The organism is Acinetobacter sp. YH12049 (assembly GCF_013419875.1).
Taxonomy (GTDB): domain Bacteria; phylum Pseudomonadota; class Gammaproteobacteria; order Pseudomonadales; family Moraxellaceae; genus Acinetobacter; species Acinetobacter amyesii.
The window spans coordinates 1-57,480 of sequence record NZ_VOZH01000017.1 but is presented as its reverse complement, the minus strand read 5'-3'; the positions used below and the strand labels follow the sequence as shown (position 1 = coordinate 57,480).

Genomic DNA, 57,480 nt, shown 5'->3' with positions numbered 1-57,480 from the left:
ACGCTGTTGTTGCGAACACTGTTGCAGCAAAAGACGCGACTGTAGCAAAAACTGTAGCAACTAAAGATGCTGTCGTTGCAAAAACTGTTGAAGCAAAAGATGCAGCTGTAGAAAAAGCAACTGATGCAAAAGAAGCTGTTGAAACTAAAACTGAAGAAGTAAAAGCTGAAGCGAAAAAAGACTGCGCTAAAAAATGTGCAGAGAAAAAAGCTGAAGCAGCTAAAGCTGAGAAAAAAGGTTTCTTTTCTTGGTTCAAAAAAGCAGCTTAATCGTTGATTAAATGCAAAAAAAAGATGCCTTCACGGCATCTTTTTTTTGCCCATTTAGACTGCAATACTGCTTTCTGCCAACGGAATAATCTTTTGATAAACAAACTGATTTTTCCCTTGTGATTTCGCCTGATATAGGCAGGCATCGACATGTTGTAAAGTCGTGGAGTAATTAGACAAACTCAACTGTTGAAACTCGGCCAAGCCCATACTAAAGCTGACATCTAGCCTTAATTGATCTTTTCGAAACGGTACATGTTCGCAGCGTTCCAAAATTGTTTCACACAACATTTTACCCTGCTCCAAATCGGCACCTTCGAGCAAAATTAAAAATTCTTCACCGCCCCAGCGACTGATAAAACTCGCGCGTGGACTACAATTTTTTAAGATTTTTGCCAAATGCACCAAAACACTGTCCCCTATTTGGTGCCCATATTGATCATTAATTTTTTTAAAATTATCGACATCGAGCAAAATGACACAGCCTTTATCAACCGAGCCTTCTATAAATATTTGTTCTTTAAAGGCATGGCGATTTTTCAGCCCCGTCAACTCATCGCAAAAACTTACACGTTGCAAAGCCAAATATAGGCGTTTATTTCGTGCATACAGCTCACAAATAAACAGAAAAATGATCAGATAAATACCCAATGCCAAACGATAAGAACTGATCCGCGAGAGCATATGTACCTGTGCATCTGACCAATATTCCCCAGCCAATGGCATGGCACCATACCAGCCACAGATCAGCGTCATTATACCAATCAGCCAGCAAAAAGTTTTGAGGTCGTATTTGATCGCGTAATAACACATCAATAAAGGCAAGACCATGCAGGCATAGAAGATCTGATCATTTGAGATCACATATTGCACGGCCAATGCCACGATCAGATAGCCATAATCTATCCACGGTACATTCATCCAGCGCTGAACACCAAATAATAAACACACCACAGCCAAACTTGTTGCAAATTGCTCTAGAAAATAATCAACAAAGGCAAAGTATTGGTTGTCCATCTGAAAGCACGCCACAAACAAGAGACTGCCTGCAAAAGCACTCACGATACTCGGAACAGTTAGCATCAAGGTTCGTTTAAAGCGGCGCTTTTTTAAATGGCTCAGTGCCAAATAGGCTTTAATAAATACCCAAATTTGAAATGCCGAAATCGCACACAGGAGAAATTTATCTTCTAAAGTTTTGGCGGGATCGACCATCAGCGAGGCCACAAAGATCGCACTAAAAGCATAGAGCACGATCAGTAAGTCGTGGCTTAAATGCTTCCGCATTAAAATCATGCCATAGGCCGCGAATGCATTTACCACCCAAACAGGGCTAATAAATAATTCATAGGTATAGCCTATCGACACCAATGAAACCGCACATATGGCAAGCCATAGCAGTATTAATTTTTTCATACGCTAAAAAAATCGTCTCTAAAAATGGCGATAAACCTTTCATTCAAAGCCAATCGGTCTAAGGTTAGAATGCTTGCAAGTTCAATACAGCTCAGCTTCTTATGCGATATGGGCTGCTGGCTAAAAATTTATGTTTAAATTTTCGGCGTATTTTAAGTGATTTAAGTCACACTATTGATTAATAGTTGTATTAAATTTGCAATTTAAACAATCGAAGACTGTTTTAAAGCCAATGTTTTTTGCGTTATTCATGCTAGTTCGGAACTCAGTTCCCAAAATGATGCTCGATAGCAACAAAAAAAGCCATCCGCTAAAGGATGGCTTTGAATTGCATAACATGTCTCGAAGCTGTGCTGAATAATTTGAATGAAAAGGACTTATTTTAATATTTGTAATTGTTCCATCAACCAAGCCATGTATTTATCTTGATCCATAAAGTCAGGCGCCGTCCCTGTATCCAAACTATAAAATTGTTGATTAAATTCAATCACAATCTGTTCAGTCAGATGCCAATCTTCAATCATGCGAAAATACTGACTGAAGAAAAACCGGTTCTTGCCCCAATTGTTTAGACTTTCCAAACGTGGATATTGGCGGTTTGCGATAAAGTCGATATAGACCTGCTGAATATCATCAAAAATCTGAATAGCTCGCATGAGCATGGACCTCTATATGATGTAAAACCCTGCTAAAAGCCACTTTATCGCGCAAATTTGAAAGAGTGATGACAGTCAGTTAAAGCTTTTGTTTCAACTCTGAACGGTTCTTTTGGCGAATCTCATCCATTTGCGCATTGAGCTCTAACATCTCTGTATAAAGCTGATTAAACTGCTTTAAAGGCGCATCTTCATAGAACATAAATAATTTATTTTTCTTTTCCCATTTATTGGCTTTCAGCACAGCAAAGAGCTCATCAGCCTTCGCCAAGCTTTGCTTTTCTAACTCAAATAAAGCATGCGACTCATCACTATCACGACTGTCTCTTAAACTCTGGGCAATTTGCTGACGAAACACCTGTTTGACCGCCAACTGTTTGGCCTGAGCTAAACCATTTTCCTCTTGCTGTGTGGTTTTTTGCTCATAAGCATCGACTACTGCATGCACCTGTTGCAGCATTTGCTCAGTCTCTTGATATTGGTTTTTTTTATCTTGCAACAAGCGATCGATGTCGAGAAATTTATCCCAATTCAGTGCTTTAAGATCACGAATATATTGATTTCGCGCTTCTGCACGCTGCAGCATTTGGCTCAAAATAAAATCCGACATGATTTTATAATCACCCGTTAGCCGTGCATCTGTCACATTAAGTTGTATCGGTTCTTCCCAGTGCTGAGCTTGCTGAAAAATTTGCTCGGTTTTTTCGCGCAAAACCGTTTCATAGGTCGAGAGTTGCACAGCTTCTTTTTGCTGTACTGAATATTGATAAAACATCCATCCAAAGACCAATACCGTAGCACTGGCCAAGACAACAAAGATACGCGGCATAATGAGCTCCGAATGCCCTTTTATTCAGTTTAACCAAAAGTTTGAAGATTGACGATAAAATAGCCATGCTTTTTAAGGAGGCTATTTGAAATCATCAATATAGAAAGTCTTAAATTGCGCATGTCATCAAAACGAAAATTCATGGATAAAACATGAATTTTCGCCTTCAATTTGCTGTAGAGATGTATTCGATTATGGGGTCTTGATCGGATTGGTATTTAACTGACGGTCGATGTTTCCGAGATTGATTTGCTCACGACTGATTTGCACATTGGTCGCATTACGGTCGATCCCAAAGGGTTGCAACATAATATATAAACCATTGCGTGGGTCAGAAGACTGCAAACCTGCGGCAATATTTAAAACATGCTGTTGCATCAAAGGCGATAAATTCGACATATCTGGCACTGCTGTGGCAGGTAAGATATCAATATTTGACACGATTGTTGCATCGACACCTTTGTTTTGAGTATCGCGCTCAAGTTGCATCACCCGTTGCTGTAAGGCTTTACGGCGATCCACCTGCTCTTGGTACTCAACAATGCCCGTCTCTGCACGCATTTCACGCTCTGCCATAATGGTTAAAGCAGGCATCTGAATGGCTTGTTGTTCGGTGTCCGCAGCTTTTGTTGTGGCTTTTTCCGCAGCCAAAGTATTCATAGCCGTCATTGCTGTACTAACAAAAACCAAAACGGAGACAGATTTAGGGAGATTCATCATGTTTATTCCGAGAGATTTAAAAATAGAAGATTGAAAAAATTTACACTGCTATTATTGTACAGCAATTAATCAACTCACTAGATTTAACCCCGACAAACGGCAGGATAGCACAGCTAGTTTAAACCTCACGTTGCTCATTCTGGACTTGAGATATCATCCTTTACCTATCTGCATTACCACTGCTTTTTCTTTTTTATACTGTTCCAATTCTTAACAGCACAGGAAATGACAAAGCAAACTCTTGCTGCGGATGACGGCTAAAGAAGTCGTGCAAAGCTGCACATGGTTGAAGTGTCGGATGTTGCTGTTGATAATGTTTTAACCCAGACCATGTTTGCAAATAGTCCAAAATTTGCTGTGAACTCCACCTGTAATTTAAAAACAGCTGAGGTGTCGCTAACTCCTGAAATGGAAACGGAATACTGCGATATTCTTCGTCGATGTAACAACGTTCAGCATCCCAATAGCCTTTTAATGTGACAAAATACAGATCCTGTAAAAGCTGGTTCAATTCCGCGTGTTCAAATTGAATCAGACCATAACCCACAATGGCGATATGACCTTGGGGTTTCAATACGCGTCGTACTTCTGCATAAAATGCAGCAAAATCGAACCAATGAATCGCTTGCGCGACTGTGATTAAATCCACTGAATGGTCTGCAAGCGGACAATGTTCGGCGCTAGCTTGCTCATAACGCACATTGTCTAAATTGGGTGCTTGTGCCAATTGTTCAGCACTCAGATCTGTCGCTAAAACCTGTTGAAAATAGGGTGCCAAACCTTTGGTAAATTGACCTGAACCTGCACCACAGTCCCATGCCAGTTCACGCACGGCAACATGCTGCAAGATGCTATCGACGACTTCAGCAGAATAACTTGGACGTGATTGTTGATACAGCGCACTCCCTGTAGAGAAAAGGTCTTTCATTGTAGAAATTCATTGGTTATTTTTTTATCAGTTTAATCGAATTTTTAGGGGCAGGAACTAGCATTTAAGTCACAACTTCAGCGATAAAATGTGAGCTTCTATCATTTACTCAATCACGTGCTGTATATAAAAACTGGCCTGCGCAATCGGGCTTAATTGATCATTCATTTGATAATATTTCACATCATAATGACCAGTTTTCCATCCAGTCATGGGATAGAAACTCACCCAGTTTTGTTGCTGTTGCTCACTAACTTTGCGTGGCGTAAAGAGCAGCACTTCACCGCTATCATGATGCGTCCAACGCACCATGACTTGCATATTGTTTGGAACTTTACCCATGGTATCAAAATGTGCATACAACGGCTGTGTGACATAGATTTCACGAGGCAAGACACTATCTACATCTAACTGTGATTGATCTGTCACATACGCTTGCCCTGCCAATCGCTGATGCGGATCATTTTTGGCTTGTAGAAATTCGTCTAACATCTGCTGCGCAAATTGTTGCTTATTTTGAATCCCTGCAAAACTGTAATTGGGAAATGCCTGCTGTAAATATTGCCCCAATTGTTGATCTGAAGTCTGCTGAATAATGCTCTTTAGCTGACGATGTTGGCTTTTGAGTTGTTGCTGTATATCTTTAGAATGAGGTTGATCCGAGGCATCTTGATCTAAAGCCAAGAGTGCCACAGGATTACTCGTCGCCAAAGTTACAAGCGAGTGCTCAGGTGGCGGCGACGTCAAGCTTGGTTGGTCATTCCACGATGCCGCAATATAGCCCAGTGCAAAACAGAGCAGTCCAATCGCCGCATATTGAAGTCGCTTCAACTGTCACTCCACGAATCTATGTTCATTTGATTAAAGCCTACAGCGGAGCACTTCTGTGCCGACAATATATTCACCAGAGCTCATCGTCGTACCCGTGTTAATCACCTGATTTAAGCTAAAGTTAGATCCAACTTTTAATTTAAGCAGACCATTATCACATGCTGCAGTTATTCTGCTGCCCGATTTCATATTGGATACACAGCCCGTTTTGGTCACGGCAAAAATTGTTTGCCCTGCGGAAATACTGGTGCTGCATGATGCTGTGATTATTTTATCGAGCGATGATTCACAAGAAGAACAATTGCCATTATCACAAAGCGCTGCTGCATTTTCACTTTTACATTCATAGGTCACACCATTTTGAATAATGGTTTTAGAATAGGAAGAATCGACATTACTGCCGCCCCCGCCACCACATGCGCTCAGCAAGACACTCATACCGATCAAAACAGGAAATAATATTTTCTTCACAACCTTAACCCTTATTTTTTAATAATTTTCTTATAGCCATTGGGCTCATCATCTGGCATGGATTGTAGCAGTTAAACTGTGCGAAATATCAACACCTGAAAAACAGCAGACGAAAAAAAACCTCAAACAATGGTTTGAGGTTTTTTCGAATATGGTGGCGAGACCCAGGATCGAACTGGGGACACACGGATTTTCAATCCGTTGCTCTACCTACTGAGCTATCACGCCGATGCGGTGTATTAAGCCGCATCTCAGTTAATTAGTCAATCATATTTATAAAAATATTTTTCGTATGCATATTTTTTAGGCAAAAAAAATCCCTGATGGGATCAGGGATTGATAAACTGAAAAATCAGTTTTGAATATGGTGGCGAGACCCAGGATCGAACTGGGGACACACGGATTTTCAATCCGTTGCTCTACCTACTGAGCTATCACGCCGATGGGGCGTATTAAACAATTTCAGTCTCATGGCGTCAAGCATCCGTTGCGCTTTTTTGTGCAAATGTTTATTTTTAAATCAATATTTCACACTATTTGCTTATTTTTTGAGTGATTTCAAATTTCCACAGCTGAAATTACAGTGACGAAACTGTATTTATCCAACAAAAAAGCAGCTCAATGGCTGCTTTATTATTGGAGGGCAGGTTATTCAGCCGCAGTAATTTTTCCAATGTGTGCCAAACAGCGGTGGATCGCGCCACAACCTGGTTCAAAAGTTTTCACCCCTTTTTCTTCTTCCATACGGGTGGCCTCACTGACCAAGCGCTCTGCAACACCACGCCCACGATTTGCAGGGTGTACCACAATATATTCAAGGGTTTTGCTTTCACCTTGGCCTGTACACCAAATCGCACCAATCAATTTTGTATTAAATTCTGCAGTATAAACTAAGGTATACTGAGCTAAGTTCTGCTCAAGTTGTTCAATCGCATCGGAACCGTCGCTAAACTCAGGGCTGGTGTCATACAGTCGCTCAAGCTGGCTGCGCACTTCATCATTTTCCAAAGAAGTATAGGCATGTACGGTAATAGGCATTGATAAACCCTCCTGAGCAATCTAATATGCGGTGACTTTTCGTCACAGCGAAAATATTTTTTACATCAATCATTTTGACGTATTTGAGGAACGTGTCTATGACAGATCGTATCAGTGAAGTGGTAAGAAACACCAACGAAACCAAAATTCGAGTTCGTGTGAATCTTGATGGTACTGGTCAAGGCACTTTAAACACTGGTGTTCCATTTTTAGATCATATGATTGATCAAATCAAGCGACATGGTCTGTTTGATATTGATATTCATTGTGATGGCGATCTTGAAATTGACGATCATCATACCGTAGAAGACTGTGGGATTACACTTGGCCAAGCCTTTGCTCAAGCACTGGGCAATAAAAAAGGCTTACGTCGCTACGGTCACTTCTATGCGCCGCTCGATGAATCACTGAGTCGTGTTGTGGTGGATTTATCTGGCCGTCCGGGTCTTTGGATGGATATTCCATTCACTCGCGCGCGCATCGGGACTTTTGATGTGGATCTTTTCTCTGAATTTTTCCAAGGTTTTGTGAACCATGCGTTAATGACGCTGCACATCGACAACCTAAAAGGTAAAAACAGCCACCACCAAATTGAAAGCGTATTTAAAGCCTTTGCCCGTGCATTACGTATGGCGTGTGAAGTTGACCCGCGTGCCGAAAATACTGTTGCGTCTACCAAAGGAACATTGTAATGACCCGTATTGCCCTTCTTGACTATGGCATGGGAAATCTTCACTCAGCAGCAAAAGCCCTCGAACACGTGGGCGCAACTGTTGATGTCACCAATGATCCTAAGCTGATTGCACAAGCAGATAAAATTGTGTTCCCCGGTGTGGGAGCAATGCGTGACTGTATGCAAGGCATGCATGATGCAGGCATTGATGAAGTGGTCCGTAAAGCGGCATTTAATAAACCTGTGCTTGCGATCTGTGTCGGTATGCAAGCCCTAATGCAGCATTCCGAAGAAAATGGCGGTGCAGATGCATTGGGTATTTTTGAAGGTTCGGTTAAACGCTTTCCTGACGTAGAGGGATTAAAAGTGCCGCACATGGGCTGGAACCAAGTGCATCAGGCAGACCCTAGCCACCCGATGTGGAAAAACATTGAGCAAGATGCACGTTTCTATTTCGTACATAGCTTCTATGTAGAGCCGCAAGATTCAAGCATTGTCGCTGCTACCTGTGACTATGGTTTGGAATTTTGTACCGCAATTCACAAGGAAAACTTGTTTGCGACACAATTTCACCCAGAAAAAAGTCATACAGCCGGTCTGCAATTGCTGAAAAACTTTGTGGAATGGGATATTTAAAATTCCTTCACCGCAAAAAAGCCCGCTCCTTGTGGGCTTTTTTGTACAGTTTATTTTTCATCCTTTTATTTTCTACATATTCATTTTAGAATTTGCCTACTTATAAAAATACCAACGCCTAGGAATAATAATGAATACCTTCACATCTGACTCACCGACCCAAGCCAGTGGTCGCTTTAGCCGTCGCGCATATCTTGCATGGAATCTACTTCTCGGCATTATTTTTACGCTAATTGCTGTTGTGGTCGGCCTGCTCATACCCGGTGCGCAAAATGCGCTGACTGAGGGTGCTATGTCAACGCCACTCATGATTATTTTCTTTATCATGTATGCCATCGTCATTTATTACAGCGTCATTTTCTTAATCCGTCGTTTACATGACCGAGACCATTCAGGATGGCTTGCACTGCTGATCTTAGTTCCTGTAGTGAATATATTGTTTGCGCTCTATGTGTTATTTGCACCGGGTAATAGCGGTAGTAATAGCTTTGGACAACCACGCCCGACCAAAGGCTGGGAAACAGTGCTGGCTGTTTTGTATATCATGGTGTTTATAGTCGGGATACTTGCTGCGATCATGATTCCGTCTTACCAAAACTATGTGATCCGCTCTCAACAAACCACGATTCAACAACAATAATGATAAATCATTAGATGCCGCCTAGATCGCTCTAAACAGCAATACATCTACTCAAACAAGCTCACACAAGTGGGCTTTTTTTGTACTTTACCTTTATAATCAACGCGCTTTTTTGGTACAGGATCAAATCCTGTACTTTTTCACATTTTTATGTCGTTTTTAGCTCAATTTTTTGCGGCTAAAAATGAATGATAACAATACTTTTTACGATAATTTAAGATCATTTAATATGAATAATTCACCCAATATAAACTCTGGCTGGAACCGTGACGGTCGCTTTAATCGCATGTCATTTATCGGTTGGAATGTCTTCTATGGCCTCATGCTAAGCATACTGATGCTGCTGATTGTCAGCATGATGCCCAATACTCTCAATGCCCTAATAGCTCACGCTGAAAATCCAATGACGCAAGTGATTGGATTTATCCTAAATGTTTTAATGCTGATCCCTTTGATGATTTTTTCAGTGCGTCGTTTGCATGACTTTAATCTCTCAGGCTGGTTTGCACTCTTAGAGCTGATTCCGTTGCTCAATATCGTCATGTGCATTGCGCTGATGCTCATCCCGGGGTCTGCAAATGCCAATCAATATGGTGAGCCACGTGAATCCAAAACATGGGAGGTGGTTCTCGCCTTTCTCTTTATCGGTTTATTCTTACTGATCTTGGTAAATGTATTATTTACTGCGCGTTTTCTGTTTTAAGTTACTGTCTTTAAACCTCTTGGTCCACTGTGTTTAAGTGCCCTCGTCACTGTCATAGCAACGCGCTATGACAGGCAAGTGAGTCAATGGCTCATGCTCAACGCCACATCTCGGTATTTGCATTTCCCTACTAAACGCTCTAGGCTGCAACAACAAGCCTTTGAATTAAATCACAATGACTGATGCTCTACTGACACCTATTTTACCAACAAAAGAACAGATTAAAAATTTTCCATTGTTCCAAAATTTAGTGCCAGAGCAGATCCATGTCATTCACAATGCAGAACAATGCCAACACTGGGCCGATGAATTGCAGACGACTGCCTTATTCGGTTTCGACTCTGAATCTAAGCCGACTTTTCGTAAAGGTGAGGTCTCTACCGGTCCACATTTAATCCAACTTGCGACGGCGCAACAGGCGTGGTTGTTTCAAATGAACGAATGCACTTGGGATTTTTTAAGACCAATCTTGAGTAATCGTGATCAAATTAAAGTGGGATTTGGCTTAAAAAATGATGCGCATTTATTTCGTAAAAATGGCATCGAACTGAATAGTGTGTTGGAACTCTCCAAGTGCTTTGCTTCTTTTGGCTTAAGCCAACCCGTCGGTTTAAAAAATGCCATGGCACTGCTTTTTCGTGTGAATTTTCCAAAATCTAAATCGGTCAGTACCTCGAATTGGGCCAAAAAGCGCTTAAATCCGGAACAAATTCGTTATGCCGCTGCCGATGCCTATGCCCCTGTTTTGGTCTTTGAAGAATTATTACAACGCGGCTTATTACCTAAAACCATTCCCAATACCTCCCTCAAACTAAGAATTCGTCCGCACATGAAATTATAAACCCTTAATTATTTTAATGATTTAAATTATATTCAGCGATGTAACCGCTCTGTAACTGGATATTGCCCCAATCTATGGCAAGACCAAGTGCAAAGATCGGCTGAAGAGTGCCAATGAATTTGCAGTTTATTTGCGCTAAAGATTTGAACAGTACCTTATTGCCTTAAAAATAGTCACAGCACAGTCTAAAAAAAATAAAATCGCACCTTTTAAGTACATTTATATCTTTGATTTAACTCATTTTAATTACATTAATACACATTTATATTTTTATTCGACTAAGATTTTGATCTCTCTAGATTTTCTAGCAGAATTACATGATTTATCTCATTCATTCTATACTTTCATAATTTGTTTTCATCAGTCCCCTTTTGCTAAAACAAATCTGCCAAATACATAACACATCATAATTTAAAAACTTGGAGAATCTGACATGTTGAACTTATTTACAGGAAAAATCAGCGGTGTACTCAGCCTGACTTTACAAGGGATCAGTAAAGCAGTTGGACTGGTTTTAAATACTGTTTTGGATACAGTAGACAGCGTATTAGAGACCGTAAGTAGCTTAACAGCGCCCTTAACGGATGCACTGACTGAGCTTCCGCTCATTGGTGGGACCATCGAAAAAGTACTCGCAGTTGAAAATCAGTTAGTCGGCACCTTAGGTGATGGCTTACATGCGGTAGCCGATCAACTAGCGACAGGTGATCTTCTCGGCGGTGTACAGACCGCTCTCAATGGCGTAACTGGGGTGGTCGGTCAAACTGTGACTGAAGTTGCAAGTTTGGTTGATCATCTCAGTGGTGTGGCTGCACCAATCACAGATGTACTTTCTGACCTGCCATTGTTGGGCGGTCTATTGGATGCAGTAGGCGAAACTACGGGTAATTTAACTGGCTTGTTGGCTGAAACGGGCGACTATGTAGCCAGTATTGATCCTACCGAATTATTAACATCCGTCCTGAACGATCCTTTAGCAAGTGTGGGTAGTGTCGTGCAAGATGTTTCAGGCACTTTAGATGCCTTACTGGATGACATTGCACCGATTACATCGATTGCCACTGAACTTCCTGTAGTCGGTGATCTCGTTCAAGTGGTCGGTGAAAGTACCACAGCCCTCAATCAAGGCTTATACGATGTCGGTAGCTTACTTCAATCCGTAAACAGCGATTTATTACAAACAACCGCTTATGTTTAATGACTAAAAACACTAATACACAGCGCATTTTTATAGACCAAGAATAAAATCCAATCCTCTATTTGCACTGGCCTGACACATGTCAGGCTTTTTTAATTCATCAATTCTGATATTACCATTTAGTGAATAGCCGTTTATTTGATAAGATTAGGCACAAATTTATTCTTAATTTGATTGAGCAAGGAGCGAAAGCATGCTGATCATCCCTGCAATTGACCTGAAAGATGGCAAATGTGTCCGTTTAAAACAAGGTCGTATGGAAGACGATACCGTATTTTCTGACGATCCAGTGGCAACTGCACAGCATTGGGTAAATGAAGGCGCGCGTCGCTTACATTTGGTAGATTTAAACGGTGCTTTCGCTGGTACACCGATTCATAAGCCTGTGGTTGAAGCGATTGCTAAAGCACAGCCTGAATTGCCAATTCAAATTGGTGGTGGTATCCGCTCTCTTGAAACCATTGAACACTACCTTGATGCAGGCGTCTCGTTTGTCATCATTGGTACCAAAGCGGTAAAAGAACCTGAATTTGTTGAAGAAGCGTGTAAAAAATTTGCAGGCCATATCATTGTCGGTATCGATGCCATGAATGGCATGGTGGCAACAGATGGTTGGGCAAATGTCACTGACGTGAAAGCCACTGATTTGGCAAAACGCTTTGCAGATGCTGGCGTATCAAGTATTGTCTACACCGACATCGCACGTGATGGCATGATGCAAGGTGTGAACGTTGAACAAACCGTTAACCTTGCAACGTATTCAGGCTTACCTGTTATTGCATCGGGTGGCGTGACCAACCTTGACGACGTGCGTAACTTAAAAGGCCAACCGGGTATTTTAGGTGCGATTACCGGTCGTGCAATTTATGAAGGCACATTGAACCTTCGTGAAGCTCAATTACTGCTTGATCAACAAAGCTTGTAATTTTCCCGAGCAGAAAAGAGGTCTTCGGGCCTCTTTTTTTATTTCTCCTCTTCGAACAATCAAATACACATGCCAACCGTCCAATCTGCTTGGAAAGCCAAGTTTCCGCAGCTCACACTCATCCTGATTACCATGATTTGGGGCGCCAGTTTTATCACCGTGCAATACGGTTTAAATTTTAGCAGTCCAGTGCTGTTTGTCGGTCTACGTTTTGCCGCAGCGACTCTGGCTGTGAGTCTGTTATCGCTCAAATATCTTAGACATTTTTCTCAATACGATGTCATTGCGGGCGCAAGTATTGGCGTGGTAATTGCGATCGGCTATGCGACGCAAACAGTCGGCTTGCAAAGTATCAGCAGCAGCGAATCGGCTTTTTTAACTGCGCTGTATGTACCGCTGGTTCCGATTTTTATGTGGCTGTGTTTTCGGCATAAACCACATCTGATGACATGGCTAGGTGTAAGTTTGGCTTTTGTCGGTTTGGTCTTTTTAACTGGTAATGGTTTTGGCGCCATTCAGCTCAATTTCGGACAAATCATTACGCTGCTCGGGTCGATTGCCATTGCCTTTGAAATTATCTTGATCAGTTATTTTGCACCCCGTGTCAATCTGCGCAGAGTGACGGTTCTACAGTTGGCATTTGCCTCTCTGTTCTGTTTTTGCTTTGCGCCACTGGTGGGTGAAACCACTTTGCCAAAATTTGAATGGCCATTAATCGCTGTACTCTGCGGATTGGGGCTAGCCAGCGCCGTGATTCAACTGGTCATGAACTGGGCGCAGCGCATGGTTGACCCTGCACAGGCAGCAATCATCTATGCAGGTGAACCGGTTTGGGCCGCGATCATTGGGCGACTTGCCGGTGAACGCTTAACACCGCTCGCCTTTATTGGCGGGCTTTGCGTGGTTCTCGGTGTGATTGTGAGTGAATGGCGGCCGAAATGGTTAAAGAAAAATATAGATAAAACTACAGAAGAAATATCTTAACCCTCAAAACAGCCCTCAACGACGAGGGCTGTTTTGCATGATACCCTTCATAAATAAAGGAGGCTTAAATTTAGAAGGACACCATCTTGCCCGGATTGACCATAGCCCCCAGCCCATAAGCGGTTTTCGCCATTGGAATCACCATCGGTGCAAGTGCGCGACCAAACAAAATGTCCTGATGCTGAATACTGGTGAGCATTTTAAAATCATCGGCATTGCCACAAAAATCATCGGCAATGGCTTTGCCTATACGCACGGTTTGCGCCACACCATGACCACTCCAGCCTTGCACGGCATAAATCGGATATTTCCCATCGGACTTACGGCTATCGGCTGCGCCATTCATGGTTAAATCTGTGGTGCCACTCCAAACAAAATCCAGCTCAACCTGTTTCAATTGCGGGAACACATGCTTGATTCGGCTCAGTAAATAATCATGGGTTTTTTCAGGCGTCCAGCAAGAACCCGTCCCTTCACCGCCAAACAGCAAACGGTTTTTAGATACCCCGCGATAATAATCAATTTGGAACTGTGTATCGTACACAGGTGCATCGCTCGGCAGAATTTCAGCAAGATCGAGCTCTAAGGGCGCTGTGGTACACACATAAGTATAAAATGGAATGGTGGTTTGATTATGGCTTTGCAGCAGTTTAAATGAGGCATGATGTACCCCAATCACGGCGCTCTTACGTGCTTTAATCACACCGCCAGTAGTCGTCACATAAATCCCATCTTCACGCTCATCCACCGACAGCACTTCGGTTTGCTCATAAATTTTGCCACCTTGTTGACTAAAACCATAAGCAAGGCCACGGTTTAAAGCCAAAGGATGAATATGCCCGCCGAGGGTATCGAGTAAACCGCCATAATAATTTTCCGATTTCACATGCTCAAACAACTCGTGCTTGCCCATAATCTGGGTATGGTCTTCACCCAAATATTTACGCGCATCTGCACCTTCGGTTAAACCCACCAAATGCCCTGGGTGTACGGCTGCGGTAATGTGCTGATGTTTGCGTTGTAGATCTAAATCATAGTTCTGCGCAATTTGGTCAATTAAAGACATCGCCTCCGTCGAAGTGAAGTGCCATAAGCGTTTAGCCTCTTCATAACTAAAGTGCTCAATCATTTCCCCTGCTTCCCAACGCGCCAGGCCTGGGGTTAATTGCCCACCATTACGCCCCGATGCAGCACTACCAATACGGTTTTTTTCGACCAATACTGTATCTACACCTTGTTCTGCCAAATGCAGTGCCGTGGACGCACCCAATAAGCCACCACCAATCACCACCACATCACACTCAATATCTGCATCAAGGGCATCAAAAGCCTGCCATGCGCTTAATGAGCTTTCATAGTAATTGGCTGGAAAATCAAAACTGCCACGCACAGGATTGACCCAATTCCACTCTTTACCGCTTTGCACATTGACACTGTTTTTATATTCAACATCATTTACAAATTTTGGCTTTGTATTCATTTTATTTACATTCCTATTTATCAATTCTATTTAATCGTTATAGAGGCTTCAGCCACTTAATACGCACTACCAATCACAATGTTTTGTTTTCTTAACTTTTTATAAGCGAACAATACAACGCCTACTGCCAACCAAATGCCACCGCAAACCAAGGCGTTGTGTTCTAAATTCACCCAAAGGCACATCAGCGTAGCCACTGAAAGCAGTGGTAAAATCAGGTTGAGAAAGATATTTTTAAGACCATGACGTTGACCATCACGTACATAAAACTTCATAAACACGGAGAAGTTCACAGCTGTAAAGGCAATGAGGGCACCAAAGCTAATCATGCTGACCACGGTGGCTAAATCTAAACGAATGGCTGCCAAGGAAATCAAACCAATCAACAAGACTGCATATAAAGGCGTGCCCAACTTGCTATGGACTTGACCGAATGTGCTTTTATGGAAAATGCCATCTCGTCCCATAATATGAATCAGGCGTGATGCGCTGGCATGCGTGGCAAGCCCTGAGGCAAATGTATTCATAATTTGGGCGCATAAAAATACCGATTGGAATAGCGCCCCGCCCACGTACAGGACGATCTCAGGCAGCGCTTCATCTGGATTGTTAAAACGGACATTGGTTGGAAAATACAATTGCACAAACCAGGATGCCGTAATAAAAATCACACCGCCCGTAAGCGTGGTGAGGATAACCGCACGCGGAATAGTACGTTTCGGATCTTTAGTTTCATGTGACATGGTGGTCACTGCATCAAAACCTAAGAAGCTAAAGCACAGGATTGAAGCCCCTGCGATGAGTGGCAAAATTGACGTATCACCATTGAATAGCGGTGTGAGCGTCAAGACATGCGCATAACCTTGCTCACTCCCTACCCCTTGAATGACCAAATAAATAAAAAAGCCCATCAGCAATATAGGTGCGCAAACAAAGATCATGCTTAAGTTGGCCAATATATTGATACGAAAGCAGTTGATTAAAGTGACCAAGCTGGTAAATAAAATCACCCACGCCCAATACGGTACGCTTGGAATGACCGCTTCTAAATAAATGCCTGCCAACAGCGCATTAACCAAAGGCAACATGATGTAATCCAGTAAAGAACACCAACCGACAAAAAATCCAGTTTGAGGCCCACAGGATTCTGCCGTGTAAGTATAAGCAGAACCCGATTTATCCGAATGTTTACTAAAGCGCGCATAACTAAATGCAGTGAGGAGCATGGCAAATAAAGCCAAAATATAGGCCAGTGGTACACGGCCATCGGTAATACCTGAGACAATGCCAAAGGTATCAAATACAACCATTGGCGTCATATATGCGACACCAATGATCACCACTTGCCATAAAGACATTTTTTTTAAAACAGACGCTGAAGTTTCCATGCACGTCACCTGAACTATATTTATTTGCGTTACAGGTTCTTTTGCAATCAACATGCCATATAATATTCATTCATTATTTTAATGATGATTCAAAAAATGCCAAAGTATGATTTAGAAACCAGAAAATCAGCCATTCAGATGTATAAAAAAACTGACTACAAAGTGGCTGTATGCAAAGAGTTTAACATCTCTCGAGTCACCTTGGATGCTTGGATTCGCCTGGAGGAAGAGACCGGAAGTTTGCTCCCAAAAGCCGCAAAAAACCGTGGTGCACCGAGCCACATTCGCGACTGGAATGAATTTCAAGTATTTGTAAAAAATACAAAATTTAAAAATATTAGTGATCTAGTTCCATTATTTGAACAGCGATTTAGCTATCCTGTTTCGTATGCGGTATTGGTACGCGCAATACACGTTTTAGGTATGCGCCGTCGCCGTGGTCGATTCTATAGCTAATACCTAAACTGGTGTAATTTTAAATAAAAATCCAGAAAATAATTTAAATAAACAACTATACATTAATGTAAATTTATTTTAGTAAAAACGTAAATTTATATTATTAAGAATGTAAAATAATAAAAATAAATATGTAAATTAATAAAATTAAATAAGCAAAGTTATTTTATTAAAAATGTAAGTTATAATTCTTAAAAATGTATAGTCAATTTTGCTTAAATAACCAAAGTTAAGCACTTTTATGTGCAATTGCTTTATAAAAGAGCATTTTTTGATGCCGCCTATCGAATGGTCAAACGAAAAAAATAAAAGCGACCCATGGGTCGCTTGTCATTATGCTGCTGTATTTACTCATACATCGGTCTGTTGTCATTGACACGAATTAAACCTTTAATCGCGCGGTACACAATCCATAACCAAGACAGTCCGATCACCGTGACACAGAAGGTACTCGCTCCCAGTGCCACACCCGCAAAGGCATTGGCATTATTGCCGGTAAAGAACAGAAAAATAAAAGGCACGAAAGCAATGATGTTCCAAATGAGATACCACCAAAACGTACGGATCTGCCAAGTAAAATGGCTTTCAAAAATCGTGCCGCGAACATCACTGCGTTTGACGTAATTGATAATCAACGCGAGGACCGCAAGCAAGCCGGCAGAAAAAATCGCCACAATATAAAGAATATACAAAATAATCGTGAGCAGGCGGTTTGGATCTTTATCAATGGAATAATTCATTTCGCTCTCCGTCATGATGATTTTGCGGATCGTTCCACCCTAGATATGCAGGATATTAAATGGTGAAATTAACCATAAAATCAGTAATATGTTAAAGGCTATGGTACAGAAATATATTTTTCGAAACGGTTGTTTTTGTGTTTTATGCCGCAAACGTTGCTGAGCCAGCCATGCCGCCGGCCACCCACCTAAAAAAGACAAAAGATGCAGTGTATTTTCTGGCACGCGTCGGTTCCCCATTTGCGCAGCTTCTTTATCCTGCGCATAGAACCAATAGGTCAGGACATTGATAATACTTACAAAAAGCAGCACCATTCCACTGAGCAAACCCGCCACAGATAAGCCCGCCAAGGCGAGAATATAAATGATGCACAAGATTTGCATCGGCTCTGCCTGACGCGGCATCTGCACCACATTTTTTTTATTGGGGCTTTGCGCAGCCTTAGTTTGTGAGGCTTTTAAATAATGCACTTGCTGCGCACGAAAGCGTCCGCGTTCGTCTAAGATCACAGCATAATCCAACGCGCAGCCCACGATTGGTCGTGGGCCGGGACGGGAAAAGTCTTTAATGTGCAAAAATACGCGATCTTTAGTGCTATCGTTCGGTTGAATGAAGCCGTAGCCCTTATCATCAAACCATTCTACTAAGCGTCCTTGATCACGCATGCTTTTCCCTCTCGTTGTTTTTAAAATTTATGCTGTGACGAATTTTAATCGTTCAATCAGCATATTACGCATTTCAGCAGGGTTTTTCTGCAAAATATCATCCCCTGTACGGCCTTCTGCAGCATTTTTCTGTGCCACCTGTAAACGCATCATCCAGAAGCGACCCGCCGCCATTGCCAAATATAACTCTAGACATGATTTTTCATCTGCGGTTAATGGGCGCACGCTTTCATATGCATTTAAAAAGGCAATGGCTTTGTCTTCATTCAAATGCACATCCGGATATTCAGTACAGAAGTCATTTAAAGTAATAGCAATATCAAACAAAAGTTCATCTTTATTTAACTCATAAAAGTCTAAAATACCGTTGAGTTGATCGCCTTCAAATAGAGTATTGTCACGGAACAGATCAGAATGAATAAAACCGGCAGGACGGTCTGGATACATCGCCGTTAAGATGTCATATAAGCCCAACAGATTGTTGAGCAACGTGGTATCTGCTTCATTTAATGTTGGACGAATATCGCGTGAAACTTGTAACCAATAAGCATGATCACGATATTCTGCACGTTCCAAAGGGAAGTCTTGTAGAGCCACATGCATTTTCGCTTGGGCAACAGCAATCACTTCTGCTTGCGCTAAGCTCGCAGGCATCGGATGTTGACCTTGCATGCGTGGCGCAATCTGTGCAGGTTTATCCTTTAAGCTATGAATCGCTTTACCCGAATGATTCAGCGGTACAGGCACAGCTAGACCAGCCTGCCCCAAATGTTCAAGTACAGGGACCAGTTCCCCTGCACCTTGCTCGTCCATCTCTTCAAAAACAGTTAATACATACTGCGTGCCATTTTCGCAAACAATAAAATAGTTGGTATTTTGAATACCGCCTTGAATCGGAATCAGGTCAATCACCTCCAGTCCATAAGGTGCTGCAAAATCCTGAACTTCCTTTAAAGTCAAAGTGGTATAAACCGACATAGAAAACCTGCGAAAAAACTTACATATTTTTGATAGAATAACCGCTCCGACTACTAAGGTGTAGCATCTAAGTCGCGAAGTTTCATAATCGGCTGTTATTTTTGGAAAAAATTATGCTTGCTAAACGTATTATTCCTTGCCTCGACGTGGACAACGGTCGTGTAGTGAAAGGTGTTCAATTTCTTGATATTCGTGATGCAGGCGATCCAGTTGAAGTTGCACGCCGTTATAACGAACAAGGTGCGGACGAAATTACCTTCTTAGACATTACCGCAACCTCAAATGGTCGTGATACCACTTACCGTACGGTAGAGCGTATGGCTGAGTCTGTATTTGTGCCATTAACAGTCGGTGGTGGCGTGCGTAAAGTAGAAGATATCCGCCTGTTATTAAATGCGGGTGCGGACAAAGTTTCGATTAACTCTGCGGCTATTTATAACCCTGAATTTGTACAAGAAGCCTCTCAGCGTTTTGGCGCACAGTGTATTGTGGTTGCTATTGATGCAAAAAAAACTGGCGACAATAAATGGGAAATTTTCACCCACGGTGGTCGTAAAGAAACCGGTATCGATGCCATCGAATGGGCAGTAAAAATGGCGGACTTCGGTGCAGGTGAATTACTCATCACCTCGATGGATGCTGACGGAACCAAAGCCGGTTATGACCTTGAACTGATGCGTAACATCAATGACCGTGTGACCATTCCAACCATTGCTTCTGGTGGTGTCGGTAATCTCCAACATTTGGCCGATGGCATTTTAAAAGGTGGCGCAGATGCGGTGCTTGCAGCCTCTATTTTCCACTTTGGTCAACACACCATTCCTGAAGCGAAAAAATATCTTGCAGAAAAAGGCATTGAAATGCGTCTTTAATTGATTCGTTTTCAATGAGGATTGAAAAAGAGCGATGATTCGCTCTTTTTTTGCTTTGGTGTTTTTGATGCAACGCCATGGAGTTGTAGCAGCGAATCGTCAATTTAATTCATCCACTATAGACATAAAAAAAGGAGCCTTGTCGGCTCCTATAAACCAAGAAAAACTACAGCACTTGGTCTGATACTTAAAACAAATGAAAAAATATACATAGCAACTTCATCAATCAACTCGTCGTGTACAAGCCTTTTGATGATTTAAATATAGGGCATTTGCACTGCATTTGATTGACAGTAGATTCATAATTTGTTGACAAATTGCGACAACTCAATTGGGTAGAAAAGCTTGTTGTCACAACGTACAACGCTTTCACATTAGACCGTTTCAAGAAGTGCAACTGGCTTTTCACGCTCAGCGACCCACTTTGCAGGAAATACCCGATTGACCCAGTGTGACAATGGTTTCGCAATCGCTGTCGGTAGTAACACACCCAATGGGTTCTGTTCCTGTAATTTTGCCGAGGAGATCACTCGAGTCCCTAAAATATAATCAAACCACGGCTTAGTCACACACCAATTGGCATCCTGATTTGAGTTCATATGGTGGTCATAGTGCCATGGAATCTTTTTCATCGCCCACTCTGGCTCAAGATGTGCGCGACGATGGATATAATAATAATTCCCTGCGCAATACAGCACAGACAAACTCATTCCTTTGGAAATGGGATAAAACAGCGGGACAAATACCGCTGAAACTGCCACCAGTGACAATATTTCATTTTTCGTGCGCCAGTTCTGTACACCTTCAACATAGCCATGATCATGAAAATCTGTTTTTCGAACTTCACGATGATGTTCCCAATGTGATTTCATGCTTTTCGGTACTGGACTAAAACGTGGCTTGCCTGACCGATGTGTCCCATGCAAAACATATTTATGCGCGACCCATTCAAAGGCATTGGCGACGACCAACCCTGCAATAAAACCTTTTAACATGACCAATATCTCCTTTTCTTAGCTCCACTATAGGTAATGAAGAGGGCTAGATATTGACCGTTTTTTTTAATATTATTGACAAAACACGACAAAATTTAGAATTAAAAAAATATGCAACAACTCAAGGACTATACAGGATCGGTCTATGGAGGACTGGGCCATTTGCTCTATGCTTATCACCAAGCTCAAGGCATTGCTATTCCTGAAAAACTGAATAAAGTTCAAAACTTAGAACGTTTTGATTATGCCGTTTGGCGTGATTTATTGATGGATTTGGATCAAAAGATCCAAAAGCCAGCGCTGGGTTTAGAAATTGCAGAACATGTGCAACCCAAACATATTGGCATCATTGCGTATATTGCCCTGTCCTGTGAAAACTTAGGCGAAGCGCTGCTCCGCTACCATGATTTTCATCGCTTAATCTTCGATGGTAGTCCATTGCTGATTGATATTCAAAATGATTTTTTCTCGATCGGTTGGAATGATTTACCCATGAATATGGCCAATCAATTGACCGATGAAATTGCGATTGCCTTAATGCTGCAGTTTCTAAAATTATTCATGCGTTTTGAAGATATCAATTTACACGAAGTGCATTTTCATAATCCTGCACCGAAAAATGTCGCTCAGTATGAACAATATTTTCGCTGTAAAGTTCGATTTTCCCAAGAAAAGTCGAAGGTTATTATTCCCATTCAAGAACTGTCTCGCCCCTTTTCCCAAGGCGATCAGACCTTACAAAAACTGTTAATGCAACAGGCACAGTCTTTATTGGAAAAGCTGCCGAATACCACGCAAATCGACCAACGCTTACAGCAAGCCATCTTAATGGGTTTACAAAAAAATCAGTTCCAAATTGAACATGTCGCTACGCAACTGAATCTGTCCGTCCGACAATTACAACGCCATTTACAACAACAAGGCAGCACCTATCAGCAACGCATGCAGGAGGTCCGCTGTATGATGGCTGAAGAATTTTTAAGAGACCCACATTTAAGTTTGCAAAAAATTGCGCTACTGCTAGGTTATTCAGAACAGAGTGCATTTCAACGTGCTTTTAAACAATGGCGAAATTTAACCCCACAGCAATGGCGCTTATCGCAAATTGAAGCAGCAAGTTAAAATGTGACGCAGTTATCATTTTATATATTGTGATTTTCAGCAAAATCCATTAAAGCTATGCATATTCAATAAATGAATAAAACAACACTTCACAACTATATTGCACTCATGCTGAGTGAAAGATTGAAAATCTATTCCAAATGACAAAAACAAATGGAATTTTAAATGAATAAATATTTAGCAGAACTGATCGGTACGTTTTGGCTGGTCTTTGGTGGTTGTGGTAGTGCGGTCTTGGCTGCGGCCTTTCCTGAACTTGGCATTGGCTTCGCAGGCGTGGCACTGGCCTTCGGTTTAACGGTGTTAACGGCTGCTTATGCGCTGGGTCATATCTCAGGGGGACATTTTAACCCTGCCGTGAGTATCGGCTTGTGGGCCGGTGGTCGTTTTGAAGCGAAAGAACTAGCACCCTATATTATTTCTCAATTGCTGGGTGCAACCCTCGCCGCATTTATTCTATTCATCATTGTACAAGGTCAGGCCGGATTTACAGGAGTCGGCGGTTTTGCCACCAATGGCTATGGTGAATTATCTCCAGGTAAATACTCTATGCTCTCAGCGTTAGTCATTGAAATTGTGCTGACGGCTGGCTTCCTGATTGTGATCATGGGAGCAACGGATAAACGTGCCCCTGCTGGATTTGCCCCAATTGCGATCGGTCTTGCGCTTACATTGATCCATCTGATCAGCATTCCCGTCACTAATACTTCGGTCAACCCAGCGCGTAGTATGGGTGTGGCATTCTTTGCTGAAACTGCTGCGCTATCACAAGTTTGGCTATTTTGGGTAGCCCCAATCATTGGTGCGGTGATTGGTGCGGTCATCTATAAACTGATGGCAAAAGACGAATAAATAGAAGAAGACACCATAAAAAAGCTCACAATCTGTGAGCTTTTTTTCATTCATCCCGAATTGAGCTTTGCTTCCTTCGACGGCCGATGACACAGCTTTAAAGAAATGGATTTTCTACTTCGTTTTCTTCACCGCCCTGCGCTATTTTTTCAGCTAAGTTGGTTTCTGCCTCAAGCGTGGTCACCACATCATTGAAAAATGCCTGTAAAGCTTTCGCTGCAGCTAAACCTGCTTGGTCTTTCGTCACCTGTAAATTGCCATAAATATTAATTCGATCTTGGCCATTTTCTAGTGTTAAGTCATGAATTGCATGCGACGCAGTGTCATTTTCAAATGCTTTGAACATGATGGATATCCTTCTTTTTTGTTGTAGTGATGCAGCAATAGAAATACGTGAAAAAGATTTCAACTGCAAGCAATGATCCTCTTCATCGCTCGCAGTTCAGCGCTATTATCTACTCAATTATTTCAAAATCTGTAGCAGATATTGCAGAATTTCTTCAATCAATTGTTTGACCAAGGCATCTTGATTGTTGTCATTTTCACTGCTTGCCATGGATGTCTCTCCCACAGAACCACCACTCGATTTAAACTCTTTTTGCAAACTTAAAATCTTGTCTTCTGCGACATCTGCAGCACACTGGCTTTCAGCATCCCAATGCAAATAAGCGATATCTTGATTTGCTTTTACTTGGGTGGCTTTGAGTGGCAAACGGTAGGTATTACGCTTTTGGTCTTCAGTTAATTCTGGAAAGAAATTAATTCCAGTCAGTTCTTCTAGCGCACAAATACTCATGACTTTGACTGTCGGTGCCGTATCACGCAAGGTATTGTCCGCATAGTACACGCCTGCAACACCTTTTTTCGGCAAATAGATCGCCTTATAAGTCGCGGTCGGCACGATGACCCCTTGCCCGATGGTTTTTAATTTTTTCGCACTGTACACCGGCCCCGTCACCACATAGACATCTTGCTTTTGTTTGGTCACCATCGCCCGTGTGGCTTCTTCTAACTCGCGCCACACTTGCTGATTATTTTTTGGAGCTTGCGGCACCATATTGGCCAAAGAAAAACTGTCTAACTGTGCCGCTTTATTGGGCATATCTGCATTGGGTGCCATGTGTCCACGGTCATAGCCTGAAGATTTATAGTCTGACAGCAAAGCCCGATATTCAGACGGCACGCGAGTCTCTTCATGAAAGTTATCTTCACGCGGAATTTTTTGACTCAGCCGTGCGGGGGTTAATGCTTCTGCAACCCAAAGTGGTGTCTTGGATATCCCTGAATACATGACATTAAAGCCATTAAAACACAGGGGGAAACTGTTTTTATGTAAGCTTTCACGGACCAAATAAGGCGGCACTTCACGGTAAAACTGGTCCAAACAAGCGCTATTTGAACTGCTGCTCATGGAAACAAGTTGTTGAATTTTTTCTTGCCCGAAAGCAATTGCAAAGCTCCCTGTTGCCACCAGACCTAAAAGCACTTTTATGCCATTTTGCCCAAATAACTGTGAAAGCGGATTTGCTGAATTGCGTTTCTTTTTGACCATGACTTACAACAATGACTTCTAAAAAGGACTATTTTTCCGCAGCTTAGCAAGGGTGAAAATTTTAGTACACTTTTCTTTTTTAATTTGCTTAACAATCACACAAATATTGTTTAACAAAGCAGCAGTTGATGTAACTTTATGTCGCAGTTGTGCAGGTCTTTATAGGAAGTCATGAAGCAGTTGCGTATGTTTCATTGAATTCGCCTCAAGAATTATGACAAGGTAAAAATACGAAAAATTGCGATAAAAATATACGGAGTGACTATGCATTCTAAAATTTTAGGTTTAGGTTTAATTTCAGGTTTAATGAGCGCAGCAGCATTTGCAGAGCCGCCGATTCAACCCGGTGACACTTTAGAAAGCTTGTCTAAAGTCAAAATTGTGACCACTGTGAATGGTCAACCCGGTTCTATTCAGGACTTGGTATCAAGTGGTCAAGTTCAATTGCTTGAAGCACCTGCCGGACAAGTCAATGCCGCTGCAACAGAACAGCCCTTAAACCCTGAACAGGCTCAGGCAAACCAAATCGATCCGAATGCCCCTGCAGTCCCTGCAAATGCTGAACAAGCCGTGACTGAAGCGGAAAATGCACTCGCAAATGAACAACAAAGTGTAGCTGCTGCACCTACAGAGCAGTCCGTTCCAACTGAACAAACAGCAGTGGCCAATACACCTGAAGCCGTATCAGCGGATAACAACGCTGCACCCGTCATTGCCTCTTCTGCAGAAGCGCCAGTGAATGCCGATAGCGCATCGGCTGCATTGCCTGAAGCTCCTCAAGCACAACAAGATGCTTTTATGGCAGCACCTGAGACTCAAAGTGTAAATCCTGCAGATGCATCAATTCAAGCCAACCCAGAAGCACCTGTTGCTGACGAAGCCATCCAAGCTGCGCCTGAAGCCTCTGCAGATGTAGACGCGACAATCAACTAATCAGCGTATTTTCAAGGATCAAATAACGCAACATCTTCATTCTGTTGTTTTGCTCGCATACTCCTCCCAGGAAAAAGCAACAGAATGATCTCTATGTCTTTGGACTAAAAAGTTTAATTATTACAGATAAAAAAAAAGCCAGAATTGATCTGGCTTTTTCGTGTCTAACTTTTAAATCTATGCCTAAAAGTTCAATCTACGTCTTAAATTTCAATCTGACTGCCCAACTCAACCACACGGTTGGTTGGAATTTGATAAAAATCGCTGACTGGACTGGTATTTCGCTGCATAGAGATAAACAGCTTTTCTCGCCAAGGTGCCATGCCTTCACCCAAGGTATGAATAATACGGTCTCTGGAAATAAAGAAACTGATTTGCATTAAATCAAATTCAAATCCCAATTCACGATACGCATGCTCCAAAGCGGCAGGAATATTCGGCTGATCTTTAAACCCATAAAACATCGTGATTCGATAGAATCGATCATCTAGTTTTTCCGTGATCACCCGCTCATTTTCGGGTACAAATGGCACATCTCGGGTGTTGACCGTAACCATAATATTGCGTTCATGCAGAACTTTGTTGTGCTTAATATTATGCAACATGGCATGAGGCACGATCTCAGGCGTTCCTGTCAAGAATACGGCATCACCTGGAACAAACTTGGTTTCACTACCCATGCTAACACTGCGAATAAACAGGTCAATAGGCAAAGCATCTTTACCGAGCCGATTGAGCACCAATGCCCGTCCATCTTTCCACGTCATTAAAATCGTAAACAATACCGCACCAATCAGGATTGGAACCCAACCGCCCGCTGCGATTTTTAATGATGTCGATGCAACAAAAATCAAATCAATCAATAAAAATGGAACTGCAAAAATCGCCACTTTCCAAACCGGCCAACGCCATAAACCATAAGCTAAAACTGAGATCAAAATCGTACCGCAGAGCATGGTCATGGTCACAGCTACGCCGTACGCACTGGCCAAATTCGCACTGTTTTCAAACAGCAAGATCAAGATCAGCACCGAGATAAACAATGCCCAGTTAATAAATGGTAAATAAATCTGACCACGTTCAACTTCAGAGGTATGTTTCACTGTCAAACGCGGCAAGTAACGCAATTGAATCGCCTGATTGACCATGGAGAATACCCCTGTGATCACCGCTTGAGAGGCAATCACCGCGGCCGCAGTTGCCAAAGCAATCATTGGATACAATGCCCATTCAGGAATCAGCATATAGAATGGATTGGCTAAAGCTTCAGGATTACGCAGTAGCAAAGCACCTTGACCCGCATAGTTCAACAGCAAGCACGGCATCACCACAATAAACCATGCCAAGCGGATTGGGAGTCGGCCAAAATGCCCCATATCGGCATAGATTGCCTCACCACCCGTCATCGTCAAGATAACCGCACCCATAGTCAAAAATGCAACATAAGGCTGCTGAACCACAAAATTGAAGGCCCAATGTGGACTGATCATGGTCAACACAAATGGCGTTTGCGAAATACTCCATAGTCCAAAACCACCAATGGATAAAAACCACATGAGCGTTAAAGGCCCAAAGAATTTACCCATCGTGCCTGTGCCATGGCGTTGCACTAAAAATAGCCCCGCTAAAATACCGATCGATAAGGGTTGCAGCCATTGGTTAAACATCGGCGTCGCAATACTTAAGCCTTCAATCGCGGATAACACAGAGATTGCGGGGGTAATGATCCCATCACCAAAGAACAAAGATGCCCCAATAAAGCCAAGGGCAATCAGGTAGATTTTTTTGTTTTCGGCAATTCGTGTGGTTCGTAGATTCAAGGCCAACAGCGACATAATACCGCCCTCGCCATTGTTATCTGCGCGCATGATGATGCTGACGTATTTAAAACTAATCGTCAGCATGATGCACCAGAAAATCAGGGACAGAATACCCAGCACAGACGCTTCGCTAATCGCCAAGTGTGCTGTGAGGAAACATTGGCGCAGCGCATATAATGGGCTCGTCCCAATGTCTCCGAATACTACGCCCAAAGCTGCCAAGGTGATGGCAGGCAATGCGGCTTTTTGTGCAGTACTTTGCATATAATTGTCTTCAATTTAGACAGGATTTTTGCGAATCATAGCACCGCTCAAGATGTTTTTGTCTAATTCAATTGTTTCTCTTGGCAGAATATATTTTTTTCGCTATTATCCACCGCGCAAAAGGTGAAGTGTCCGAGTGGCTGAAGGAGCACGCCTGGAAAGTGTGTAAACGTTTATAGCGTTTCGAGGGTTCGAATCCCTCTTTCACCGCCAAATTAGCTTCCCGTAGTATCCAACGGAGTACTGAAAGGCTTAAACTACATAGGTTTAAGCCTTTTTTATTATTTTATAAAATCCTAGCACATCCATTGCAATCCCCCATATCGTGGGGGATAATTGGGGGACAATTTTTTTAAGTTATTTTTCGTCCCCCAATTTGCACGGATACTATTAAAAATGCTTACTGATGCTCAAGTTAGAAAAATAAAAGCCCTTGATAAAAAAAAGCGATACTCAGACGAAAAAGGATTATATCTTGAGGTCACTCCATCTGGTGGAAAGTTCTGGCGTTTAAAATATCGGTTTAATGGCCGTGAAAGCACTTTAACTATTGGCAGCTATCCAGAAATCACACTTGCTCAAGCTCGCCGTGCACGTGATGAAGCACGTATTCAGCTTTACAATGGTATTGATCCGAATGCCATAAAGAATGAGCGCTTACAACAAACTGATGAAAGTACTCTTTTCAAATCCCTCGCTATGGAATGGATGGAAGATCGAAAGCCTGTTATTAAAGAAGGGACATATTTACGAGACTTATCTGTTTTTGAAAAGGATCTTTTCCCAGCATTAGGGCATATGCCTATTGATCAGATTAAGGGTAAAGATATCCTTGCTTGTGCTAAACAGATTGAAGCTCGCGGTGCACAAGAGATGGCGAAACGCTCTATACCTTTAGCAGGACGTATTTTCCGTTTTGCAATACGTAAAGGTCTGATCGAGAATGACCCGACTCCTCATCTTCAGGAAGCACTAAAGCCCCGTAAAGTAAAACATATGGCTCGCTTAGATATTTCTGAATTTCCGCCTTTCTTAGAACGAATGGATCACTATCACGGCAATATCTTAGTTAAGACAGCATTACAGTTTATGACTTTAACTTTTGTGAGGACAGCTGAGCTCATAAACATGGAATGGGATGAAATTGATTTTGAAAATAAGTTATGGCGCATCCCAGCTTATAAAATGAAAATGGCTCTACCCCATATTGTTCCTTTATCTCGACAAGCTATTGTACTCATCGAAGATCTAAAACCCCTTACAGGTAATAAACAATTTGTTTTTTATAATCACAGTACTGCAAAGCCCTTAAGTAACAATGCCCTTTTAAGTGCCATTCGTACGATGGGTTATACAGGTAAAATGACAGGACATGGATTTCGTGGGCTTGCCTCTACAACTCTACATGAGCAAGGTTATATGCATGATGCGATTGAAATTCAACTAGCTCACACCGTTGGTAATGCTGTTTCTCAAGCATACAATCATGCACAACATTTAGAGTATCGAACCAAGATGATGCAGGAATGGTCTGATTTTATTGATAGCTTGAGGGATAAAATTGTACCTTTTCCTAAGAATAGAAGAGCTTAATTTCAGTGCTTAGGATGCATAAAACTTATTTTCTCAAGCGATACCTTTGCTTCGGACTTTTCGGCTTATCTGGAATAGTACGCTCAATCAAGCCAGCTTCTATGGCAGGATTCAAGTAATTCTTTTGGAACGTTGCTCGATGAGTTAATCCGACCAATTGCATTAACTCAGCTAAGGTATAATCGCATTGCCCCAATAAAGAAATTAAACGCTGTACATGATCACTCATTTCTTGATAAGCATGTACGTTAACTTGAGCGGTAACATGGCCGCTATCTTGAGAGGTATAAGTTGAACTAAGAATAGCATCTAAAATCATCTGTAAGATGAATTCTATAAACGGAGCTGAATCAGTTACATATTTTTATCTGAATTAACACCCTGTGGTACGTAGTATTGAACACTGATTCTCATTCTACTTAGACAGTAGTTTCTCCTTCATTAGTTCACCTAATCAATAAATTTTATCAATTCATCTGAATCAAACTATTTTCAATTTTAGATAGCAGTCTAATCTTTTATCTTACTAAAAAAATCTGGCTCTTTTGAGCTAATCCCATATGTACCATGTCTCCATTTTGCCTGTGGTAACCCAAATTTTCCTAGCTTCCCTTTCTCATAATATTCTTGTAAATACTTTCGATTACTCTCATTGCGGTTTGAATCGATTTCCTTAAAAGCCTCTAGAATTTCTGAAGCTATTTCAATATCAATGTTGTTAGTACTCTTAAAGCGTTCAAAATATTGTTTCCATGCTTCATAATTAATTGATTCATCACTACCTTTATTTGCCAGGGTAATAACAGAACCTTGCTCCATCTTAGATAAATTATGACTGTAATTCATTTTTTTGCTATCTTCATGGCTTGCTAAGTCAGCATATGCTTTCTTTTTCAGTTTCGAGGAATTAATGAGTTCATAATTACCCGCAACTTGTATAGCCTCTTTATTTTTTAACACATAAAACTTCTTTTTACGTATTGGGACGCGATAAAAATTAATTTGTGCTATAAAAATATTTTTAATTTTTAATATATAGATATACGGATCATAGTAGGAATCCAAGTGCTTTTTATAAATATCAGGGCTGATAAAGTCGACATTTGAACAATGTGGTAGCGGTAAAGATATCTTATTATTCTTCAAAACCTTACTAGGTTTATCAATTTTTAAGTAAGCAGAACCGATATCTTCTTTAAACCATTGTCCTATAGCAGTATTGAGTAACTGATAAACTACTTCTTTATTTTTTGTTCCTATAATGCAATCAATTTTAGGTTTTAAACTTAGTAAGTAAAAGTTAATATTTTGAATATTACTACTTTTTTTAACTTCGGAATATATATAATTTAGAGCATCAAAGAAATATCCTAACAGTTCTTTTGCTTTGGTATCTAGCTTCAAGACTATATTCTCTTGAATGAGCGTATAATCTGCTATATCTTTATTTTTATCTATATGTTTCATAATCTTACTTTTTAAATTAAACCCTAAGTAGCTTAACCTTCAGCATTTGAGATAATCCAAATACGCTTTAATGGTCATTCAGCCTTAATGGGGGCTCAGCGGATGCTTACGGGAAAACTCAGCTTTTGAATATTTATGCAACAAAGCCACATCATACTAAAAATAACTATGCGAGATTTTGGCAACTTGTTTCATTAAAAAACTTGTTCCGAATACCATACTCCCCATTTAGGCAAAAGGTATTAAAAAATTAATCTACTTTGAAGTTTATTATTGCATTGGCTTGACATTTGTCTCAATAAAATTAATTTCATCTTGTGTTAAACCATATTTAGCATAGAGCTGTTGATCAATTTCAGGTATAGGTTTGTTCCAGTCAATATCTGAATTTCCAGTAAAATCCTGCAAAGGAATATGTGCCCATTTTAACGGCGGATTATCTTGGGTAATCTTTAATATGCTAAGTAGAACTCGCAAAAATTTAGATTTTAAATACCTAACTAAGTTAATGGCTTCAATTTCTGTATCTAATGCCCCAATAGAAATAAATGTGGGAGTTGCTGATTCAGATGGTCTCCCTACTAAAGGAGTACTTAATATCTCACCTATCGAACCACTTCCATTTGCTTTAGGTACAAAAACTTTAAACTTGTCTAAATTATTTTTTAATGGATATCGAGCTGTCATATATTTTTTCGGAATCCAACGATAAGTCCTTTCCCCTTTATATAGACCTAATATCTTCCAGTAATTACTTGAATGAGCAGGCTCCTTCTCTAGAAAAACATAATCTAAAGAGTCAAAAGTTGATGACTTTAATTCATATTCTTCATTGGGTCCGAGAACCAATACTTCAGGATGTTTACGCTGTATCTGTAGAAGACGTCTTTTAGGTGAATCTGGATAATCTTTAAGAAATAATTCATTAAATTTTAAATCTGAACGACCACCAAACATAACTGACGGTAAATTTTTTTCCGGATTAGATTCCATTTTAGAAGCTAATTTCCTTAAATTTTCATTAGGAATAAAATGATTTATGGCTCCAAATGCACAATCTACATCTCTATAAAGAACTACAACACCACCTTTAATATCAGTGCTAGGGAAAACTTTAGCTGAATCTTGTTCGTAATATACAATTTTAACATGTGCATCAGAAAGCATTTTCTGATTCCACTCTTTTGCTGTTAAACCAGCATTAAATAAAAAACGAGCTGGTGAAATTAAACAATATTTTGAGCTTACTTTTTCAGCTAAATCATAAAAGTAATTATAAACAGCATCTTGTTTATTATTAACAGATGATAATGCTTGATATGGAGGATTTCCTACAACAACATCAAATTTCATTATTTTCTCTCTCCAAACAATTCATCACATTTAGCTGCAAAATCTCCTTCACCTTTTGCAAAAGGCGTTGTATCTAAACAAACAATATGTGAATCATTAATGTTTTTAGCCTGCTCATCAAAACCGAAGATAAAGTTACGAGCAATACGATAAATAATCTCAGTTGGGGCAAAACCATAAATTTGGTTTTCTAGTATATGCTTTAAACGTTTCTCTGGATCTAGAATCTTATCCTCCAAACCTACATACAAACGTTTTACAATTTCTGTCAGATATAAACCTGATTTTACATATAAATCAGCAAATGTCTTATCTGGGCATGTAAACAAGTTTGGAGATTCTGCTTGTAATTGATCTACCATCATTTTTACCACCTTTTTAGGTGTGAAAATTTGGTTGTTTTTCTGTGGTGGAATGTAGTCAAAAATATCTTCTGTTTGAGTTTCATCAAAATAATTTGCGAGTTCACGACGTTTTTTCAAAAACTCTTGTACAGACTGATTAAACACCATTGCATCAAAGAACTTATGAGTATCTCTTAGTGCTCTAAATTGCTCTAAGGTAATTCCTGTCACTTCTTTAAACACCTTGTCTTGGATAGTGCTATCAAAGCTTTCTAAGGTTGTGCTCTCTTCTCCATATGCCATTAAGAATGAAGGAATCGTTCGGGAAAATCCACGTAAACGAGCACGAACATCATCTTCAACATGATTTTTCTTTTTCTCTTGTGCTTTTTCAAGAATCGTCTTTGTCGTTTGTTGAGCTAATTCCTGTGTCTTCGTTGCAACAGTTTCTTGAATCTCTTGTTTAAATGTTTCTTCAATTTGTTGCTTTTTCTCCTCATATTCAGCTTTCGCAGCTTCGACTTCCACAAAATTATTTTTAGATTGAGACACTATTTTTTTGTACTCCACCTCAGCTTCTTTGAGCTTAATCTCTGCATGTTTTTGTACAACTTCGACTTCACGAGCAATAACATTGGCTGATTGTTGAACCACTGCTTCAGCAACTTTTTTAGATAATCCCTGTTCTTTGGCAAGTTCTTTGACACAATCTTGTGCATTATTTTTAAATGCATTTGCAACTGCGCTAGCTAAATGCGAACTCGACGTATGAGTGATATTTTCAACACTTGCAGTAACGTCAGCATAAACTTTAGCACCAAAATGTGCTTCCGTTTTTGCAATTACAATTTCCTGTGCGACAACAACATCACCCTCTTCATCTATTTCAACATCTTGTGTATTAATTGGTTTACTAGTTTGACGTGGCATAACCTTACCTGTATCAACAGGATTAAGCTGCTCCAAAATTTCACGTACTTCATGCGAAGCAAAAATACCTGATACATTTTGGAATAAGAGATTAGACATAAAGCCACGTTTAACGACTTCTTGTGCTTTCAGCGTCTTAGGTATTGTTAAAACTTGCTCAACATCTAGCTCAACCATTTTCCCATCATGATCTTCTGCAATAACCGGGAAAAAGTTTAGTAAAATTCGGATATTATTCTTACGATCATCACTTGTACCACCACCGTTCGTGGTTTGATTCGATAAATTGTTTGCAAACTCATCGTAAATAATTAAAGTACGTTCAGGTGCAAAATCAAAAACATAGGCATTTTCTTTTTGTCTTACTTCTCCATCTACTGTATATGTCCATGGATTTTGTGCCCGAAATGCAGCTTGCATATATAAACTAGGTGATTTTATATTGGATAACATAAGCAGAGCCGTCCATTCTGGAACAGTTACACCTGTGGTTAGTTGCCCAACAGATAAGGTAATCGTTTTATCTTTAGTCTTAATTGCCTCACGTACACGGTCAAGTGAGTTTTGATTGATGATTTGGTCATCTTCATCATTACGTCCATCACCAGCAGCCAATATAATTTTGTAGTTCTCAAAGACAGGGTGCTGCTTAAGTAATTTTTGTAAAGCTTTAGCACTTGCAACTCGATCTAATAACCAAAACGTATGTTTTAATTCATCTCTTAATGCTTTAGTTGAAAATGGATACTTTTCATTGCGAGTAAGTGAGTCTAACCATTTATTCACATCAGCCTCATGAACAAATTTTTCCTTTTCATCTGTTTCAAAGAATTCATTAAGATCAAATGCAAAATCTATATTCTGACCATCGATATCAGCACCTTTATTGACTGTATCACTAATCATCTGACCCATTTGGTACGAGAACAAATTTAAACGCGGTAATTTCTCATATGGATTATTTTCTTCAGGATTATCCCACTGAGCCTTAGCTTGCTGTTCGTCACTATATGTCCAGTTATAAATCTCTTCCTCAGTAAATTTACCCGAAGCAACTGCTTTAAATGGGGTACCTGAAAGATGTAATGTAAAATTTCGATTGATATTGTCAAATGCAATATCCGTTTTAAATGTATCTACACCTTCATGTGATTCATCAATAACTAATACATCCCATTCGTAATCTTTTACCCATGATAATTTATTGTAACTTCCGCCAAATGAGATCGCCCCCTTTAAATCTTGTAAAGAAATGAAAGCAATCATTCGCTTCTTACCACTGCCTGTTTGTGCAAGGAACTCTTCACGTGTCAACACAGGTCTATCTTTTAAAGACTCACTTGTTGATACAAAAGCAAAATCAGTTTGCCATTCAATAAAGGCTTCAAAGTCATCAAACCATGAATTCGCAATTGTAGGGCGATTCGTAACGATCAATACTTTTTTAGCATCGTATTGACGCACAAAATCATAAGTGGTTAATGTCTTACCAAAACGAGGTTTCGCATTCCAAAGAAAGGCTCCTTGAAGATTATTTTTAGCATAAGTAAGGGTTTGCTCAACTGCTGCTTGTTGCTCTGCTCGCAATTGATACGTTAATTTTTGATTGCTTTGATCATATTTTCCATTTTTAAAGTCGTTAAAATCCTTCTGTGCTTTTTCAGGTGAACCATTATAAAAAAACCACTCAGTAGACTCACGCTGCTCAATCTTTTTAAATGTACGTAAATAAGCATGAAATTGCTTATCTTTAAACCATTCATCTGAGATATTAAATTTTGCCGCCTCACTCCATAAAATTTTATAATCTAGACTAGCTGTGTGGGTTTGCTGTTTTATACGATCTTCTACATTTTGTTTTTCTGTATAACCAATTTTTATCCAACCATCATTTTTATGGTAATTAGGAGTGATATAAGCATAAATTTGAGGATAAACTGTTTTTGTTGTTTTAATTTCAACTAACTGATCTGATTTCATTTTAACCCCTTATCAAAATATTCCATCTTTTGTGTATCCCAATTCATAATCTTCACACGTTTACCTGGATGCACAATCCTTTCTTCTTTTTGATCTCCTTCAGCTAGGAGATTTAACTGTTGAACTTCCTCTAATTTCTCTGACAAAGGAATTATATATTTTAGACCATCCATCTGAAATATATTATAACTAATTATTTCTGCAATATTTTTTAATAATCCATGCGTTGGATCACTTTTCCATTTTAAAAGATAATAATCGTGATAAGTGTAAAGTAAATTTTCACGTGCTAATAAAAGTGAATCGCCATTCCATTCGAAGCCATAACTTGCTTTGTAAGCCTCTTCAACCAATCTTTGCCATTCTGCCTTATCATCAACTTCATTATTGATACGTTGCAATTTGCGATCAACAAAACCAACACGCTCAGAGATAGGGATGATTTCTCCTGTTTCCATATCATAACGTGTTGTCATATATGGGGCTTCTCCACAAGTGATTTCTAGCCATTTACGCTTCATATATGTTTCTAGATCATCATCTATATAGTTTTGTTCAATTACATCAATTTGTTTCTTAACTATCCTCAATGGTGTAAACACTTCTGCTTTTGATTTTGTACGTAACTTTTGAATTTCACGTGTCTTCAGGGCACGTGGCATAATTAAATGCCCCATTTTACCTGTGATGAGTTCTGGTTTAATTTCTGCAGAAATCCCATAATTTGGGCCATAGTTATTATAATTTTCATTAGCCCAAATGATATTTTTTTTGGACCTAGCAGTTGATGTTGTTCTATCCCTTAAAAGGATATCAAGAATATCAGGGAGCTGGTAGCTCATTTCATTTTCAGAAATATCAGCGATCAGCTCATAATTATTATTAACTAGACGTAACTTTTGCATGGACATGGATCAAATGGGGTATATCAACTTAAAAAATATTGAATCGCATCACACTTTTAAACAATGCGAAAAGCAATCTAAACAAATTGTTCCAGCACACAATGTTGTATAAAATATGAGCTGCTCAGCAATCTCTGTACTTCCCACTATACTACCATAAACCAAATGATCACCGATCTTAAAATTCATGGTTCGCTGTTTTAAAATTATACTGACCTCAAATCAAATAAGAACTCTGATAACTATCTAATTTCTTATTGATGATCCTGAAATTTCACTAGCAAATCCCTTTCCTAGGTTAACCAAATGCCTTGCAATACAAGATTAAACTAGATTCAAGCTAATTTAATTTTTCCTTCTGAAGTAAAATCATCCGCAAATTTATTGGTAGTAATCAATCTTTTTCATGATAAGTGCTTAGGCTAAAACTAAACTTAGTTTACTAAAAAAACAAAAAATAAGGGAGCAAAAGCTCCCTACCTCTTCACGACTCGCCAACTTACTTTCAATCCATTGATGGATCTCATAAGCTGACCAGCCGATACGATTTTGAGTAATTTTAACTTTCTTTGGAAAGGTTGGATCATAGTAGGGAGTCCTCATCCATCATCTCGTAGATGATAGAACGCCCCACCCCGACAAATTCCACAACCTACTTAATGCTGATGAGTTGATTCATTTGAAATGTTTGACCGATAAACGCACTCATGAGTGCTAGCTCCTAATCATTGATGCGAACGGCTATTCGTTGAAATAATAGATCACTAGTCTGTAAAATTTAACGTTAGCTTTCTTCTCTCCGCTTAATTCACAGCTCTTACACTTTGCTGTAACCCCTGCTGAATATCCTGTAAAAACTCTTCAGGCAAAGCTTGTTCCTCCACCGCCCGGTTTTGTTCTTTTTCAAGATAGTATTCCTCCACCAGATCAAAGCCCTCCTCTGCATCCATCTCAAACTGCGCATTGGCAAAACACTGCCTTGCTACCTGATCTAAAGCAGATTGGTTAAAACCTGCCTGCTTACTTTGCTGATCAATGCCTTTGGCGGTTTGAATGGCATCCTGTAAATAAACACCTTCTCTTAAAGTTAAATCCACGTAATACACAGGTTGGCGATAGCTTTGCGTAGTGCTCTTCCCTCTTAAAGTCAGCTGTAAAGGCAGACATGAAAGCAGTCCTCCTGATGCAGCATGGTAGTAAGCCAAACGTGCAGCTAAGGTTCGGATACTGTTAAAGCCTGTAGTGCGAAATATAAAGCTGCCGAGTTCATCACTTTCATCCAAATTGACATGTAAACGTCCATAGGGCTTGCAGTTTCCTCCTTGTGCCAATGAGCATAAGTCTGGTGAAGGGCATGGGTGCTGCTCAACACCCTGATTGGTGAGTCGCTGACAGGTTTCACCATTACCTATACAGACAGGCCGTCCTGTTTGTCGATCAAATAAGCTGTACTCAGCTCTCAGATTCAGTTCAGGATCATTGAAGATCATCCGTACTGGAATGGTACGGAGTTTTTGATTCGGTGCTCTACTGCGTAATTGCTCATCTAGTGGATGCTTAATCCACCCCTCCTTGCTTTGAATTTGACTGGTAATGGTAAATTGGTCGTCCTTTTCAGGCAGTCGTTTACCGTTCTTTTCAACAACTTTACCAATACTGATACGTCCAAGGATCGGTGGTGTGATTGCTAAACCTTTAATCATGATAATTTTCCTCTAAATAAAATTTTACTGTTGACCCTTTGTTATGTAAGCAAATACAAAACCGTTTAAAGATCAGATGAAATGCAAAGACCGCCATTGTTGACCTACCGCTCCTTCGGGAGTCGGTAGGTCGGGGGTGGTTTTTTGCGCTTTTTTGAAGACTGGAAATATCGATGTGATGAATTCAGTCATTGGTATAGATCTGAAAGCGTCGTGTTCCTGCTTTGTTTTGCGGAAACTGCTCAAGCATTTCTGGGTGAAGTTTGAGTAAGGCTTTGCTGTCTAAACCGATTGAGTCTTTGGATTTCTTCCACGTCACTGAACCAGTGGCAAAGGTTGCTCGTTCAGCATCCCTCATCAACATCTGGATTTGATGCTTAGTTTCATCAAAGTTATTTTGATGCAGCTCAATGTGATGCTTTTCTTGAATCAGTTGAGCAAACAATTGATTGGCTTGTTCGTTATGACTCAAGTCTTCAACAGTCAACGGAATATGTTGTGGATAGAGCTGCTGTATAGCTTTGGCTGCCGACTCACTGGCATCCACATCAGGTGGTGTGTCTTTTTCCACACACTCCCAGAAGTAACGTTCTGCATTGATGATATGTTTGATCACAGATTCAGAGCGGGTCACTTTGAAGATTTTAGTCTCATGACCACAGATCAGCACACAAATATGCGCTGCCTTTTTGCCTGTTACAGCGAGTTGATGTTGCACCTGACACAATACATATAAAGGCACCTCATCTCGCCATAATTTTGCTCCATATTCCCCTGCGGTTTTGCATTCTAAAATCTGTACTTCATCACTACCCACAACGGAGTAATCCAAATTGGCAAGCATAAAATGCTTATCAGGATCTGGATGCTGAAGCACTGCATTGATTCTGCGTACCTTGTTATTGGTATGCATGCTGTAGTACTCAGCCACCAATGGTTCTAGCTGCTTACCCCAATAGAGCGGAGCGATACCTGAACTTTCATCTTCAATCGATTGTTTGACTCGCCCTGTCTTGATCATCCAAAGTTCGAGCATCGACATATAGGGATTCAATCCACAGGCTGCTGCACAATCACTACTGCCAATACCTTGTCGTCTGACTTCAAGCCAGTCAGATTGAGTCATATTTTTGGTATTCACCAAGCGTTTTGCTGTAAACAGTTTTGGGGCGTTAAAGGGTTTACTGGCTTGTTGAATGGATGGGTTTAATATTGCTGTATTCATAGCTTGCTTCCTCATTTTATATGGATGGTGGCAAATAAAGGGCATAAAAAAACCACACCCGAAGATGTGGTTTAATTATTTTGAAATTTAAATTTATATTTAAAATATAAATAGATAGGTCTAACTTTCCATTACAAAAAACTCAAATTTCTACGCTATGAAACCATACGCAAAGCCTGTTCGAGTCCACGTTGCTTGATCGCTGCTCCTGCACCAAACCAAGCTGAATCGAGTCGATGATCTGTACTCATGGCACGACGCTCGTGATCAATAAATTCCGTAATTGAACAGAGTAATCCGTAAGCCGTATCCTTAGATGATGAAAGTGTTGCACCACGTCCCTGACCATTAAACATGTCCATTGCTTTAGTCATCGCCTTGGCATTAGGTTCAGCTTTTTCCTTGGTATTTGCATGTGCTGCCTGAGTCGCAACATCACGGTAGAACTGAATAATATTGTCCTCCTGATCTGCCACACTGATGCTGGTATTGTTAAACACTGCATCAAAGAAAGCTGCTGCTTCTCCTTGGGTGACTCTACGCTGGCTGAGCTGCTTCATTTCGTACATGTGTTCATCCCATGCACGTACTGAAATGCCCAATTGCTGTTTGACTTTATCTGCATCAAACTTGGTGCTATGCGGAACCTTCACTACACCTGCACTACTGTTCTGACCACGTAAAGCAATCGCCAAAGTGTTGTTGCAGACGACACGAATGGAAGTAAATTGTGCTGTTGTCGCCAGTGTTCCATCACATGCAGTAGCAAGAAGAATATAGCCATTACTGACATCCTTGCCTTTAAGTGCAGTAGATTGACCTGTACGTGCCAGCGCCCAGAATTTCTTGCCACCTTTAAGCACGCCTGCGGTTTCCAATTCAAAGCCTGATTGTTCAGTTAGATCACGATAGAACTCTAAGATCTCACGAGGTTGTACTTCCTGAAAACGTTGACTGACCACTGACAAAGGTGCATGGGTATCAGAACGGTAAAGTACACGCTGTTCTTCATACGGCATGATGATGCTTTGCCCACGTTCATTCTGTGCCATATAACTGACATTGGATGACTCGATACGCCAGTCCATGCCTGCCTGCTGTGCCCAGACCTCAATCGGTTGGTTTTGACTTAGTTGATTCCCTAGCCCATGCCAAGGGGTTTCACCGACATAAGCCATTTGTTCAAGTTGATGTGCCATAGTTTTATTCCTTTTTAAAATCATATTGAAAAATTGGATCTGTTCTTAAGTCAGATATTGAATGGGGAACTTTTGGTAGCAGTTATGGCAGAAGCACAAACTTTGCTGCGGAGGTGTGCTTTGTTCTGTAAAAGAATTAAACAAACCACCGAGTACAGTTCCTGCGATTCCACCGACAATCGGTGGTAGATTGAAAGACTTTGCGACTGTGGTTCCCAATGCACCTAATGTGGTAGGTGTGACCAAGCTGGATAAGGTGGTATTGGATTGTTGTGTACTTGCGTCAACCAACATGACTTCAGTTGAATGACAAAAGGGGCAAATCAAGCTCATGGCTCGACTCCTTAAATTTTGGGCATAAAAAAGCCTGCTCGATGGCAGGCTTTGTTTTCATATTTTCATGAATGGCTCGAAAGAGTTTCATGATTCTCATTAGGATGTTATGTGTGTGAAATTATTTGGGATTCGTTATTATTCACTCTATGCTTTAAGAAATGAAATCAGTAAGATAAATCTAAAGACGACCACAGATTTTAAAAATATGACTCAGATTAGAATTTCCGACTTTTGTAATAAATATGGCTTCACCTTGCATCAAATCCGTCATGCAACTCGCACAGGAAAATTAGATAAAGTTGCTAAAGGAATCGTGGACGAAGAGGTTGCACTACAAATAATGTTGTCATACACAAAACCCAAACAACCAATAAATCCAAAAGTTAAGCAATCTACTCAAACTCAAGATAAGCCAACATTTTTATCTCAAGAATGGGTAAAATCTATGATTGAACCTGCCAGTACAGGTCGAAAAATTTTTCCTTCAGATAAATAATTTCCATTGAACATGCAGTGAAGGGAGGTAATAACATCCCTCCTTCCACCCTTAAATATTCCGTTAAACATCCTATTTATTTGAATTCATGCCCTTTCTTAACACTTTTGATAAATCATTCAGTTGCTTTATTTCCAACTAAGCCTGTTAATTGATAATCATCAAAATTCTTATGCTGCAAGTAATAGCGATACATTTGACTAAAAATAGATAAAGCTTTCTGCTCAAGTTGTTGTAACCTTCCTCTCTCTTTGACCAAAGGAAAACGCTGTTTTAACTCTCGCTCAAACTCATCAGAAAATAAATATTGGTATTTATTTATAGCAACAAAGTCCATCCCTGTATCATCTCGGCCAAGCGCATCTTGTCTAAATAATCTTTGCAAAAGAATCAAGATAATACTTTCTTCATCGGTTTCAGCTTCACGCTCTGCCTCATTCATCAGTCGGTAAAATGAATTCCATGTTTCATATTCACCAATATGAATGTCTTCTATTACATAAAATAGATTAGATGTTTTTCTTGATGACAATAATTGTAATTCATATGCTTGGTTAGATATTGCAAACGCATGTGTTTTATCATAACTGCTAACAAACCTAATTCCCTTGAATTGCTCACTGAAGCTCAGTGCTTGATCAAAGTTTTGCTGTACACACAAAATATAATATTTTTCTAGATTGGCTTGCGCACGTTCAAAATATGGTTGATATACCATAAGCAATGCTTGCTGTTTGGCACGAATTTTATTGTTTGCCAGAATCTCTTTTTGAATCATGATTTCGTGTTTAGCAAGCACGGCATAACACCAGTGTAAAACCCAATATAGTGCTAATGCTAAGCTTTTCTTTTTATTATTTTCAACATACTCAAGACTATCAATCAACTCAATGATACTGTCTAAATGAACTGATATGGATTCATCTGTATCATAGAGTTCACGCAGCATAGCAATCAATTGGTCAGGATGACGAATACACTCTTCCTCCTCCTTGAAACCATGCATTGTTAGTTGAGCAACGAGTCCACCTAAAATATAGAAATGCTCTTTACTATTTAAACCTGTTTTCTTACAGATGAGCTGTTCAAGAGCTTGATCAAGTCCAATGTGATCATTCCAACCCACAGGTTGGTAAGTCGGAACATTCAAAAAAAGACGAGTAGAAACGAAGCCGATTTGCTGAAAATGATATTTATCTAAACCACATAGACAAGCAAGCAAGTCATAGCCATGTGAAGATTTGAGTGGTTCAAATTTAGGATTGTAAAAAGCGATTTCTGAATTAAGACGTTCAACGAGAGATTTCGTATGTTTAGCAATTGGCATGACTGATCCTTTAAGATTCACTCAATATAAGGTGCACAGCTTTAAACCTCATATCGGGATCAAAAGATCACAGTTATGAATAGATGGTTGTCAGAATAAGTTGTAATTGTTTTTTTTACTAATTGCTGTGCTAGTAGGGTCAACATCACCTAAGGCAAATTATTCACCAAGCATATTTCAATGTCAACTTAAAGCCACATTATTTGATTTGTCTCATTTTTTTAATTAGGTTTTTATAACCTTGATTGACTAAACCCACCCTTAAATTTATCATTCAACTGCTGACCTACATCGTCAGTCGGTTTTGACAGACCGTTTCATACAGCGCATCAGGGTATATTCTTCTGAGTATTCCTCACATGTGTAAAACCTTCTCGTCCCCCTTTGCGGTAGAACGGGAGGGGGACGCGTTCGCGCGTGCTGGTTCTGTATGTCCAGTCTGTCAACCCTCTTTCGTTCTGCCACCATTATTTGACAGTAAGTTGGTAGAGCTTCTTAATACATACAGGAGTAGTCGCCATGACTCAGCATTTTTATCTTTATTGTTTTCCCTAAAGCGATTTTCTATTCCCTTGTTGCCCTAGCAACAATCATACACTTTTGCTGATATGCCTGATCCAAATGCGGTTTAGCTTTGGAAGGCTTTGTCTCGCCTAAATTTCAGGACATAAGCAAAATTTATAACACTTCAAATTACACAATAATAATTCGGGGAAATGATGAAAATTCAAACTTCACTTGTGCTCATCTCTGTTGCACTCATGACTTCAGGTTGTGCCAGTAAAACAGAACGTCAATTTATCAGTGGTTGTAAAACAGGTGGTATTGATGGCAGTACCTGTTCATGTATCTACGACAAACTTGAAGATAAATATGGAGAGGATGGTCTTAAAAATAATCTGTACACCCTTCAACAAACTGAATCCTTTCAGATGGATATGGTCAATGTTTCCTATCAGTGCATGAAGGAATAGCCATGAGAACACTTGCAGGCATCATCTGCATTATTGCAGTGATTTGCTTTTTAGGATTGCCATTTATTGGCTTCATGATCCTAATGGGAATTTTTATAGCATTGGCAAAATTTGCCGCTGGGGGAAAGTAAATGAGTTCAAATATTAAATCATGGGTGATCAGTGGCTACTTAGTGATTGGTTTTTTCTTTGCCATCTATCAACACTTTTGGGGTCAGTATAACTACAAGTCATTTGCCTACAATATTGGTCAAGGCTTGGTTTGGCCAGCGGTGATGTTTCCAGTCGTCGGTAAAATTGTAGGTGGGATTCTGATCCTATTATTGATTTGGTTCGTTGTTATTCGTCCTAAATTATAAGGGGTGCAATCATGAAAAATTTATTTTCCACCATTGCCCTGTGTTCCTTATTGATGGCATGTAGTCAAAACAATCCACCACCTAAAGCAGATGAAGCGAATACGACCAATCAAGCGGTATCAAAGAGTTCTGATGCTCAGTCAGTTTATGCCTCTTATACAGAAGAGGCAGTCAAAGCCAAACTGATGGATATGCAGATCATTGTTGAAAATGGACATATTTATCTCCCTGCTGAAGTGAAGGAAGCAGAGTCCTATATCAATGGATGGAATAAATATCCTGATATGCTTAAAGCCATGATGGAATCTGATCTTAATCCGAATCAGACTCAAAATGTCGACGATACACCACCCGATGAAGAGACCTCTATTGAAACGAGTGCAATCAGTGCACGAGGTCGTATCACTGCTCAGGAATCACAATCTGCTTTTAATGTGCCTGGGGCGATAGATTATTTTCTTGAAATTCAGTCTACCAATGAACAGCCTTTTACTCTACAAGGTTTGAAAATCAATCGTGGTCGATGTGGTTTTAGCACAGGTGACTTTTATAGCAAATTACCTGTCACATTGAACTACAGTCAAACTGTCAAATACTTACTAAAATGTAAAGGCGATCAAGTCCTTGAAGCTGAACTCATTACTGATCAAGGGAGTTTGAGTATTACATTTTGATCTTAGAACAGTTCCAATAACGAGAGCACTTTTAATGATTAAGTGCTCTTTCTTATTAGAACCTACTTTTTAATCATAACTATCGTTCAACAAAAGTAAAATCTTTTTCACTTTTTATAAGCGAAGATAGATTAATCACTTCGGTTTGCAAATTTGGTTGTCTGGGAATCTGAGGAAAATCAACTTGTTTTATTCTATTCTTTAAAGCCTTCTTTATTGGATCATATGAAAAAGAAAGATCTTCCATATTAGTTGAATATAAGATATCAATCTTGTCGCTATCATTCCTATATTTTGTTGGATTCAATTTATAGTGATAGTAATTTTTGTGCTCTTTCAAATTAAGTAAGTCGTATAAAAATTGGTTAAAACTATTGGGAATTGTTACCTTTTTATGCGCGCGATATTCCATTTCTTTGAAAAAGTTAAAATAGTGCAAGATTAAACTTTGAAAGCTTACGATTAAAGATTTAGCTTTTGGATGTCGTGTTTGAACTTTCGTAGTCTTGTCCGATAAAAATTCAATCATATTGGTGAGTTGTTCTAATTGGAAAGGAATATGATTTAAATTACCTTCACTAAGTTGTCGTCCCAAAATACTATGCACATCAAGCAAAGAGTCATACATTGCATCATAAAATGAGAACCCTTTATCTAGCGCAACTTGAAACGTTAATTTTATTTCTGGAATAGTGGTTGCACTCTCATCAATTTCTTCAGCATTTAAAATACGCTGTGCTAATTTATTTTTTGGTTGCGCCCATACTTTATTCTGATCTTTTCTCAATGTATCCAACGGTGTTAAAAAATTAATCAATGCATGATAATGGGTGAGTGATGCTTGCTGAAAAGGTGAACGAGAAAAAGTTGTATGAAACTCTAAACACAGTGGCATTAAGAATTTGAGCGGATCAAATTGCATTCTAAAACTTAAAGCAGCTAAATCGTAAATATCTCTTAGTGAGAATGCGCTCTCAAATAATTGATCATATTCGTTATGAGCTCTAATAAAACTCAAAGTTTGAAAGGCTCTGTATCTAAATTTCTGATTCGAAATAATCTGAAAAAAATCTAAAATGGGTGTTTTAAAATCAGATCCATATTGAGTAACACCCCAAAATACAGCCAGAAGCTCTAACTCAAAAAACTTGTTGGAATCAAATTTCATAAAATTTGCAACAAACTTCATTTCAGGATGTTGTGCTAGAAAATCATTATATAAACTAGATTCTTCTAATTTTTTTTCTAGAGTCTCTTGATTCAATTCATTTTCAACAAACTTTTCTGATTCAATTTTCCTTTCAGAATGATGTGGTAAAAAATTACCAACCGCACCGATCTTTTGAGACATTCTCTCTACGATTAATTGATTTAATTCATTCAAGTCATTTAACTGTTTCTGATAGCGATGCATGAATGCATAACGCTCAAATTCCTGATCAATGAATTGTTTGGTACGAATGAAACATGCCGTTTTAAGAAATTCTATTGAATTTTTTTTCATATTTCCCCGTTTGGAATTACATTCGCTGTTTTTTTTCCAAAGATACGTTGTTAATTTTGGCTTATTCAATCACGGAGTCAAATCTTATGCAATCTAATACATTACAACCACCTACAATCCATCGACTAAAAAAGGTCATTGAAATTACAGGTGTAAGTCATTCTGTCATATATGAAAAGATAAATGAAAAATCGAAACGTTATGATCCAACGTTTCCAAAACCTATCAAGCTTAGTTTGAACGCTGTAGGTTGGTTTGAGCATGAACTCATTCAATGGCTTGAGCTTAAAGCTGAGCAACGTTTTACCTGCTAACTTTCCAAATCGACTTTCGATTATGAAAATCGATATTACTGAGGAAAAGATGAAATAGATTATTGAAATCATCGTTGTCATATTTTTCAATAATTTAGGATTTTATATTTAATTAATAAGTACTACTAATCAATATATTCTATTGATAAATAATACATTTAATTAAATTGATTATCATTCATCTTACTTCTCATCTAAACATCAACCAATTGTATTAGCACTTATACCAAGGCTACCCATGCCTTGGTAGGGATTCACTTACTTAAAATTTACCTAAAAGAGTATTATATGAACACAGACCTAAATGATTATCCTGACGATAATTATGAAAAATATCAAATTTATGAGATAGACGAAGAAAATATCGTAATTATGGATGATGATGAAGCAAGACATAAAGATAATGTTATTCAACTCATTAAAAAGATGCTAACGAATGGAAACAACGATGTATATGAGTCTTGTGCCCAAAAAAAGCAATCGTACAAAATAAATCATAGATCTTTACATGATGCATTAAAAATCATTGATCCAAGATTTATATCTGATGTCAATTACACAAGTGCTGAGACTGACCTATTTCGTAAGATCTGCGTAGAGTGTCTACCTTCACATATTGTAAATGATACATCTACAAACTTTTGGCAACTTGCTCACAATGAACCAATAGCGATGAGTACAACTCATTACAAGCTCAAGGCTCAAATTTTAAATGGGTTCTACCAACTTTTATTCAAGGCATTATCAACTGATGCAGACTATAAAAAAGCAGTCCAACTACGCAAAGAAAAAAGCTTAAATCAGAATAAGAAAGCCAAACAACTTATCAATAAATTAATTAGTAAATTTAGTAAATTACTGGTTATCAGGATTGATTTTTCGATTTATAGAAAATTTGAAATCACACTTGAACTAATGAAAACTTACTTAAGCATTTTCTTAAAAAAACTCCATACACCAAATGATAAAGTACCTCCAATTGTCGGCTACATTTGGAAATTAGAATATGGCATACAAAAAGGCTATCACTACCATTTTATCTTCTTTATGGATGGCAATCTTTATAAACAAGACACTTACTTTGCTGATCTACTTGGTGACTTGTGGAGAAAAATTACTCAAGATAAAGGCACGTATCATAGCTGTAACCACAACAAAGCAGCTTACAAAAAACTTGCCATTGGTATGCTTGTTCATAATGATCAAGAAAAAGTTGACATACTGTTCTCCGTTGTAGATTACATCACTAAAGTTGATCAATTCATCATCGAGAAAACGCTTAGCAACTATCGTACGTTTGGGTATAGCACGCGTAAGTATGAAAAAAGAAAAGCAGGAAGGCCTCGTCAGATCAACGCTAGATCAATATCAGTCTAATTCAAAAAATCCCACAGATGCTCTCAACCTTAGAGAGCACAATAACCATATTTGAAAAAAACGAGACCATTATGAACATGTTAATGCAACCTACCAATACGACAGAAAACACCAATTTACCTTATTTTTGTCGGGGTGAGTTTAACCTATCCATTATGCAAAAAGTTTCAGAAATCGTAACCAATCCCTACTATCAGCCTTTCAAGCGAAAAACAAAAAAAAATGCTCAGACCGTTATCCAATACTATGTGAGTAATAGCCCACATACAGATCATGCTTTTTATTATTTGCAATCTATTTACCCTATCAGTACTCCGCTATTACAACATCCTGCTTTCAAGGTCAGTCAGAGTGTAAAGGCTGTAAATCAGGCATATACAAACTTGGGTTACGTTTCAGATGGACCTATTAATCCAATGCTATTACACAATGAACATTATGTTGAGCAGATAAAACCTATTGTAGATGCATTCGTATATGAATTGAAAAGCCATTCAACCAGTAAAAGTGCAATTGACGATCGTGATAAACGAATTACGTTAATCAAAGAAATACGCAAAGCAAATGTACCTGTGATGAAAAAGCTGTTTAAAACTCAACAACGTTTTAATCTTCATCACTTTATCTATACGTTTAATATGGAGAAATGTGAGTTGCGTGATAAAGAGTTTGTAGAGCAAGGACTTGTGAAACAAATTTCAAATATGATTGAAAAATTTCATGAAAATCATCAATCTAAAATTTTGGCTTTATTTTTTTGCGTACAACGTAATTTATCAAACAATTATGTTTTAAATGTATATTCTGCGACAGATATTGAACATGAACAGCTTTCAATGAAAGATTGCATTCAATTACGAAATGGGAATTATATTATTGTTGCACCAACCTCCAATATTTCGTTAAGTATTCATGAATTCAACTACCCAATGGATCTTCAAGACGCAGACGGCATGAATGAAAAAAAATGGAAAGTTATTTTTGGACAACAAGTTGAAAAATACAACTATGTCTATTATGAATCTGAATTCGTATCACCAAAATTCATATATCTAGAGTGTGACAGCAAAAAATAAAGACGAAGGGCTGAATGCCCTTCTTTTATTTCTTAGATTCCTAAAACAGTTTGATACGGCTTAAATCCTTCCAATACAGCAGCGACCAAATTATTAAATGGTTCACTATTACCATAGCGTCTTAAATCAATACTTTTATAAAATGGGGGACGATTGGGGGACTAAATAAAATGAATAATTATTTATTTTATTTTTATCATAAACTTATTTTTAAAATATGATTCCCTCTTTCGCCAGAATAAACTGCAATGCCAAGCAGAATGAAGGTCTAAATTGATAAAATTTAGGCCTTTTTTAATTTTATTGTTCTCAATATTAAATATCCCCCTAATTGATCTTCTATTTGTTTAGCTCAATAACTTCACAGTATTTAAGTCCTGATTGACGGATTTCAATCACACGTTTTTTTCCTAATGCACGACTTATGGATTTTTTATTGGCAGCAATAAGTACACGTATATTTACAAATACAAATTTTATATTCTAAAGACAATTACTTAAGCCTATGCTAAAAATAAATCATCCTCTCAATATAGGTACTATTCAAAAAATTATTCATTAATTTAAACATCATAGAACTGAAACGCGATTGCGGTACTTTTAACTTGATCAACGAAAAACTTAAAAAACACATTTCATATATCACTGCTATTCGGGAGAGAACATGAATAACAGCCAGAATTATGTTAAGCAGATCAAGAACGCCAAACGTGGTGGCTATACCCCAACCCTTGCCAAAGACATCAATAAACATAAAATTCAAAAAGCACAGCGTCTGATTGACGAATGGCGAAAGCTCGCCAATGAACTCCGCCCCCAAATGCAACTGGAGATGGCATATACACTTGAAGAATGCGCACAGGATCTAGACCAAATTTTAAGAATGAAATAGCACTCAACGCTCACCCATCCTATTTTTTCGCCCACATCTTGTGGGCGAAACATTACCTATTTTTATTTCTCTGGTTTTTAGAGCCAAACATCGGTCGAATGCTGAATAAATCAAACGTATAAATTACATTCGATTTGCTGTTTTTTTAACTTGCACCACTTCAAAAAATCTGTAGAATGCATTCCACAACGCCGGCATAGCTCAGTTGGTAGAGCAACTGACTTGTAATCAGTAGGTCCACAGTTCGAATCCGTGTGCCGGCACCATTTCTTAGCCTCGCTTTTTAGTGAGGCTTTGATGTTTTTAAAGCCTCTTTTTTATGGCTTCCTCGCGCTAATCTGCACATAACGAATCAGCCCGTCTCGATACAACTTCTCACACAATTTTGCCGTCATCTTGATTTTGAATTGATCCACATGACTCAGGCTCATCTGACTTTTTTGTTCTTGAATATAATCGGCAAAACCCTGAAATACGAATTCGCTGATATCTTCAATCTGGATATTTTCGAAACCTGCCTGTTGCACTTGGTGTTGTAAATTTTGCTTTGAATTTAAATTTTTCAAATTCACATCTGCTGCTTTCAACAGACTTTGATATTTCAATCGTTGCACTGAATTTAAATTCAAAAACGCATCGGACAACATCAAATAGTGAAAAGCAAAGCGTCCCTTTGAATTCAAAACATTAACAACTGATAAAAGCAATAAATTCAAATCACTATGATACGCAGCATCAATACACAGTACGGCATCCATACAGTTTTGTGGATAAATATTTTTTAAATTCAAAAATGAATCTTGTTGTATTTTGATTTTTGAATTTAAATTTTTTTGGATTTTTTCCACACATTCGGTTTGCAATTCGACTGCGGATAAGTTTTGAATTTGAAAATGTTCCATCCAAAAAACCAAGCTCGCGCCCTGCCCACAACCAAGGTCTAAAACACGATCTGTAGATTTTAATTGAATGGATTCGGCAAGATGGAAAGCGAGTTTTTGACAGGCTGCAGGATAGGATGATTTTGCATCATTCCAATAGCCCAAATTGCTCCAAGCAAGCTCCGCATCATCTCCGAGTAGTCGACTGTTAATCGCATATTTATGGCTAGGGACGTACTGACGAATTGCTTGAAGCCATTTCATGTTAGTAACCGAGTTGAGGGGCAACCTCCACTTTAGGTTTTAAACCCACAAACGGCAATGGCGCACCAAAAATTTCTGCAATATGCATAGCAGACGTTACCGCAGACTCTAAAATCGGCAGACCATCGCAAGACCATGAGCCACAAAAGAAGACTTTACGCTCAGGGGATAAATGTCGTTGCTGTAACTCTTTATTCAGCGCCACCGTATGTGAATCCACCACTGCGCGTGTCAAACTGACCGAAGAGATCACTTTTTTAGGATCAATCGGTGTCACTGGCTGCCAAGTTTGGAACACTGGAGTTTTACCCACCAAGCTCGGCTCGATTGAGTTAAGCCACACGGTAAATTGCTGACGAGTAAATTTACGATCCATCATATAACTTAGTACAGACCAATCTTTGCGCTTCGGCGGCATCACCGTTTGATCAGTGTGGATCACCAACTGACCTTGCTCAAATTTAAATTTCTTTAAGAGCTCAATATCGTCAGCAAACTGAGTAGAATCTAAAAATTCTTCCGTTTTGGTGGTTGGTGTCGCAACAACCACGCGATCGAATAGATGATGTGCACCGGCCTCAGTTTCCACCAAGACTTTATCGTCTTGCTCGAGCACTTTGGTAATTGCCGTACCACTTTGAATATTTAAACCTTCAATCAGTTTATCAACCAACGCAGGTGTACCACCTTGGATACGCAACAAGGCATCACCATTGGTCAATTGACGCAAGAAAATCAACAGCGGTTTCGCAGGCCATTCGCCAATCGTTTTCGGGTTACAAGTGCAAATGGTATACAACACAGGCATGACTGCACCATGCCAAAATACTTCTTCAATTTCATTTTTATTAATGAATTCAGCAAGCGTAATATCCTGATTTTTTGATTTAAAAAATCGAGTGATCGCGGCTTTGAGTTGCAACATTCCTTTGACTAAACGCCAGCCATATTGTTGTAAGCCTTTACGATTATTAATAATTGGGAAATTACCAATACGGCTACGACTGGTGGTCAACCACGTTTCTGTACGATCTTCAAATAGCCAACTGCATGCCATATAGGTACGGACTGGGAAGGTTTTAATCCCTAAATGGGTCGCCAAACTTAAGGTATTTTTCCAGAGGTGTGGATTCATCACACGCAAAGGGGCATCGATCAAGCCGCCTTCAAACTCAGTGCTGTGGCTATCCATACCACGACCCGGCAGAGCTTCGAAAATTGTAATGTTATGCCCTGCGTCTTTAAGAATTTTTGCGGTAGCCAGCCCAGCCATGCCACTACCGATGACTGCAATTTCCAATTTTCTTTTCCATCTATAAAACACAGTTTAAAAGTATGACTGATCAGAAGTTAAAAATAGCTATTAAAAAATACCAGATTCGCACTTTTTGTATGGATTTCAGTACAGCCGTTTTTAAGTTAAATTTACAAATATTTACAGTCAAAAAGCACACAATTTAAGCTTTGTTTTTTAAACATATTTTTCTTTAAAATTTTAATTACCCTATAAAACCAAACAATTAAATTAACCATTTTTATAACTTTCGGTTTACTTTAAAGCCAAGTCTCGCTAAGATGCGCCACATAAGAAAGTGATAAATTCATCACAATTTATAAAAAGTAAAATGATATTTAAATCATGACAACTATAAATACTACAGCGCTCAATAAAAAAGCCTCTGACTGTTCAGAGGCTTTTTTTTCGGCTATTTCAACGGCATGAATTTCACTTAAGCCTCATGCGCTAGCGCAATTTCACCAAATTTTCCGTTATTGAAATCATCAAAGGCTTGAATAATTTCAGCTTTGCTATTCATCACAAATGGGCCATAACCTTGAATCGGCTCATTTAGTGGCTCACCGCTAAGTAACAGAAATTGTGTGTCCTGCAACGCTTGTAGCTGAATGGCGATATCATCTTTGGCAAACATGACCATCGAACTGTCTTGAACTTTATGGCTTTCATTCACCACAACCTCACCCTTCAAGACCACCAAAATGGTGTTATGCCCTTCAGGTACATGTAAGGTGGTTTCATATTGAGCTTTCAATTCACCATCCCAGACATTCACTGGACTAAAGGTTTGTGCAGGCCCAAGGTGACCACCCATTTCACCAGCAATCACCCGAATATGCCCTGCACCTTCATCCATGTCTATGCGAGGAATATCTTGGCGTGTGATCGCTTGATAACGAGGCTGGGTCATTTTGTCTTTTGCCGGTAAATTCACCCACAATTGAACCATTTCAAAAAGACCACCTGCTTGAGCAAATTCAGGCGAATGAAATTCTTCATGCACCAGACCCGACCCTGCGGTCATCCATTGCACATCGCCTGTTTGAATTGTGCCGCCACCACCACTTGAGTCCTTATGAGTCACTTCACCGCTGTAGGCGATAGTCACCGTTTCAAAACCACGATGTGGATGTGAACCTACACCATGCCGTGCAGTGGTGGGATCGAACTGATAAGGTGCCGCATAATCCAAAAGCAAAAATGGGCTAATCGCCTGACCTAGACGATCATAGGAAAATAAGCTTTTGACTGGAAAACCATCGCCCACCCAGTGCATTTGCTGATTACGATAAACACCAATTACTTTTTTCATTTCTTAGCTCCTATATTCATACGATAGGATGAACATAGCGCTTATTTTAAGCTTTGAAATACTTACTGACCATCTTCCAGATAGCATTCTATATCTCAAAATTAGAACAATACTCAGACATAAAATCTGCACCTCACTCAAAACCAAGCATTAATTTCGAAATTCTAAGGTTTAAGACATATACAACGATGAATTATCCCAATTTTATGATTGAGCTTCTCATTTAAACCCATTTCATTGTCTCATTTTTACAACTATTCTAAATCTAGTTAACACGCAGATTTCATCTGATCCTGCGTAGTTGCAAACAGGAAAGAGGACAATAAAATGGGGCAAACCTTACGTTCGTTTAGACAAAGATAATGCCGCGGTACTTTTAGTTGACCATCAAACAGGTCTACTTTCATTGGTTCGCGACATTGATCCAGATAAATTTAAAAATAATGTGCTCGCACTGGCTGCAGCCGCAAAATATTTTAATCTTCCAACGATTCTCACCACCAGTTTTGAACAAGGTCCAAACGGTCCATTGGTTCCAGAACTCAAAGAGATGTTCCCTGACGCACCTTATATTGCACGCCCAGGTCAAATTAATGCTTGGGACAATGAAGACTTTGTGAAAGCCGTCAAAGCAACAGGCAAAAAGCAATTGATTATTGCCGGTGTAGTGACTGAGGTTTGTGTTGCATTTCCAACCTTGTCTGCTTTAGAAGAAGACTTTGACGTCTTTGTGGTGACCGATGCTTCAGGTACATTCAACCATTTAACCCGTGACTCAGCTTGGCAACGTATGACGCAAGCGGGTGCGCAGCTTATGACGTGGTTTGGTACCGCGTGTGAATTACACCGCGACTGGCGTAATGATATTGAAGGTTTAGGTGCGCTTTTCGGCAACCATATACCGGACTACCGCAACCTAATCAACAGCTATACGTAAAATACTGAAAAGAAATAATCCTTCAGTAGTAAAAAGCGGCTTCGAGCCGCTTTTTTTATACCTGATGTATAAATTGACGTATGATGATTTGAATTGAAATAATTTTCACTGCATAAGGTGATCCATGCATTCATTTGATGATTATTACTACTTTTACTTGGTGGTGAAACATGGCGGTTTTAGCGCTGCAAGTGAAGCATCGAATATTACAAAATCAAAATTAAGCCGACGCATTTTAGATCTTGAAGCCAAATATAATGTCACCCTTATTCAGCGTTCTACCCGACACTTTAAGGTCACGACATTAGGCCAAGAATTGTATGAAGAATGCATAAAAGTAATCGAACAAGTTGAATGTGCGCATCAGGTGCTCCTGAAGCAAAAAAGTGAACTTGAAGGCTTGGTTAAAATTAGTTGTCCACCGGTCATGATGGAACATCAAATTCGCCCCTTGTTAAATCAATTTTTAAAAGATCATCCCAAAGTTCAGGTCGAACTTGAGCTGTCTAGCCGCCGTGTAGATGTCTTGCATGACGACATTGATTTAGCGATTCGTACCAATTTTAGTAAAAATGAAGACTCGAGCATTATTGTACGTGACGTGATTAAAACCGTGCATTGCTTAGTGATTAGTCCTGAACTTTTACAAGGACGCGAGTTAAAGCATATTTTCGAATTGACAGAATTTACGAGTATCGTTTTGGGTACACAGAAAAACCGCTATCAATGGCATTTGCATCATACGGGACAGCAAGAGCAGATTGAAATTGCCTTACAACCTCGGATTAAAAGCAATGACTTAGCCGGTGCTTATTATGCGGTACTCGATGGTTTAGGCATCGCAGACTTACCGTATTTAACGGTACAAGCAGATATTGAGGCAGGTCGTTTAATTCACCTCTTCCCCGAATGGTGCTCAAATGTCGGTACGGTACAATTGGTATATGCTTCGCGAAAAGGTCAGCGCCTAGTCATGGAAAGATTAATTGACTATTTAGTCGCTGGAATTCGTGACTATGCTCCGGAGCATGATGGCTATTTAGTTTAATGTTCTAGACCACAAAAAAGCCAGAACTGAGTTCTGGCTTTTTTAAATCTACGGTTGGATCACTAAATTAGATTTTACCCACTAGGTCGATCGATGGTGCAAGCGTCGCTTCACCTTCTTTCCATTTTGCAGGACATACTTCACCTGGGTGTGCATGTACATATTGAGCAGCTTTTACTTTACGCATCAATTCAGAAGCATTACGGCCGATACCACCTGCGTTGATTTCAACGATTTGGATTTTACCTTCAGGGTCGATCACGAAAGTACCACGGTCAGCAAGACCATCCGCTTCAATTAAAACATCAAAGTTTTTCGCAAGTGTCCAAGTTGGATCGCCAACCATTGGGTATTCGATTTTCTTAATTTCTTCAGAAGAATCGTGCCAAGCTTTATGCGTGAAGTGTGTATCAGTAGATACTGAATAAATTTCTACACCCATTTTTTTGAATTCAGCATAGTGATCAGCAAGATCGCCTAATTCTGTTGGACATACAAACGTAAAGTCAGCAGGATAGAAGAACACCACAGACCATTTACCGTAGAAGTCTTTTTCTGAAACTTCAATAAATTGACCGTCTTGGTAAGCGGTAGCGTTAAATGGTTTTACTTCAGTATTAATTAAACTCATTTGATATTTCTCTAACTCATTTCAGGGATTGCTTATCTGTTGAAGCTAGAATACGAAATATCAAACCATAGGTAAAACCGAACTTTTTTATAAAAACTATCGGATTTTTAGATTTTTTATTTAAATCAATCTTTGCCTTTCCATCGTGCAAACCAATCAAGTTCAATGGGTGCAAGCCTTTATATCCATAAAGAGGGTCTGCCAAGCAGCCTGTGTAAACTGTTGTTTATAGTGTGATGGTGGCGTTTTGACTTTATGTGATAACCATGCCCGACAATAATTTTCCGTTGCCCCTAAGACCAATGACATCATTAATTCTTTGGGTAAATGCTCAATCAAATGCCAATCGGGTTGTGCGGTCAACCAATCCAGTAGTGCGCTATTGCATTGCAAATTATGTTTTTTTAACTCGGCTTGTAGCGTTTCCTTACGCATACTAAACCCTGCCGCATACAAGAATCCTGCAAAATCTGGATAGGCTTCGACCCAGTCTATATACGAGCACAAAATGGCTTGAATGCCTTCCTGCAGCGATTGGGCCTGTGTCAATGCATCTGCCCTTTTCACAAATTGATCTTGCAACGCCGCAAAATACAATGCCGCCACTAAACCATCTTTATTTTTAAAATGATGGTAAATCGCGCCAACACTGGTCTCTGCACGGTCTCTCACATGTTCAATCGTCGTCGTTTCAATCCCTTGCTCTAAAAAACATGCAAGGGCTTCTCCTAAGATCTGCCGTTTAAGTTCCGCTCGGCGACCACTGTAAATTCGTTGCAATAATGCTTGATTTGACGACATCGATACCTTCCCTTTGATCGGGTCATTTTAAAACAATGTTGGCTTTTTTTAATAGCTGTGACGTCATTTACGCCATTAACAGAACAATATTCTGTATTAGAATTATATTCTGAATAATGACGGATAATTAAGCATAAGCCAAGCATTAAAATTATGGAAGACCTTCTAAAACAAACCCGCAGGGAAATGGACTTTTTCAAAATTGCTGTGTTTGAAAGCACCGTATTTCAGCAGTATTTCGCCTGTTTTTGATGAATTAAAGCCCCAATACTGTGAACTATAGCTAAATACCAAATAAATCATTACAGTAATCTTTAAATAATTTATCAATATCTTTAACTCTAAACTTAGTTCGAATCGCCTTGACTCGTGACCACATATTTTCTATTGGATTTAAATCTGGAC

General features: G+C 39.5%; 58 protein-coding genes, 4 tRNA genes and 4 pseudogenes (1 of these 66 only partly in view). 29 read left to right on the top strand and 37 right to left on the bottom strand.

Annotated features, from left to right (window positions below; all coding sequences use genetic code 11):
- A protein-coding gene (locus tag FTU05_RS09375; protein WP_180010565.1) for a hypothetical protein crosses the window boundary here: on the top strand, window positions 1-269 show its end. 352 nt of this gene lie to the left of the window's left edge; the window shows 269 of its 621 coding nt (coding positions 353-621); the start codon falls outside the window, past its left edge; its stop codon occupies window positions 267-269.
- Between the two features lie 54 nt (window positions 270-323).
- Here FTU05_RS09375 and FTU05_RS09370 read toward each other — a convergent pair whose 3' ends face one another.
- From FTU05_RS09370 to FTU05_RS09325, 10 genes are all read right to left on the bottom strand, one after another.
- Window positions 324-1,685, bottom strand: coding sequence for a GGDEF domain-containing protein (locus FTU05_RS09370; RefSeq protein ID WP_180165103.1), 1,362 nt, complete (start codon window positions 1,683-1,685; stop codon window positions 324-326).
- 377 nt (window positions 1,686-2,062) lie between these two features.
- Entirely contained in the window at window positions 2,063-2,341 is a 279-nt protein-coding gene (locus FTU05_RS09365; RefSeq protein ID WP_078190480.1) for a hypothetical protein, read from the bottom strand.
- Window positions 2,342-2,420: 79 nt separating this feature from the next.
- Entirely contained in the window at window positions 2,421-3,170 is a 750-nt protein-coding gene (locus FTU05_RS09360; protein ID WP_180165102.1) for a hypothetical protein, read from the bottom strand.
- Between the two features lie 192 nt (window positions 3,171-3,362).
- Window positions 3,363-3,890, bottom strand: a complete 528-nt coding sequence (locus tag FTU05_RS09355; protein WP_257222199.1) for a hypothetical protein — start codon at window positions 3,888-3,890, stop codon at window positions 3,363-3,365.
- A gap of 193 nt (window positions 3,891-4,083) precedes the next feature.
- Complete coding sequence (locus tag FTU05_RS09350) at window positions 4,084-4,818, bottom strand: class I SAM-dependent methyltransferase (RefSeq protein ID WP_180165100.1); 735 nt, start codon at window positions 4,816-4,818, stop codon at window positions 4,084-4,086.
- A gap of 105 nt (window positions 4,819-4,923) precedes the next feature.
- Complete coding sequence (locus tag FTU05_RS09345) at window positions 4,924-5,649, bottom strand: hypothetical protein (RefSeq protein WP_180165098.1); 726 nt, start codon at window positions 5,647-5,649, stop codon at window positions 4,924-4,926.
- 30 nt (window positions 5,650-5,679) lie between these two features.
- Window positions 5,680-6,120: a hypothetical protein gene (locus tag FTU05_RS09340; RefSeq protein WP_257245672.1), complete on the bottom strand. Its 441-nt coding sequence runs from the start codon at window positions 6,118-6,120 to the stop codon at window positions 5,680-5,682.
- 152 nt (window positions 6,121-6,272) lie between these two features.
- Window positions 6,273-6,348 (bottom strand) — tRNA-Phe (locus FTU05_RS09335).
- A 137-nt stretch (window positions 6,349-6,485) separates the two neighbouring features.
- Window positions 6,486-6,561, bottom strand: a tRNA-Phe gene (locus FTU05_RS09330).
- A 207-nt stretch (window positions 6,562-6,768) separates the two neighbouring features.
- Window positions 6,769-7,158 carry a GNAT family N-acetyltransferase gene (locus FTU05_RS09325; protein WP_078190486.1) on the bottom strand — a complete coding sequence of 130 codons (390 nt, stop codon included), beginning with the start codon at window positions 7,156-7,158 and terminating at the stop codon, window positions 6,769-6,771.
- A 98-nt stretch (window positions 7,159-7,256) separates the two neighbouring features.
- Here FTU05_RS09325 and hisB point away from each other — a divergent pair, with 98 nt between their 5' ends.
- From hisB to FTU05_RS09285, 8 genes are all read left to right on the top strand, one after another.
- Window positions 7,257-7,850, top strand: coding sequence for an imidazoleglycerol-phosphate dehydratase HisB (hisB, locus tag FTU05_RS09320; RefSeq protein WP_078190487.1), 594 nt, complete (start codon window positions 7,257-7,259; stop codon window positions 7,848-7,850).
- On the top strand, window positions 7,850-8,467 hold the full coding sequence (hisH, locus tag FTU05_RS09315; protein ID WP_078193147.1) for an imidazole glycerol phosphate synthase subunit HisH: 618 nt from the start codon (window positions 7,850-7,852) through the stop codon (window positions 8,465-8,467). Before hisB ends, hisH begins: the two co-directional genes overlap by 1 nt.
- A 130-nt stretch (window positions 8,468-8,597) precedes the next feature.
- Complete coding sequence (locus tag FTU05_RS09310) at window positions 8,598-9,107, top strand: DUF805 domain-containing protein (protein WP_180165096.1); 510 nt, start codon at window positions 8,598-8,600, stop codon at window positions 9,105-9,107.
- Window positions 9,108-9,336: 229 nt separating this feature from the next.
- Window positions 9,337-9,810, top strand: a complete 474-nt coding sequence (locus FTU05_RS09305; protein ID WP_180002795.1) for a DUF805 domain-containing protein — start codon at window positions 9,337-9,339, stop codon at window positions 9,808-9,810.
- 175 nt (window positions 9,811-9,985) lie between these two features.
- Complete coding sequence (locus FTU05_RS09300) at window positions 9,986-10,651, top strand: 3'-5' exonuclease (RefSeq protein WP_180165094.1); 666 nt, start codon at window positions 9,986-9,988, stop codon at window positions 10,649-10,651.
- A gap of 433 nt (window positions 10,652-11,084) precedes the next feature.
- Entirely contained in the window at window positions 11,085-11,849 is a 765-nt protein-coding gene (locus FTU05_RS09295) for a hypothetical protein (protein ID WP_180165092.1), read from the top strand.
- Window positions 11,850-12,042: 193 nt separating this feature from the next.
- Complete coding sequence (gene hisA / locus FTU05_RS09290; RefSeq protein ID WP_078190493.1) at window positions 12,043-12,774, top strand: 1-(5-phosphoribosyl)-5-[(5-phosphoribosylamino)methylideneamino]imidazole-4-carboxamide isomerase; 732 nt, start codon at window positions 12,043-12,045, stop codon at window positions 12,772-12,774.
- A gap of 69 nt (window positions 12,775-12,843) precedes the next feature.
- On the top strand, window positions 12,844-13,758 hold the full coding sequence (locus tag FTU05_RS09285; RefSeq protein ID WP_180165090.1) for a DMT family transporter: 915 nt from the start codon (window positions 12,844-12,846) through the stop codon (window positions 13,756-13,758).
- A 70-nt stretch (window positions 13,759-13,828) separates the two neighbouring features.
- On the opposite strand, the gene FTU05_RS09280 is transcribed toward FTU05_RS09285, so the two are convergent.
- Both FTU05_RS09280 and FTU05_RS09275 read right to left on the bottom strand, forming a co-directional pair.
- The gene (locus tag FTU05_RS09280; protein WP_180108829.1) at window positions 13,829-15,238 is read right to left on the bottom strand and encodes an FAD-binding oxidoreductase; all 1,410 of its coding nucleotides are present in this window, start codon (window positions 15,236-15,238) and stop codon (window positions 13,829-13,831) included.
- A 56-nt stretch (window positions 15,239-15,294) separates the two neighbouring features.
- Entirely contained in the window at window positions 15,295-16,626 is a 1,332-nt protein-coding gene (locus FTU05_RS09275; RefSeq protein WP_168378992.1) for an APC family permease, read from the bottom strand.
- Between the two features lie 96 nt (window positions 16,627-16,722).
- Between FTU05_RS09275 and FTU05_RS09270 the strand changes: the two genes are divergently transcribed.
- Complete coding sequence (locus FTU05_RS09270; protein ID WP_180050672.1) at window positions 16,723-17,082, top strand: helix-turn-helix domain-containing protein; 360 nt, start codon at window positions 16,723-16,725, stop codon at window positions 17,080-17,082.
- Between the two features lie 347 nt (window positions 17,083-17,429).
- On the opposite strand, the gene FTU05_RS09265 is transcribed toward FTU05_RS09270, so the two are convergent.
- The 3 genes from FTU05_RS09265 to FTU05_RS09255 are packed head-to-tail and all read right to left on the bottom strand — an operon-like array spanning window position 17,430 to window position 19,466.
- Window positions 17,430-17,822: a hypothetical protein gene (locus FTU05_RS09265; protein ID WP_168378990.1), complete on the bottom strand. Its 393-nt coding sequence runs from the start codon at window positions 17,820-17,822 to the stop codon at window positions 17,430-17,432.
- A gap of 39 nt (window positions 17,823-17,861) precedes the next feature.
- Window positions 17,862-18,488 carry a DUF1294 domain-containing protein gene (locus FTU05_RS09260; protein ID WP_180065226.1) on the bottom strand — a complete coding sequence of 209 codons (627 nt, stop codon included), beginning with the start codon at window positions 18,486-18,488 and terminating at the stop codon, window positions 17,862-17,864.
- Window positions 18,489-18,515: 27 nt separating this feature from the next.
- Entirely contained in the window at window positions 18,516-19,466 is a 951-nt protein-coding gene (locus FTU05_RS09255) for a homoserine kinase (RefSeq protein WP_180009257.1), read from the bottom strand.
- 110 nt (window positions 19,467-19,576) lie between these two features.
- Here FTU05_RS09255 and hisF point away from each other — a divergent pair, with 110 nt between their 5' ends.
- A complete protein-coding gene (gene hisF / locus FTU05_RS09250) occupies window positions 19,577-20,338 on the top strand; it encodes an imidazole glycerol phosphate synthase subunit HisF (RefSeq protein WP_373685289.1) in 762 nt (253 codons plus the stop codon).
- Window positions 20,339-20,712: 374 nt separating this feature from the next.
- Here the strand turns inward: hisF and FTU05_RS09245 are convergent, their stop codons facing one another.
- Entirely contained in the window at window positions 20,713-21,333 is a 621-nt protein-coding gene (locus FTU05_RS09245) for a hypothetical protein (protein ID WP_180025920.1), read from the bottom strand.
- A gap of 111 nt (window positions 21,334-21,444) precedes the next feature.
- Between FTU05_RS09245 and FTU05_RS09240 the strand changes: the two genes are divergently transcribed.
- Together FTU05_RS09240 and aqpZ are read left to right on the top strand one after the other, a co-directional pair.
- Window positions 21,445-22,455, top strand: a complete 1,011-nt coding sequence (locus tag FTU05_RS09240) for an AraC family transcriptional regulator (RefSeq protein WP_180054213.1) — start codon at window positions 21,445-21,447, stop codon at window positions 22,453-22,455.
- Between the two features lie 165 nt (window positions 22,456-22,620).
- Window positions 22,621-23,307: an aquaporin Z gene (gene aqpZ / locus FTU05_RS09235; protein WP_180002782.1), complete on the top strand. Its 687-nt coding sequence runs from the start codon at window positions 22,621-22,623 to the stop codon at window positions 23,305-23,307.
- Between the two features lie 97 nt (window positions 23,308-23,404).
- Here aqpZ and FTU05_RS09230 read toward each other — a convergent pair whose 3' ends face one another.
- Window positions 23,405-23,653, bottom strand: a complete 249-nt coding sequence (locus FTU05_RS09230; RefSeq protein WP_180002780.1) for a hypothetical protein — start codon at window positions 23,651-23,653, stop codon at window positions 23,405-23,407.
- Between the two features lie 117 nt (window positions 23,654-23,770).
- Complete coding sequence (locus FTU05_RS09225; RefSeq protein WP_180134822.1) at window positions 23,771-24,859, bottom strand: DNA/RNA non-specific endonuclease; 1,089 nt, start codon at window positions 24,857-24,859, stop codon at window positions 23,771-23,773.
- Between the two features lie 264 nt (window positions 24,860-25,123).
- Here FTU05_RS09225 and FTU05_RS09220 point away from each other — a divergent pair, with 264 nt between their 5' ends.
- Window positions 25,124-25,792 carry a hypothetical protein gene (locus FTU05_RS09220; RefSeq protein WP_180134823.1) on the top strand — a complete coding sequence of 223 codons (669 nt, stop codon included), beginning with the start codon at window positions 25,124-25,126 and terminating at the stop codon, window positions 25,790-25,792.
- A gap of 203 nt (window positions 25,793-25,995) precedes the next feature.
- Here the strand turns inward: FTU05_RS09220 and FTU05_RS09215 are convergent, their stop codons facing one another.
- Window positions 25,996-27,876 (bottom strand): potassium transporter Kup, encoded by a 1,881-nt coding sequence (locus FTU05_RS09215; RefSeq protein WP_078193161.1) that lies wholly within the window; start codon window positions 27,874-27,876, stop codon window positions 25,996-25,998.
- A 122-nt stretch (window positions 27,877-27,998) separates the two neighbouring features.
- Between FTU05_RS09215 and FTU05_RS09210 the strand changes: the two genes are divergently transcribed.
- Window positions 27,999-28,089 (top strand) — tRNA-Ser (locus FTU05_RS09210).
- A gap of 183 nt (window positions 28,090-28,272) precedes the next feature.
- Entirely contained in the window at window positions 28,273-29,469 is a 1,197-nt protein-coding gene (locus tag FTU05_RS09205) for an integrase arm-type DNA-binding domain-containing protein (RefSeq protein WP_058644667.1), read from the top strand.
- A 25-nt stretch (window positions 29,470-29,494) separates the two neighbouring features.
- On the opposite strand, the pseudogene FTU05_RS09200 reads toward FTU05_RS09205, so the two are convergent.
- From FTU05_RS09200 to FTU05_RS09155, 10 genes and pseudogenes are all read right to left on the bottom strand, one after another.
- Window positions 29,495-29,824, bottom strand: a pseudogene (locus tag FTU05_RS09200) (Fic family protein); the annotation flags it as partial.
- A 155-nt stretch (window positions 29,825-29,979) separates the two neighbouring features.
- Window positions 29,980-30,936 carry a hypothetical protein gene (locus tag FTU05_RS09195; protein WP_180165086.1) on the bottom strand — a complete coding sequence of 319 codons (957 nt, stop codon included), beginning with the start codon at window positions 30,934-30,936 and terminating at the stop codon, window positions 29,980-29,982.
- Window positions 30,937-31,206: 270 nt separating this feature from the next.
- Window positions 31,207-32,289 (bottom strand): Eco57I restriction-modification methylase domain-containing protein, encoded by a 1,083-nt coding sequence (locus FTU05_RS09190; protein ID WP_180165084.1) that lies wholly within the window; start codon window positions 32,287-32,289, stop codon window positions 31,207-31,209.
- Complete coding sequence (locus FTU05_RS09185) at window positions 32,289-35,543, bottom strand: DEAD/DEAH box helicase family protein (RefSeq protein WP_180165082.1); 3,255 nt, start codon at window positions 35,541-35,543, stop codon at window positions 32,289-32,291. Before FTU05_RS09185 ends, FTU05_RS09190 begins: the two co-directional genes overlap by 1 nt.
- The gene (locus tag FTU05_RS09180) at window positions 35,540-36,448 is read right to left on the bottom strand and encodes a restriction endonuclease (protein ID WP_180165080.1); all 909 of its coding nucleotides are present in this window, start codon (window positions 36,446-36,448) and stop codon (window positions 35,540-35,542) included. The genes FTU05_RS09185 and FTU05_RS09180 overlap by 4 nt, the downstream gene beginning before the upstream one ends.
- Window positions 36,449-36,931: 483 nt before the next feature.
- Window positions 36,932-37,097 (bottom strand): annotated as a pseudogene (locus tag FTU05_RS09175) (helix-turn-helix transcriptional regulator); the annotation flags it as partial.
- Window positions 37,098-37,251: 154 nt separating this feature from the next.
- Window positions 37,252-38,151 (bottom strand): hydrolase or metal-binding protein, encoded by a 900-nt coding sequence (locus FTU05_RS09170; RefSeq protein WP_180165077.1) that lies wholly within the window; start codon window positions 38,149-38,151, stop codon window positions 37,252-37,254.
- Between the two features lie 184 nt (window positions 38,152-38,335).
- Window positions 38,336-39,376: a YqaJ viral recombinase family protein gene (locus FTU05_RS09165; RefSeq protein WP_180165075.1), complete on the bottom strand. Its 1,041-nt coding sequence runs from the start codon at window positions 39,374-39,376 to the stop codon at window positions 38,336-38,338.
- Window positions 39,377-39,531: 155 nt separating this feature from the next.
- Window positions 39,532-40,575 carry a DUF932 domain-containing protein gene (locus FTU05_RS09160; RefSeq protein ID WP_180165073.1) on the bottom strand — a complete coding sequence of 348 codons (1,044 nt, stop codon included), beginning with the start codon at window positions 40,573-40,575 and terminating at the stop codon, window positions 39,532-39,534.
- A 45-nt stretch (window positions 40,576-40,620) separates the two neighbouring features.
- Window positions 40,621-40,908, bottom strand: coding sequence for a hypothetical protein (locus tag FTU05_RS09155; protein WP_180165071.1), 288 nt, complete (start codon window positions 40,906-40,908; stop codon window positions 40,621-40,623).
- Window positions 40,909-41,023: 115 nt separating this feature from the next.
- Between FTU05_RS09155 and FTU05_RS09150 the strand changes: the two genes are divergently transcribed.
- Window positions 41,024-41,407: a hypothetical protein gene (locus tag FTU05_RS09150; RefSeq protein WP_252358520.1), complete on the top strand. Its 384-nt coding sequence runs from the start codon at window positions 41,024-41,026 to the stop codon at window positions 41,405-41,407.
- A gap of 115 nt (window positions 41,408-41,522) precedes the next feature.
- On the opposite strand, the gene FTU05_RS09145 is transcribed toward FTU05_RS09150, so the two are convergent.
- A complete protein-coding gene (locus tag FTU05_RS09145; RefSeq protein ID WP_180165069.1) occupies window positions 41,523-42,734 on the bottom strand; it encodes a hypothetical protein in 1,212 nt (403 codons plus the stop codon).
- Window positions 42,735-43,453: 719 nt separating this feature from the next.
- Here FTU05_RS09145 and FTU05_RS09140 point away from each other — a divergent pair.
- The 4 genes from FTU05_RS09140 to FTU05_RS09130 are packed head-to-tail and all read left to right on the top strand — an operon-like array spanning window position 43,454 to window position 44,741.
- Window positions 43,454-43,708 (top strand): hypothetical protein, encoded by a 255-nt coding sequence (locus FTU05_RS09140; protein WP_180165067.1) that lies wholly within the window; start codon window positions 43,454-43,456, stop codon window positions 43,706-43,708.
- 2 nt (window positions 43,709-43,710) lie between these two features.
- Window positions 43,711-43,839, top strand: coding sequence for a hypothetical protein (locus FTU05_RS17895; protein WP_004992797.1), 129 nt, complete (start codon window positions 43,711-43,713; stop codon window positions 43,837-43,839).
- On the top strand, window positions 43,840-44,067 hold the full coding sequence (locus tag FTU05_RS09135; RefSeq protein WP_180165065.1) for a hypothetical protein: 228 nt from the start codon (window positions 43,840-43,842) through the stop codon (window positions 44,065-44,067).
- Window positions 44,068-44,078: 11 nt separating this feature from the next.
- Window positions 44,079-44,741, top strand: a complete 663-nt coding sequence (locus FTU05_RS09130; RefSeq protein ID WP_017400745.1) for a hypothetical protein — start codon at window positions 44,079-44,081, stop codon at window positions 44,739-44,741.
- A gap of 79 nt (window positions 44,742-44,820) precedes the next feature.
- Here the strand turns inward: FTU05_RS09130 and FTU05_RS09125 are convergent, their stop codons facing one another.
- Complete coding sequence (locus tag FTU05_RS09125; protein ID WP_180165064.1) at window positions 44,821-46,245, bottom strand: hypothetical protein; 1,425 nt, start codon at window positions 46,243-46,245, stop codon at window positions 44,821-44,823.
- An 86-nt stretch (window positions 46,246-46,331) separates the two neighbouring features.
- Here FTU05_RS09125 and FTU05_RS09120 point away from each other — a divergent pair, with 86 nt between their 5' ends.
- The 3 genes from FTU05_RS09120 (at window position 46,332) to FTU05_RS09110 (ending at window position 49,012) form a co-directional block, all read left to right on the top strand.
- A complete protein-coding gene (locus FTU05_RS09120) occupies window positions 46,332-46,559 on the top strand; it encodes an AlpA family transcriptional regulator (RefSeq protein WP_180165062.1) in 228 nt (75 codons plus the stop codon).
- A 288-nt stretch (window positions 46,560-46,847) separates the two neighbouring features.
- Window positions 46,848-47,936: an inovirus-type Gp2 protein gene (locus tag FTU05_RS09115; RefSeq protein ID WP_180165059.1), complete on the top strand. Its 1,089-nt coding sequence runs from the start codon at window positions 46,848-46,850 to the stop codon at window positions 47,934-47,936.
- 71 nt (window positions 47,937-48,007) lie between these two features.
- A complete protein-coding gene (locus tag FTU05_RS09110) occupies window positions 48,008-49,012 on the top strand; it encodes a hypothetical protein (RefSeq protein ID WP_180165057.1) in 1,005 nt (334 codons plus the stop codon).
- Between the two features lie 32 nt (window positions 49,013-49,044).
- On the opposite strand, the pseudogene FTU05_RS18110 reads toward FTU05_RS09110, so the two are convergent.
- Window positions 49,045-49,128: pseudogene (locus FTU05_RS18110) on the bottom strand (Fic family protein); the annotation flags it as partial.
- 548 nt (window positions 49,129-49,676) lie between these two features.
- Here FTU05_RS18110 and FTU05_RS09105 point away from each other — a divergent pair.
- Together FTU05_RS09105 and FTU05_RS09100 are read left to right on the top strand one after the other, a co-directional pair.
- On the top strand, window positions 49,677-49,904 hold the full coding sequence (locus FTU05_RS09105; protein ID WP_078190515.1) for a hypothetical protein: 228 nt from the start codon (window positions 49,677-49,679) through the stop codon (window positions 49,902-49,904).
- 190 nt (window positions 49,905-50,094) lie between these two features.
- Window positions 50,095-50,170 (top strand) — tRNA-Thr (locus FTU05_RS09100).
- Between the two features lie 51 nt (window positions 50,171-50,221).
- On the opposite strand, the gene FTU05_RS09095 is transcribed toward FTU05_RS09100, so the two are convergent.
- From FTU05_RS09095 to FTU05_RS09085, 3 genes are all read right to left on the bottom strand, one after another.
- Window positions 50,222-51,049, bottom strand: coding sequence for a cyclopropane-fatty-acyl-phospholipid synthase family protein (locus tag FTU05_RS09095; protein ID WP_180002761.1), 828 nt, complete (start codon window positions 51,047-51,049; stop codon window positions 50,222-50,224).
- Between the two features lies 1 nt (window position 51,050).
- Window positions 51,051-52,349, bottom strand: a complete 1,299-nt coding sequence (locus FTU05_RS09090) for an FAD-dependent oxidoreductase (RefSeq protein ID WP_180165055.1) — start codon at window positions 52,347-52,349, stop codon at window positions 51,051-51,053.
- A 430-nt stretch (window positions 52,350-52,779) separates the two neighbouring features.
- A complete protein-coding gene (locus FTU05_RS09085) occupies window positions 52,780-53,658 on the bottom strand; it encodes a pirin family protein (RefSeq protein ID WP_180025915.1) in 879 nt (292 codons plus the stop codon).
- Between the two features lie 322 nt (window positions 53,659-53,980).
- Between FTU05_RS09085 and ycaC the strand changes: the two genes are divergently transcribed.
- A complete protein-coding gene (ycaC, locus tag FTU05_RS09080) occupies window positions 53,981-54,595 on the top strand; it encodes an isochorismate family cysteine hydrolase YcaC (protein ID WP_180165113.1) in 615 nt (204 codons plus the stop codon).
- A 124-nt stretch (window positions 54,596-54,719) separates the two neighbouring features.
- The gene (locus FTU05_RS09075; protein ID WP_180165053.1) at window positions 54,720-55,643 is read left to right on the top strand and encodes a LysR substrate-binding domain-containing protein; all 924 of its coding nucleotides are present in this window, start codon (window positions 54,720-54,722) and stop codon (window positions 55,641-55,643) included.
- Window positions 55,644-55,710: 67 nt separating this feature from the next.
- Here FTU05_RS09075 and ahpC read toward each other — a convergent pair whose 3' ends face one another.
- On the bottom strand, window positions 55,711-56,274 hold the full coding sequence (ahpC, locus tag FTU05_RS09070; protein WP_180025913.1) for an alkyl hydroperoxide reductase subunit C: 564 nt from the start codon (window positions 56,272-56,274) through the stop codon (window positions 55,711-55,713).
- 162 nt (window positions 56,275-56,436) lie between these two features.
- Complete coding sequence (locus FTU05_RS09065; protein ID WP_180059338.1) at window positions 56,437-57,075, bottom strand: TetR/AcrR family transcriptional regulator; 639 nt, start codon at window positions 57,073-57,075, stop codon at window positions 56,437-56,439.
- Window positions 57,076-57,250: 175 nt separating this feature from the next.
- Between FTU05_RS09065 and FTU05_RS09060 the strand changes: the two are divergent.
- A pseudogene (locus FTU05_RS09060) lies at window positions 57,251-57,355 on the top strand (DUF4442 domain-containing protein); the annotation flags it as partial.
- Window positions 57,356-57,480: the final 125 nt, after the last annotated feature.

What these genes read in the sequence shown, in the direction of transcription:
- FTU05_RS09370 (WP_180165103.1), bottom strand. Translation starts at nt 1,685, where the DNA reads ATGAAAAAATTAATACTGCTATGGCTTGCCATATGTGCGGTTTCATTG.
- FTU05_RS09365 (WP_078190480.1), bottom strand. Translation starts at nt 2,341, where the DNA reads ATGCGAGCTATTCAGATTTTTGATGATATTCAGCAGGTCTATATCGAC.
- FTU05_RS09360 (WP_180165102.1), bottom strand. Translation starts at nt 3,170, where the DNA reads ATGCCGCGTATCTTTGTTGTCTTGGCCAGTGCTACGGTATTGGTCTTT.
- FTU05_RS09355 (WP_257222199.1), bottom strand. Translation starts at nt 3,890, where the DNA reads ATGATGAATCTCCCTAAATCTGTCTCCGTTTTGGTTTTTGTTAGTACA.
- FTU05_RS09350 (WP_180165100.1), bottom strand. Translation starts at nt 4,818, where the DNA reads ATGAAAGACCTTTTCTCTACAGGGAGTGCGCTGTATCAACAATCACGT.
- FTU05_RS09325 (WP_078190486.1), bottom strand. Translation starts at nt 7,158, where the DNA reads ATGCCTATTACCGTACATGCCTATACTTCTTTGGAAAATGATGAAGTG.
- hisB (WP_078190487.1), top strand. Translation starts at nt 7,257, where the DNA reads ATGACAGATCGTATCAGTGAAGTGGTAAGAAACACCAACGAAACCAAA.
- hisH (WP_078193147.1), top strand. Translation starts at nt 7,850, where the DNA reads ATGACCCGTATTGCCCTTCTTGACTATGGCATGGGAAATCTTCACTCA.
- FTU05_RS09310 (WP_180165096.1), top strand. Translation starts at nt 8,598, where the DNA reads ATGAATACCTTCACATCTGACTCACCGACCCAAGCCAGTGGTCGCTTT.
- FTU05_RS09305 (WP_180002795.1), top strand. Translation starts at nt 9,337, where the DNA reads ATGAATAATTCACCCAATATAAACTCTGGCTGGAACCGTGACGGTCGC.
- FTU05_RS09300 (WP_180165094.1), top strand. Translation starts at nt 9,986, where the DNA reads ATGACTGATGCTCTACTGACACCTATTTTACCAACAAAAGAACAGATT.
- FTU05_RS09295 (WP_180165092.1), top strand. Translation starts at nt 11,085, where the DNA reads ATGTTGAACTTATTTACAGGAAAAATCAGCGGTGTACTCAGCCTGACT.
- hisA (WP_078190493.1), top strand. Translation starts at nt 12,043, where the DNA reads ATGCTGATCATCCCTGCAATTGACCTGAAAGATGGCAAATGTGTCCGT.
- FTU05_RS09285 (WP_180165090.1), top strand. Translation starts at nt 12,844, where the DNA reads ATGCCAACCGTCCAATCTGCTTGGAAAGCCAAGTTTCCGCAGCTCACA.
- FTU05_RS09280 (WP_180108829.1), bottom strand. Translation starts at nt 15,238, where the DNA reads ATGAATACAAAGCCAAAATTTGTAAATGATGTTGAATATAAAAACAGT.
- FTU05_RS09275 (WP_168378992.1), bottom strand. Translation starts at nt 16,626, where the DNA reads ATGGAAACTTCAGCGTCTGTTTTAAAAAAAATGTCTTTATGGCAAGTG.
- FTU05_RS09270 (WP_180050672.1), top strand. Translation starts at nt 16,723, where the DNA reads ATGCCAAAGTATGATTTAGAAACCAGAAAATCAGCCATTCAGATGTAT.
- FTU05_RS09265 (WP_168378990.1), bottom strand. Translation starts at nt 17,822, where the DNA reads ATGAATTATTCCATTGATAAAGATCCAAACCGCCTGCTCACGATTATT.
- FTU05_RS09260 (WP_180065226.1), bottom strand. Translation starts at nt 18,488, where the DNA reads ATGCGTGATCAAGGACGCTTAGTAGAATGGTTTGATGATAAGGGCTAC.
- FTU05_RS09255 (WP_180009257.1), bottom strand. Translation starts at nt 19,466, where the DNA reads ATGTCGGTTTATACCACTTTGACTTTAAAGGAAGTTCAGGATTTTGCA.
- FTU05_RS09245 (WP_180025920.1), bottom strand. Translation starts at nt 21,333, where the DNA reads ATGTTAAAAGGTTTTATTGCAGGGTTGGTCGTCGCCAATGCCTTTGAA.
- FTU05_RS09240 (WP_180054213.1), top strand. Translation starts at nt 21,445, where the DNA reads ATGCAACAACTCAAGGACTATACAGGATCGGTCTATGGAGGACTGGGC.
- aqpZ (WP_180002782.1), top strand. Translation starts at nt 22,621, where the DNA reads ATGAATAAATATTTAGCAGAACTGATCGGTACGTTTTGGCTGGTCTTT.
- FTU05_RS09230 (WP_180002780.1), bottom strand. Translation starts at nt 23,653, where the DNA reads ATGTTCAAAGCATTTGAAAATGACACTGCGTCGCATGCAATTCATGAC.
- FTU05_RS09225 (WP_180134822.1), bottom strand. Translation starts at nt 24,859, where the DNA reads ATGGTCAAAAAGAAACGCAATTCAGCAAATCCGCTTTCACAGTTATTT.
- FTU05_RS09220 (WP_180134823.1), top strand. Translation starts at nt 25,124, where the DNA reads ATGCATTCTAAAATTTTAGGTTTAGGTTTAATTTCAGGTTTAATGAGC.
- FTU05_RS09215 (WP_078193161.1), bottom strand. Translation starts at nt 27,876, where the DNA reads ATGCAAAGTACTGCACAAAAAGCCGCATTGCCTGCCATCACCTTGGCA.
- FTU05_RS09205 (WP_058644667.1), top strand. Translation starts at nt 28,273, where the DNA reads ATGCTTACTGATGCTCAAGTTAGAAAAATAAAAGCCCTTGATAAAAAA.
- FTU05_RS09195 (WP_180165086.1), bottom strand. Translation starts at nt 30,936, where the DNA reads ATGAAACATATAGATAAAAATAAAGATATAGCAGATTATACGCTCATT.
- FTU05_RS09190 (WP_180165084.1), bottom strand. Translation starts at nt 32,289, where the DNA reads ATGAAATTTGATGTTGTTGTAGGAAATCCTCCATATCAAGCATTATCA.
- FTU05_RS09185 (WP_180165082.1), bottom strand. Translation starts at nt 35,543, where the DNA reads ATGAAATCAGATCAGTTAGTTGAAATTAAAACAACAAAAACAGTTTAT.
- FTU05_RS09180 (WP_180165080.1), bottom strand. Translation starts at nt 36,448, where the DNA reads ATGCAAAAGTTACGTCTAGTTAATAATAATTATGAGCTGATCGCTGAT.
- FTU05_RS09170 (WP_180165077.1), bottom strand. Translation starts at nt 38,151, where the DNA reads ATGATTAAAGGTTTAGCAATCACACCACCGATCCTTGGACGTATCAGT.
- FTU05_RS09165 (WP_180165075.1), bottom strand. Translation starts at nt 39,376, where the DNA reads ATGAATACAGCAATATTAAACCCATCCATTCAACAAGCCAGTAAACCC.
- FTU05_RS09160 (WP_180165073.1), bottom strand. Translation starts at nt 40,575, where the DNA reads ATGGCACATCAACTTGAACAAATGGCTTATGTCGGTGAAACCCCTTGG.
- FTU05_RS09155 (WP_180165071.1), bottom strand. Translation starts at nt 40,908, where the DNA reads ATGAGCTTGATTTGCCCCTTTTGTCATTCAACTGAAGTCATGTTGGTT.
- FTU05_RS09145 (WP_180165069.1), bottom strand. Translation starts at nt 42,734, where the DNA reads ATGCCAATTGCTAAACATACGAAATCTCTCGTTGAACGTCTTAATTCA.
- FTU05_RS09140 (WP_180165067.1), top strand. Translation starts at nt 43,454, where the DNA reads ATGAAAATTCAAACTTCACTTGTGCTCATCTCTGTTGCACTCATGACT.
- FTU05_RS17895 (WP_004992797.1), top strand. Translation starts at nt 43,711, where the DNA reads ATGAGAACACTTGCAGGCATCATCTGCATTATTGCAGTGATTTGCTTT.
- FTU05_RS09135 (WP_180165065.1), top strand. Translation starts at nt 43,840, where the DNA reads ATGAGTTCAAATATTAAATCATGGGTGATCAGTGGCTACTTAGTGATT.
- FTU05_RS09130 (WP_017400745.1), top strand. Translation starts at nt 44,079, where the DNA reads ATGAAAAATTTATTTTCCACCATTGCCCTGTGTTCCTTATTGATGGCA.
- FTU05_RS09125 (WP_180165064.1), bottom strand. Translation starts at nt 46,245, where the DNA reads ATGAAAAAAAATTCAATAGAATTTCTTAAAACGGCATGTTTCATTCGT.
- FTU05_RS09120 (WP_180165062.1), top strand. Translation starts at nt 46,332, where the DNA reads ATGCAATCTAATACATTACAACCACCTACAATCCATCGACTAAAAAAG.
- FTU05_RS09115 (WP_180165059.1), top strand. Translation starts at nt 46,848, where the DNA reads ATGAACACAGACCTAAATGATTATCCTGACGATAATTATGAAAAATAT.
- FTU05_RS09110 (WP_180165057.1), top strand. Translation starts at nt 48,008, where the DNA reads ATGAACATGTTAATGCAACCTACCAATACGACAGAAAACACCAATTTA.
- FTU05_RS09105 (WP_078190515.1), top strand. Translation starts at nt 49,677, where the DNA reads ATGAATAACAGCCAGAATTATGTTAAGCAGATCAAGAACGCCAAACGT.
- FTU05_RS09095 (WP_180002761.1), bottom strand. Translation starts at nt 51,049, where the DNA reads ATGAAATGGCTTCAAGCAATTCGTCAGTACGTCCCTAGCCATAAATAT.
- FTU05_RS09085 (WP_180025915.1), bottom strand. Translation starts at nt 53,658, where the DNA reads ATGAAAAAAGTAATTGGTGTTTATCGTAATCAGCAAATGCACTGGGTG.
- FTU05_RS09075 (WP_180165053.1), top strand. Translation starts at nt 54,720, where the DNA reads ATGCATTCATTTGATGATTATTACTACTTTTACTTGGTGGTGAAACAT.
- ahpC (WP_180025913.1), bottom strand. Translation starts at nt 56,274, where the DNA reads ATGAGTTTAATTAATACTGAAGTAAAACCATTTAACGCTACCGCTTAC.
- FTU05_RS09065 (WP_180059338.1), bottom strand. Translation starts at nt 57,075, where the DNA reads ATGTCGTCAAATCAAGCATTATTGCAACGAATTTACAGTGGTCGCCGA.